Source organism: Streptomyces sp. NPDC055254 (assembly GCF_053606025.1).
This window is the reverse complement of record NZ_JBSGQV010000021.1, coordinates 1-55,277: the sequence shown is the minus strand read 5'-3', so window position 1 is coordinate 55,277 and position 55,277 is coordinate 1. Positions and strand designations below refer to the sequence as shown.

Annotated in this window: 51 protein-coding genes, 1 other RNA gene and 1 pseudogene; 26 read left to right on the top strand and 27 right to left on the bottom strand. The window is 73.8% G+C overall.

Annotated elements, in window-relative coordinates; all coding sequences use genetic code 11:
• Positions 1-540 precede the first annotated feature (540 nt).
• A complete protein-coding gene (locus ACWFQ8_RS20670) occupies positions 541-1,791 on the top strand; it encodes a DUF4352 domain-containing protein (protein WP_453787706.1) in 1,251 nt (416 codons plus the stop codon).
• 180 nt (positions 1,792-1,971) lie between these two features.
• Complete coding sequence (locus tag ACWFQ8_RS20665; protein ID WP_453787705.1) at positions 1,972-3,726, top strand: NAD+ synthase; 1,755 nt, start codon at positions 1,972-1,974, stop codon at positions 3,724-3,726.
• 81 nt (positions 3,727-3,807) lie between these two features.
• Here the strand turns inward: ACWFQ8_RS20665 and ACWFQ8_RS20660 are convergent, their stop codons facing one another.
• A complete protein-coding gene (locus ACWFQ8_RS20660; RefSeq protein WP_453787704.1) occupies positions 3,808-4,836 on the bottom strand; it encodes an endonuclease/exonuclease/phosphatase family protein in 1,029 nt (342 codons plus the stop codon).
• Positions 4,837-5,121: 285 nt separating this feature from the next.
• Here ACWFQ8_RS20660 and panB point away from each other — a divergent pair, with 285 nt between their 5' ends.
• From panB to ACWFQ8_RS20645, 3 genes are all read left to right on the top strand, one after another.
• Positions 5,122-6,051 (top strand): 3-methyl-2-oxobutanoate hydroxymethyltransferase, encoded by a 930-nt coding sequence (panB, locus tag ACWFQ8_RS20655; protein WP_453787703.1) that lies wholly within the window; start codon positions 5,122-5,124, stop codon positions 6,049-6,051.
• Positions 6,052-6,158: 107 nt separating this feature from the next.
• Positions 6,159-7,181 (top strand): ATP-binding cassette domain-containing protein, encoded by a 1,023-nt coding sequence (locus ACWFQ8_RS20650; RefSeq protein WP_453787702.1) that lies wholly within the window; start codon positions 6,159-6,161, stop codon positions 7,179-7,181.
• Entirely contained in the window at positions 7,178-8,032 is an 855-nt protein-coding gene (locus ACWFQ8_RS20645) for an ABC transporter permease (protein WP_453787701.1), read from the top strand. The genes ACWFQ8_RS20650 and ACWFQ8_RS20645 overlap by 4 nt, the downstream gene beginning before the upstream one ends.
• A 64-nt stretch (positions 8,033-8,096) precedes the next feature.
• On the opposite strand, the gene ACWFQ8_RS20640 is transcribed toward ACWFQ8_RS20645, so the two are convergent.
• A complete protein-coding gene (locus ACWFQ8_RS20640) occupies positions 8,097-11,579 on the bottom strand; it encodes an AfsR/SARP family transcriptional regulator (protein WP_453787700.1) in 3,483 nt (1,160 codons plus the stop codon).
• A 71-nt stretch (positions 11,580-11,650) separates the two neighbouring features.
• Between ACWFQ8_RS20640 and ACWFQ8_RS20635 the strand changes: the two genes are divergently transcribed.
• On the top strand, positions 11,651-12,445 hold the full coding sequence (locus ACWFQ8_RS20635) for a site-2 protease family protein (RefSeq protein WP_453787699.1): 795 nt from the start codon (positions 11,651-11,653) through the stop codon (positions 12,443-12,445).
• A gap of 26 nt (positions 12,446-12,471) precedes the next feature.
• Here the strand turns inward: ACWFQ8_RS20635 and ACWFQ8_RS20630 are convergent, their stop codons facing one another.
• On the bottom strand, positions 12,472-12,663 hold the full coding sequence (locus ACWFQ8_RS20630; protein WP_453787698.1) for a hypothetical protein: 192 nt from the start codon (positions 12,661-12,663) through the stop codon (positions 12,472-12,474).
• A gap of 117 nt (positions 12,664-12,780) precedes the next feature.
• Positions 12,781-13,485, bottom strand: coding sequence for an NADPH-dependent F420 reductase (gene npdG / locus ACWFQ8_RS20625; protein ID WP_453787697.1), 705 nt, complete (start codon positions 13,483-13,485; stop codon positions 12,781-12,783).
• A gap of 194 nt (positions 13,486-13,679) precedes the next feature.
• On the opposite strand from npdG, the gene ACWFQ8_RS20620 reads away from it, so the two are divergent.
• On the top strand, positions 13,680-14,285 hold the full coding sequence (locus ACWFQ8_RS20620) for a hypothetical protein (RefSeq protein ID WP_453787696.1): 606 nt from the start codon (positions 13,680-13,682) through the stop codon (positions 14,283-14,285).
• A gap of 41 nt (positions 14,286-14,326) precedes the next feature.
• On the opposite strand, the gene ACWFQ8_RS20615 is transcribed toward ACWFQ8_RS20620, so the two are convergent.
• Positions 14,327-14,563, bottom strand: a complete 237-nt coding sequence (locus tag ACWFQ8_RS20615; protein WP_453787695.1) for a hypothetical protein — start codon at positions 14,561-14,563, stop codon at positions 14,327-14,329.
• Positions 14,564-14,633: 70 nt separating this feature from the next.
• Between ACWFQ8_RS20615 and map the strand changes: the two genes are divergently transcribed.
• Together map and ACWFQ8_RS20605 are read left to right on the top strand one after the other, a co-directional pair.
• On the top strand, positions 14,634-15,491 hold the full coding sequence (map, locus tag ACWFQ8_RS20610) for a type I methionyl aminopeptidase (RefSeq protein WP_453787694.1): 858 nt from the start codon (positions 14,634-14,636) through the stop codon (positions 15,489-15,491).
• A 175-nt stretch (positions 15,492-15,666) separates the two neighbouring features.
• A complete protein-coding gene (locus ACWFQ8_RS20605; protein ID WP_453787693.1) occupies positions 15,667-16,314 on the top strand; it encodes a biliverdin-producing heme oxygenase in 648 nt (215 codons plus the stop codon).
• Between the two features lie 84 nt (positions 16,315-16,398).
• Here the strand turns inward: ACWFQ8_RS20605 and ACWFQ8_RS20600 are convergent, their stop codons facing one another.
• The 3 genes from ACWFQ8_RS20600 to ACWFQ8_RS20590 all read right to left on the bottom strand — a co-directional run bounded on the left by ACWFQ8_RS20600 (position 16,399) and on the right by ACWFQ8_RS20590 (position 20,243).
• Positions 16,399-17,058, bottom strand: coding sequence for a PhzF family phenazine biosynthesis protein (locus ACWFQ8_RS20600; protein WP_453787692.1), 660 nt, complete (start codon positions 17,056-17,058; stop codon positions 16,399-16,401).
• Positions 17,059-17,077: 19 nt separating this feature from the next.
• Positions 17,078-18,544, bottom strand: coding sequence for an HtaA domain-containing protein (locus ACWFQ8_RS20595; RefSeq protein WP_453787691.1), 1,467 nt, complete (start codon positions 18,542-18,544; stop codon positions 17,078-17,080).
• Positions 18,545-18,614: 70 nt separating this feature from the next.
• Positions 18,615-20,243, bottom strand: a complete 1,629-nt coding sequence (locus ACWFQ8_RS20590; RefSeq protein ID WP_453787690.1) for an HtaA domain-containing protein — start codon at positions 20,241-20,243, stop codon at positions 18,615-18,617.
• A 115-nt stretch (positions 20,244-20,358) separates the two neighbouring features.
• On the opposite strand from ACWFQ8_RS20590, the gene ACWFQ8_RS20585 reads away from it, so the two are divergent.
• Genes ACWFQ8_RS20585 through ACWFQ8_RS20575 form a run of 3 tightly spaced genes read left to right on the top strand, consistent with a single transcriptional unit; the run spans position 20,359 to position 23,532 of the window.
• The gene (locus ACWFQ8_RS20585; protein ID WP_453787689.1) at positions 20,359-21,384 is read left to right on the top strand and encodes a heme/hemin ABC transporter substrate-binding protein; all 1,026 of its coding nucleotides are present in this window, start codon (positions 20,359-20,361) and stop codon (positions 21,382-21,384) included.
• A gap of 1 nt (position 21,385) precedes the next feature.
• The gene (locus ACWFQ8_RS20580) at positions 21,386-22,648 is read left to right on the top strand and encodes a FecCD family ABC transporter permease (protein WP_453787688.1); all 1,263 of its coding nucleotides are present in this window, start codon (positions 21,386-21,388) and stop codon (positions 22,646-22,648) included.
• Entirely contained in the window at positions 22,639-23,532 is an 894-nt protein-coding gene (locus ACWFQ8_RS20575; protein ID WP_453787687.1) for a heme ABC transporter ATP-binding protein, read from the top strand. Before ACWFQ8_RS20580 ends, ACWFQ8_RS20575 begins: the two co-directional genes overlap by 10 nt.
• Before the next feature lie 209 nt (positions 23,533-23,741).
• On the opposite strand, the gene ACWFQ8_RS20570 is transcribed toward ACWFQ8_RS20575, so the two are convergent.
• Together ACWFQ8_RS20570 and ACWFQ8_RS20565 are read right to left on the bottom strand one after the other, a co-directional pair.
• On the bottom strand, positions 23,742-24,605 hold the full coding sequence (locus tag ACWFQ8_RS20570; RefSeq protein WP_453787686.1) for a PhzF family phenazine biosynthesis protein: 864 nt from the start codon (positions 24,603-24,605) through the stop codon (positions 23,742-23,744).
• A 64-nt stretch (positions 24,606-24,669) separates the two neighbouring features.
• Positions 24,670-25,437 (bottom strand): SDR family oxidoreductase, encoded by a 768-nt coding sequence (locus ACWFQ8_RS20565; protein ID WP_453787685.1) that lies wholly within the window; start codon positions 25,435-25,437, stop codon positions 24,670-24,672.
• Between the two features lie 108 nt (positions 25,438-25,545).
• On the opposite strand from ACWFQ8_RS20565, the gene ACWFQ8_RS20560 reads away from it, so the two are divergent.
• The gene (locus ACWFQ8_RS20560) at positions 25,546-26,844 is read left to right on the top strand and encodes a Bcr/CflA family multidrug efflux MFS transporter (RefSeq protein ID WP_453787684.1); all 1,299 of its coding nucleotides are present in this window, start codon (positions 25,546-25,548) and stop codon (positions 26,842-26,844) included.
• Positions 26,845-26,898: 54 nt separating this feature from the next.
• Positions 26,899-27,939 (top strand): small ribosomal subunit Rsm22 family protein, encoded by a 1,041-nt coding sequence (locus tag ACWFQ8_RS20555; protein ID WP_453787683.1) that lies wholly within the window; start codon positions 26,899-26,901, stop codon positions 27,937-27,939.
• 21 nt (positions 27,940-27,960) lie between these two features.
• On the opposite strand, the gene ddaH is transcribed toward ACWFQ8_RS20555, so the two are convergent.
• The gene (ddaH, locus tag ACWFQ8_RS20550; RefSeq protein WP_453787682.1) at positions 27,961-28,803 is read right to left on the bottom strand and encodes a dimethylargininase; all 843 of its coding nucleotides are present in this window, start codon (positions 28,801-28,803) and stop codon (positions 27,961-27,963) included.
• Between the two features lie 179 nt (positions 28,804-28,982).
• On the opposite strand from ddaH, the gene ACWFQ8_RS20545 reads away from it, so the two are divergent.
• Together ACWFQ8_RS20545 and ACWFQ8_RS20540 are read left to right on the top strand one after the other, a co-directional pair.
• Positions 28,983-29,594 carry a TetR/AcrR family transcriptional regulator gene (locus ACWFQ8_RS20545; RefSeq protein WP_453787681.1) on the top strand — a complete coding sequence of 204 codons (612 nt, stop codon included), beginning with the start codon at positions 28,983-28,985 and terminating at the stop codon, positions 29,592-29,594.
• A gap of 180 nt (positions 29,595-29,774) precedes the next feature.
• The gene (locus tag ACWFQ8_RS20540; RefSeq protein ID WP_453787680.1) at positions 29,775-30,524 is read left to right on the top strand and encodes a bifunctional DNA primase/polymerase; all 750 of its coding nucleotides are present in this window, start codon (positions 29,775-29,777) and stop codon (positions 30,522-30,524) included.
• A 97-nt stretch (positions 30,525-30,621) separates the two neighbouring features.
• Here the strand turns inward: ACWFQ8_RS20540 and yaaA are convergent, their stop codons facing one another.
• A complete protein-coding gene (gene yaaA, locus ACWFQ8_RS20535) occupies positions 30,622-31,422 on the bottom strand; it encodes a peroxide stress protein YaaA (protein ID WP_453787679.1) in 801 nt (266 codons plus the stop codon).
• Positions 31,423-31,612: 190 nt separating this feature from the next.
• On the opposite strand from yaaA, the gene ACWFQ8_RS20530 reads away from it, so the two are divergent.
• Both ACWFQ8_RS20530 and rnpB read left to right on the top strand, forming a co-directional pair.
• Positions 31,613-33,055: an RNB domain-containing ribonuclease gene (locus ACWFQ8_RS20530; RefSeq protein ID WP_453787678.1), complete on the top strand. Its 1,443-nt coding sequence runs from the start codon at positions 31,613-31,615 to the stop codon at positions 33,053-33,055.
• Between the two features lie 70 nt (positions 33,056-33,125).
• Positions 33,126-33,527, top strand: an RNA gene (gene rnpB / locus ACWFQ8_RS20525) — RNase P RNA component class A.
• 44 nt (positions 33,528-33,571) lie between these two features.
• Here rnpB and ACWFQ8_RS20520 read toward each other — a convergent pair.
• The 3 genes from ACWFQ8_RS20520 to ACWFQ8_RS20510 are packed head-to-tail and all read right to left on the bottom strand — an operon-like array spanning position 33,572 to position 36,521.
• Positions 33,572-34,915 carry a bifunctional RNase H/acid phosphatase gene (locus tag ACWFQ8_RS20520; protein WP_453787677.1) on the bottom strand — a complete coding sequence of 448 codons (1,344 nt, stop codon included), beginning with the start codon at positions 34,913-34,915 and terminating at the stop codon, positions 33,572-33,574.
• The gene (locus ACWFQ8_RS20515; protein ID WP_453787749.1) at positions 34,915-35,658 is read right to left on the bottom strand and encodes a zinc ribbon domain-containing protein; all 744 of its coding nucleotides are present in this window, start codon (positions 35,656-35,658) and stop codon (positions 34,915-34,917) included. Before ACWFQ8_RS20515 ends, ACWFQ8_RS20520 begins: the two co-directional genes overlap by 1 nt.
• Positions 35,655-36,521 carry a Nif3-like dinuclear metal center hexameric protein gene (locus tag ACWFQ8_RS20510; protein ID WP_453787676.1) on the bottom strand — a complete coding sequence of 289 codons (867 nt, stop codon included), beginning with the start codon at positions 36,519-36,521 and terminating at the stop codon, positions 35,655-35,657. The genes ACWFQ8_RS20515 and ACWFQ8_RS20510 overlap by 4 nt, the downstream gene beginning before the upstream one ends.
• A gap of 267 nt (positions 36,522-36,788) precedes the next feature.
• On the opposite strand from ACWFQ8_RS20510, the gene ACWFQ8_RS20505 reads away from it, so the two are divergent.
• Positions 36,789-37,874: a hypothetical protein gene (locus ACWFQ8_RS20505; RefSeq protein ID WP_453787675.1), complete on the top strand. Its 1,086-nt coding sequence runs from the start codon at positions 36,789-36,791 to the stop codon at positions 37,872-37,874.
• Between the two features lie 74 nt (positions 37,875-37,948).
• Here ACWFQ8_RS20505 and ACWFQ8_RS20500 read toward each other — a convergent pair whose 3' ends face one another.
• The 3 genes from ACWFQ8_RS20500 to ACWFQ8_RS20490 form a co-directional block, all read right to left on the bottom strand.
• A complete protein-coding gene (locus tag ACWFQ8_RS20500) occupies positions 37,949-38,890 on the bottom strand; it encodes a 3-oxoacyl-ACP reductase (protein ID WP_453787674.1) in 942 nt (313 codons plus the stop codon).
• A gap of 62 nt (positions 38,891-38,952) precedes the next feature.
• Positions 38,953-40,029 (bottom strand): Zn-dependent alcohol dehydrogenase, encoded by a 1,077-nt coding sequence (locus tag ACWFQ8_RS20495; RefSeq protein WP_453787673.1) that lies wholly within the window; start codon positions 40,027-40,029, stop codon positions 38,953-38,955.
• Between the two features lie 87 nt (positions 40,030-40,116).
• Positions 40,117-40,971, bottom strand: coding sequence for a MaoC/PaaZ C-terminal domain-containing protein (locus tag ACWFQ8_RS20490; protein WP_453787672.1), 855 nt, complete (start codon positions 40,969-40,971; stop codon positions 40,117-40,119).
• Between the two features lie 259 nt (positions 40,972-41,230).
• On the opposite strand from ACWFQ8_RS20490, the gene ACWFQ8_RS20485 reads away from it, so the two are divergent.
• A complete protein-coding gene (locus ACWFQ8_RS20485) occupies positions 41,231-41,590 on the top strand; it encodes a DNA-binding response regulator (protein ID WP_453787748.1) in 360 nt (119 codons plus the stop codon).
• Positions 41,591-41,758: 168 nt separating this feature from the next.
• On the opposite strand, the gene ACWFQ8_RS20480 is transcribed toward ACWFQ8_RS20485, so the two are convergent.
• The 4 genes and pseudogenes from ACWFQ8_RS20480 to ACWFQ8_RS20465 form a co-directional block, all read right to left on the bottom strand.
• Positions 41,759-42,946, bottom strand: coding sequence for a thiolase C-terminal domain-containing protein (locus ACWFQ8_RS20480; RefSeq protein WP_453787671.1), 1,188 nt, complete (start codon positions 42,944-42,946; stop codon positions 41,759-41,761).
• A gap of 15 nt (positions 42,947-42,961) precedes the next feature.
• On the bottom strand, positions 42,962-45,094 hold the full coding sequence (locus ACWFQ8_RS20475) for an acyl-CoA dehydrogenase (RefSeq protein ID WP_453787670.1): 2,133 nt from the start codon (positions 45,092-45,094) through the stop codon (positions 42,962-42,964).
• A 110-nt stretch (positions 45,095-45,204) separates the two neighbouring features.
• Positions 45,205-45,375, bottom strand: coding sequence for a hypothetical protein (locus ACWFQ8_RS20470; protein ID WP_453787669.1), 171 nt, complete (start codon positions 45,373-45,375; stop codon positions 45,205-45,207).
• A 64-nt stretch (positions 45,376-45,439) separates the two neighbouring features.
• A pseudogene (locus ACWFQ8_RS20465) lies at positions 45,440-45,685 on the bottom strand (nuclear transport factor 2 family protein); the annotation flags it as partial.
• Between the two features lie 103 nt (positions 45,686-45,788).
• On the opposite strand from ACWFQ8_RS20465, the gene ACWFQ8_RS20460 reads away from it, so the two are divergent.
• Positions 45,789-46,580 (top strand): inositol monophosphatase family protein, encoded by a 792-nt coding sequence (locus tag ACWFQ8_RS20460; protein ID WP_453787668.1) that lies wholly within the window; start codon positions 45,789-45,791, stop codon positions 46,578-46,580.
• Between the two features lie 360 nt (positions 46,581-46,940).
• Here ACWFQ8_RS20460 and ACWFQ8_RS20455 read toward each other — a convergent pair whose 3' ends face one another.
• The 3 genes from ACWFQ8_RS20455 to ACWFQ8_RS20445 are packed head-to-tail and all read right to left on the bottom strand — an operon-like array spanning position 46,941 to position 49,611.
• On the bottom strand, positions 46,941-48,509 hold the full coding sequence (locus ACWFQ8_RS20455; RefSeq protein WP_453787667.1) for a serine/threonine-protein kinase: 1,569 nt from the start codon (positions 48,507-48,509) through the stop codon (positions 46,941-46,943).
• A 30-nt stretch (positions 48,510-48,539) separates the two neighbouring features.
• Positions 48,540-48,803: a DUF397 domain-containing protein gene (locus tag ACWFQ8_RS20450; protein ID WP_453787666.1), complete on the bottom strand. Its 264-nt coding sequence runs from the start codon at positions 48,801-48,803 to the stop codon at positions 48,540-48,542.
• On the bottom strand, positions 48,766-49,611 hold the full coding sequence (locus ACWFQ8_RS20445) for a helix-turn-helix domain-containing protein (RefSeq protein WP_453787665.1): 846 nt from the start codon (positions 49,609-49,611) through the stop codon (positions 48,766-48,768). Before ACWFQ8_RS20445 ends, ACWFQ8_RS20450 begins: the two co-directional genes overlap by 38 nt.
• Before the next feature lie 157 nt (positions 49,612-49,768).
• Here ACWFQ8_RS20445 and ACWFQ8_RS20440 point away from each other — a divergent pair, with 157 nt between their 5' ends.
• From ACWFQ8_RS20440 to ACWFQ8_RS20425, 4 genes are all read left to right on the top strand, one after another.
• Complete coding sequence (locus tag ACWFQ8_RS20440; protein WP_453787664.1) at positions 49,769-50,413, top strand: class I SAM-dependent methyltransferase; 645 nt, start codon at positions 49,769-49,771, stop codon at positions 50,411-50,413.
• 112 nt (positions 50,414-50,525) lie between these two features.
• The gene (locus tag ACWFQ8_RS20435) at positions 50,526-51,458 is read left to right on the top strand and encodes an N-acetylmuramoyl-L-alanine amidase (protein ID WP_453787663.1); all 933 of its coding nucleotides are present in this window, start codon (positions 50,526-50,528) and stop codon (positions 51,456-51,458) included.
• Between the two features lie 150 nt (positions 51,459-51,608).
• Entirely contained in the window at positions 51,609-52,415 is an 807-nt protein-coding gene (locus ACWFQ8_RS20430; protein ID WP_453787662.1) for a hypothetical protein, read from the top strand.
• 210 nt (positions 52,416-52,625) lie between these two features.
• A complete protein-coding gene (locus tag ACWFQ8_RS20425; protein ID WP_453787661.1) occupies positions 52,626-53,636 on the top strand; it encodes an LLM class F420-dependent oxidoreductase in 1,011 nt (336 codons plus the stop codon).
• A 33-nt stretch (positions 53,637-53,669) separates the two neighbouring features.
• Here ACWFQ8_RS20425 and ACWFQ8_RS20420 read toward each other — a convergent pair whose 3' ends face one another.
• Both ACWFQ8_RS20420 and ACWFQ8_RS20415 read right to left on the bottom strand, forming a co-directional pair.
• On the bottom strand, positions 53,670-54,065 hold the full coding sequence (locus ACWFQ8_RS20420) for a hypothetical protein (RefSeq protein WP_453787660.1): 396 nt from the start codon (positions 54,063-54,065) through the stop codon (positions 53,670-53,672).
• Positions 54,066-54,091: 26 nt separating this feature from the next.
• Complete coding sequence (locus ACWFQ8_RS20415) at positions 54,092-54,742, bottom strand: hypothetical protein (protein WP_453787747.1); 651 nt, start codon at positions 54,740-54,742, stop codon at positions 54,092-54,094.
• 118 nt (positions 54,743-54,860) lie between these two features.
• On the opposite strand from ACWFQ8_RS20415, the gene ACWFQ8_RS20410 reads away from it, so the two are divergent.
• A complete protein-coding gene (locus ACWFQ8_RS20410) occupies positions 54,861-55,163 on the top strand; it encodes a hypothetical protein (protein WP_453787659.1) in 303 nt (100 codons plus the stop codon).
• The last annotated feature ends 114 nt before the right edge of the window (positions 55,164-55,277 follow it).

Sequence of the window (55,277 nt, the reverse complement as noted above, 5' to 3'; positions counted from 1 at the left end):
TCGTCTACGTTGCCGGTCGGGCCCGGGCCGGCCCGCCGGCGTGCGCCCGGGCCACCGCCGCGTGCTGCGCCGCGTCGGCATGGCCCGTCCGGGTTCCGTGCGGTGCACCCGGGCCGGCCCCGCGACTATGCGTGCGGCGTGGCCGGGCCGACGCGCCTGCGTGGGGCGTGGGGCGTGGGGCGTAGTTCAACAACTCCGCAACGATGTGACGGCTTCCGCACTCGCGGCGGGGCTCCCGCTTCGTGGCCCGGCGGAGGGCCACCGCACTCGGCGGCGCCCGGGGGTCCCGCCGGGCGGGGTGGCGTGCGGGGGGTCGGGAACGCGCGATTCCCGCTGCTGGAGGGCGCGTTGCCGCGCCGTGCGCCGTGCGGCGGTGGACCTCGGCCGGTCCCGCGGCGGTCGGCTCCGGGCGCGGCGGCCCTGCCCGCTCCCCAAGTGCCCGGGGCCGAACGGGCGGTGAAAATCCGGCCGGTGGGAGACGGGGGCGTGGCAGTCTTGCGCTGATCACGACAACCGCGACCGAAGGACGCCACCGCCGGTATGAGCACCCCGCCGAATCCGCACAGCACCCCGACCGAGCCGGCCGGTACTCCCGTACCCGAGGCGGTGTCCATACCCGCGCCCGCGCAGCCGCCGTCGTTCGACAAGGCCCCGGCCCCCGCCCCGACGTCCTCGCCGGCACCGGAAGACGCCGCTCCGGCATCCGCCCCGGCCCCGGCCCCGGTCCCGTCACCTTCTCCGGCCCCGGGAGATGCCGCTCCGGCATCCGCTCCGGCCCCGGCGCCCGCACCCTTCGCGGCCTCGGCCCCGGCCCCCTCACCCTTCGCGGCGCCGACCCCGGAGAACCCGGCCCGCTCCCCCTTCGCACCGCCCGCCCCCGGGGCGCAGGCCCCCCAGGCGCCGGCGTACGGCGCGGTCCCGGGCGGCCCCGGCGCCCCGGGTGGACCCGGCGGCCCCGGGAACCCGTGGGCCCAGCCCGGTCCCGGCTACGGCGGCCCCGGCTACCCCGGTTACCCGCCGGCCGCCCAGCCCAACAACGGCCTCGCCATCGCCGCGCTGGTCCTCGGCATCGTCGCCATCCTGGTCGGCATCACCCCGTTCTTCTTCTGGGCCGGCGCCCTCCTCGGCCTGACCGGCCTCGGTCTGGGCATCGGCGGCCTCGTCCGCGCCCGCAAGGGCGCCCCGCGCAAGCAGATGGCCGTCGCGGGCATCGTCCTCGGCGCCCTCAGCCTCGGCGCGTCCGCCGGCGGCTTCTTCATCACCGCCGCGTTCGTGAAGGAGGTGGACAAGGAGATCGACAAGCAGATCGACGCCTCCGACATCTACCCCTCCTACACGCCGCCCGGCTCCAAGAGCAGCCCGAAGGCCTCCCCGTCCGACATCCCCGGCAAGACCTCCGCGCTGGAGTGGGGCAAGCCGTTCGTCTACGACGACGGCGTCGAGCTCGTCGTGGCGGGCGCCTCGCCGCAGAGCATCGGCAAGAACGCGTACCCCACCGAGCGCGTGGGCCGCGGGGTCAAGGTGACGGTGACGATCGCGAACAAGTCATCCGCCGCGATCGACGTGTCCAGCGCGCTGCCGAACGCCCGTGACGACAAGGGCAACGAGGTCGAGATGGTCTTCGACGGCAACCTGCCGAAGCTCTTCAAGGGATCGGTCCTGCCCGGCCAGTCGGCCACCGCCTCCTTCCTCTTCGACGTGCCCGAGGACTCCAAGGGCCTGCACTTCGAGATGTCGCCCGGCAGCCTCGCCGACTACGACGACGCGATCTGGAACGGCCCCATCGGCTGATCCGACCGCCCCGCCCCCGCACACCCGCACCACCCGTGAGGCGCCCCCGCAAAGGGGCGCCTCACGCGCGTTACCCCGCCCGTTTCTCGCTCGTTTGCCGGCTCGTTTCCGGCCCGTTTTCCGGCCCGTCACCGTAGCGTTCCCAGGACATCGCGTCAGAAAGACGATTAGACTGGGCCCGTGCCTCAACTACGCCTCGCTCTGAATCAGATCGACTCGCACGTGGGCGACATCGCCGCCAACGCGGACTCGGTCGTCCACTGGACCCGGCACGCCTCCGAGCAGGGCGCCCACCTGGTGGCGTTCCCGGAGATGACGCTGACCGGGTACCCCGTCGAGGACCTCGCCCTGCGCGGGTCCTTCGTCGAGGCCTCCCGCGCCGCGCTGCGCGAGCTCGCCGCCCGGCTGGCGACCGAGGGCCTCGGCGAGCTGCCGGTCGTCGTCGGCTACCTCGACCGCACCGAGAAGGCCACGCCCCGGCTCGGCCGGCCCGCCGGCTCCCCGGAGAACGCGGCCGCCGTGCTGCACCGGGGGCAGGTCGCCCTGCGCTTCGCGAAGCACCATCTCCCCAACTACGGCGTCTTCGACGAGTTCCGGTACTTCGTGCCGGGCGACACCCAGCCGGTGATCCGGGTGCACGGCGTCGACGTGGCCCTGGCGATCTGCGAGGACCTCTGGCAGGACGGCGGCCGCGTCCCGGCCACCCGCTCCGCCGGGGCCGGGCTGCTGATCTCCATCAACGCGTCCCCGTACGAGCGCAACAAGGACGACCTGCGCCTGGAACTCGTCCGCAAGCGGGCCCAGGAGGCCGGCTGCACCCTCGCCTACCTCGCCATGATGGGCGGCCAGGACGATCTGGTCTTCGACGGCGACTCGATCGTCGTCGACGCGGCCGGCGAGGTCGTCGCGCGGGCCCCGCAGTTCTCCGAGGGCTGCGTGCTCGTCGACCTCGACCTGCCCGCCGCGCGCCCCGACGCCCCCGAGGGCGTGGTCGCCGACGGCCTGCGCATCGACCGGGTGATCCTTTCCGAGGACCCCGTGGCCCCGTACGAGCCGGTGGTGCCCGGCGGCTACGCCGACCGGCTCGAAGACGACGAGGAGATCTACGACGCGCTCGTCGTGGGCCTGCGCGCGTACGTCAAGAAGAACGGGTTCCGCTCCGTCCTGATCGGGCTCTCCGGAGGCATCGACTCCGCGCTCGTCGCGGCGCTGGCCTGCGACGCGATCGGCGCGCAGAACGTGTACGGCGTGTCGATGCCCTCGAAGTACTCCTCGGACCACTCCAAAAACGACGCGGCCGACCTCGCCGAGCGCACCGGCCTGAACTTCCGGACCGTGGCGATCGAGCCGATGTTCGACGCGTACATGGCCTCGCTGGGCCTCACCGGACTCGCCGAGGAGAACCTCCAGTCCCGGCTGCGCGGCACGATGCTGATGGCGCTGTCCAACCAGGAGGGACACATCGTGCTGGCGCCGGGCAACAAGTCGGAGCTGGCCGTCGGCTACTCCACCCTGTACGGCGACTCGGTGGGCGCCTACGGCCCGATCAAGGACGTGTACAAGACGGACGTCTTCCGGCTCGCCGAGTACCGCAACCGCGCCGCCGCCGAGCGCGGCGAGACCCCGCCGATCCCCCGCAACTCGATCGTGAAGCCGCCGAGCGCCGAGCTGCGGCCCGGCCAGGTGGACACGGACTCGCTGCCCGACTACCCGGTGCTGGACGCGATCCTGGCCCTGTACGTGGACCGCGACCAGGGCCTGGAGGCGATCGTCGGGGCCGGTTTCGACCGGGAGGTGGTCGCCCGGACCGTGCGCATGGTGGACGCGGCGGAGTACAAGCGGCGCCAGTACCCGCCGGGCACGAAGATCTCCGCCAAGGGCTTCGGCAAGGACCGCCGGCTGCCCATCACGAACGGCTGGCGAGAGCAGGCGTAGCGGCGCTGCGCGCGGGGCGGTGTCACCGCCCCCGCGCGGAGGCGGTGACGCGACCCCCGCGCGGGGGCCGCGGTACGGCCCTCAGGGCTTGACGGTGATGCGGGCGGCGACGGGCAGGTGGTCGCTTCCGGTGCGCGGGAGCGTCCAGGAGGCTTCGGGCCTGATCCCGCGGACCATGATCTGGTCGATCCGGGCCATCGGGAACTGGGCCGGCCAGCTGAAGCCGAAGCCGTCGCCCGCCGCGCCCTGCGTGGAGCGCATCTGCGAGGTGACCTCCGACAGGGCCCGGTCGTTCATGGTGCCGTTGAGGTCGCCGAGCAGGACGACCTTCTTCAGGGGTTCGGCCGCGAGGGCCGCGCCCAGCGCGTCGGCGCTGTTGTCGCGCTGGTTGGCGGTGAAGCCGGCCTTGAGCTTGACCCGCACGGAGGGCAGGTGGGCGACGTAGACACCGACGTCGCCCGAGGGGGTGGTGACGGTGGCGCGCATGGCCCGGGTCCAGCCCATCTTGATGTCCACGGGCTGGCTGGAGGTCAGCGGGTACCTGCTCCACACCCCGACGGTGCCCTCCACCGAGTGGTACTTGTACGTGCCGGCGAGGGCCTTCTCGTACGCGGGGACGGCGCTCGGCTTGAGCTCGGTCAGGGCCAGGACGTCGGCTCCCGCCTTCGCGACCGACTCGGCGGTGCCGCGCGGGTCGGCGTTGTCGGCGTCGACGTTGTGGGTGGCGACGACGAGGTTGCCGCCGGCGCCCGACTTGTCGGTGACCAGACCGCCGAACACGTTCGCCCAGACCACGGCCGGCAGCAGCACGGCGACGAGCGCGGTGGCCGACCGGCGGAAGAGGGCGGCCGCGAACAGCACCGGGACGGCCAGGCCCAGCCAGGGCAGGAAGGTGTCGATGAGGCTGCCCAGGTTGCCCACGTCGTTGGGCAGCTCCGCGTGGAAGATCATGACGAGCGAGATCAGCAGGGAGATCGCGGCGAGCACCAGACCGCGCCGCCAGATGCCCCGGTCGCCGCGCAGTTCGGCCAGCCGGCGCCGGAAGCGGGATTCCGCGGGCTCGGGCTCCGAGCCGCCGTTCCCCGTCTCCGTCATGTACGCCTGTGCCATGCCGCTGCCCTCACTGCCGTGCTCGCGCTCCGTCCCCGCCCCTTGACCCTAGGCGATGTACGGAGCCTTCCGTGCCGTACGTACGACCGCCTGTCGCGGTCGTACGTCCGGGAGGACGAACGGCCGTGCGGCCCGGGTTCCGCTTGTCACGAAACGCGCACATTGGATCGCCCGGGGCCTCGTGCCCGCCCACCACTTCCGCGTGGGGCCGCGCGGATGTCACCATGGTGGGTGAGTCCGGGGACGCCGTGAGGGCGCCTCGAGATGACACAAGGAGCAGTTGCAATGACGCATGCCGTTTCGCCTGCCCGCGAACCCGCTGCGACGGCCTCGCCCGCCGCCTCCCCCACCGCTTCTCCCGCCACCTCCTCCGCCGCTTCTTCCCCCGCTCCTTCCACCCTGTACGGCGGCGCGGGCACCCGGCGCCTGACCGTCCGCGACCTCACCCTCGCCAAGGAGCGCGGCGAGAAGTGGCCCATGCTCACCGCCTACGACGCGATGACCGCGTCCGTCTTCGACGAGGCCGGCATCCCGGTCATCCTCGTCGGTGACTCGATGGGCAACTGTCACCTCGGCTACGAGACCACCGTCCCCGTGACGATGGACGAGATGACCCTGCTGTCGGCGGCCGTGGTCCGGGGCACCGGTCGGGCCCTCGTCATCGGCGACCTGCCGTTCGGCTCCTACCAGGAGGGCGCCGTGCAGGCGCTGCGCAGCGCCACCCGCCTCGTCAAGGAGGCCGGGGTCGGCGCGGTCAAGCTGGAGGGCGGCGAGCGCTCGCTGCCCCAGACCGAGCTGATCGTGCGGTCCGGCATCCCCGTCATGTCCCACCTGGGCCTGACCCCGCAGTCCGTGAACGCCATGGGCTACCGGGTGCAGGGCCGCGGTGACGAGGCCGCGCACCAGCTGCTGCGCGACGCGAAGGCCGCGCAGGACGCGGGCGCCTTCGCGGTGGTGCTGGAGCTGGTCCCGGCGGAGCTGGCGGCCGAGGTCACCCGGTCCCTGCACATCCCGACGGTGGGCATCGGCGCGGGCTCGGAGTGCGACGCGCAGGTGCTGGTGTGGACCGACATGATGGGTCTGACCGGCGGGAAGCTGCCGCGCTTCGTGAAGCAGTACGCGAACCTGCGCCGGACCATGGGCGACGCGGCGAAGGCCTTCGCCCAGGACGTCGTCGGCGGAACGTTCCCGCAGGAGGAGCACGCCTTCCACTGACGGGCAGCGTGACCGACGGCCCGCCGGCCCGTGCCGCGCGGGCCGTCGGCCGCTCGTCCGCTGGATGTAGGTGGACTGTCGGTCGTTTGTCAGTGGCGGATGGTCCCATGGTGGGCATGACGCGAAACGACAAGAACCCCAACGCCGTAGAAGTACGGGGGCTGGTCAAGCACTACGGCGAGACCAAGGCCCTCGACGGCGTCGACCTCGACGTCCGCGAGGGCACGGTCCTCGGGGTCCTGGGGCCCAACGGCGCCGGCAAGACCACTCTGGTGCGCTGCCTCTCCACCCTGATCGTCCCGGACGCCGGCACCGCCCGGGTCGCGGGCTACGACGTGGTCCGCCAGCCCCGGCAGCTGCGCCGGACCATCGGCCTCACCGGTCAGTACGCCTCGGTCGACGAGAAGCTCTCCGGCTGGGAGAACCTCTACATGATCGGCCGGCTGCTCGACCTCTCCCGCAAGGACGCCCGCCGCCGCGCGGACGAGATGCTGGAGCGGTTCTCGCTGACCGAGGCGGCCAAGAAGGCCGCCATGAACTACTCCGGCGGCATGCGCCGGCGACTCGACCTCGCCGCCTCGCTGATCGGCAACCCGGCCGTCCTCTACCTGGACGAGCCGACCACGGGCCTCGACCCCCGCACCCGCAACGAGGTGTGGGACGAGGTCCAGCGGCTGGTCGCCGAGGGCGCCACCGTGCTCCTCACCACCCAGTACATGGAGGAGGCCGAGCAGCTCGCCGGCGAGCTCACGGTCATCGACCGCGGCAAGGTCATCGCCAGCGGCAAGGTCGACGAGCTGAAGGCCCGCGTCGGCGGCCGCACCCTGAGGATCCGCCCGGTGGCCGCCTCCGACCTGCCGGGCATGGCCCGCTCGCTGGCCGAGGCCGGCCTGGACGGCGTGGCCGGCTCCCAGGCCGTGCCCGACGAGGGCGTGCTGCTGGTCCCCATCCTGAGCGACGAGCAGCTGACCGCCGTGGTGGGCCTGCTGGCCGCCCGCGGGTACGCGATCGCCGATCTCGGCACCTACCTGCCCAGCCTCGACGAGGTGTTCCTGTCCATCACCGGGCAGAAGCCCGCCTCCGCCGAGGACTCCGTCCCCGCCGACCAGACCGAGGAGGTCGCGGCATGAGCACCGTAACCACGACGAAGCCCGCTCCGACCGCTCCCGGCCCGGCCGCGGAGTCGGCGCGGCAGTCCGGCGAGGGCCGGATCGGCCTGCGGGCCAACCTGCGGCACATCGGCGCCCTGGTGCGCCGCAACGCCCTGCAGATCAAGCAGGACCCGGAGTCGATGTTCGACGTCCTGTTCATGCCGATCATCTTCACGCTGCTGTTCGTGTTCGTCTTCGGCGGCGCGATCTCCGGCCAGGGGAACCAGAGCGACTACGTCAACTACGTGGTGCCCGGCCTGATGGCCATGATGGGCATGAACATCGCGATGGCCGTCGGCACCGGGGTCAACGACGACTTCAAGAAGGGCGTGATGGACCGCTTCCGGTCCATGCCGATCGCCAGGTCCTCCGTGCTCCTCGCCAAGATCGTCGTCGAGATCGGCCGGATGATGGTCGCCATCGCGATCCTGCTCACGGTGGGCTTCATCCTCGGCCTGTCGATCAAGAGTTCGGTGCTGGACCTGTTCCTCGCCATCGGCCTGTCCGCCGTCTTCGGCGCCTCGCTGATGTGGATCTTCATCCTGCTCGGTCTGACCATGAAGACCGCGCAGGCCGTCCAGGGCATGGCGATGCTCGTCCTGATGCCGCTGCAGTTCGGCAGCTCGATCTTCGCCCCGCCGTCCACGATGCCGGGCTGGCTGCAGTCCTTCACCGACTACAACCCGCTGTCCAACCTGGCCGACGCCGCCCGCGCCCTGATCAACGGCACTCCGATCGGCGACTCGGTGTGGATGACGCTGCTCTGGTCGCTGGTCATCACGGCGGTCACCATGCCGCTCGCGGTCCGCAAGTTCCGTCAGAAGACCTGATCCGGGCCGCGTCGGATCGGTCCGTTCGGATCGCGTCCCGGACGGACCCCCGGCGGGTGCCGGATCAGACCAGGGCGGTGGCCTCCTCCAGGGTGAGGCCGCCGCCCTCGGCGTACGCCGCCTCGTATCCGGCGTCGCCCAGCGCCGCCCGCGCCAGCCGCTCGGCCAGGGCGGCGTCGGCGCGTTCCGTGCTGACCTGGAAGTGCCCGGGCGGCAGGTGGGCCCGGTAGGCGCCGAGCAGCCGCGCGGCGTCGTACGGACGGCCCGGGCCGTCGGGCGGGACCAGGGCCACGGCCGCCGTCAGCAGGAACACCGCGGGCAGCTGCGGGGCGACCATCACGGCCATCGGGTCCTGGGCCCTGGCGACGCCGGTGCGGATCCGCGCCAGCGCCTCCTCGTACCGGCCCTGCTGGTTGTCGAGCCAGGCCAGCATGGCGAGCAGGAACACGTCGAAGACGGCGTACGCGCCGAAGGCGAACTCCTCGCGGAGGGCCTTGATCTGGGCCCGGGCCTCGGGGAACCGCCCGGTGCGGCCGAGGATGCCCGCGAGGAACATGCGGGCGGCGGGCACGGCCTCGTTGCCGTACTGCCGCACCTCGCCGAGGATGCCGGTGAGGATCCCCTCGGCCTCCTCGATCTCGCCGTGCTCGACGAGGGTGCCGGCCATCCGCACCCGGAGCACCGTCACCTGCGCCTGCGCGCCGAGGCGTTCGGCGTGCTCGATCGCCTCGCGGAAGTCCCCGGCGGCCCTGGCGTACTCGCCACGCTTCTCCCGGGCCTCGGCGCGGGCGGAGAGGGCCTCGGCGCAGCCCCAGTCGTCACCGAGCTCGCGGAACAGGGCCAGGCTCTCCTCGGCGTCGCGGGAGGCGTCGCCGGCCCAGTCGGCGCGGTTGGCGAGGACGTTGGCGCGGAGCTGGAGGGCGGAGGCCAGCTCCCAGCGGTAGCCGAGCGCGCGGGCGGTGGCGACGGTCTCGTCGACCACGCGCTGGAGCATCCCGGCGTCGCCTGCGATCATCACGGCGTAGATCCACAGGCTGCCCGGGGTCCGGCAGGTCTGCGGGAGTCCGGGGCGGTAGGCGGCGATCACCCGGTCGATCCGGGCGCGGATCTCGGGGGTGCTCCAGTCGGCGCTGTTCTGGTCGCGCGAGGCGAGCTTGAGCATCTGGATGCCGCGCCAGCCGTCGGTGAGCAGCTCGCCGCTGTAGGGCGGCGGGGTGTCGACGATCCGCTCGTGGACGGGCCGCGCGGGGGCGACGGGCGGCGCGAAGGGGTCGGGGCCGAGGGCGGCGGCGGCGTCGGACCAGTGCCGGGACTCGGTGCGCAGGTCGTGCATGTGCCAGTACCAGGCCAGGGAGTGGACGAGGCACAGCACCTCGCCGACCTCGCGGAACGCGACGGCCCGGCGCAGGGCGGTACGGAGGTTCTCGTACTCGGTGGCGATCCGGACGGCGGCCGCGCGCTGCTGGTGTCCGCGCAGCAGGGGCTCGGTGGTGCGGGCGAGTTCGCGGTAGTGCACGAGGTGGCGGCGCTCGGTGCCCTCCCGGTCGCCGCCCGCCTCGGCGAGGCGCTCGGCGGCGTACTCCCCGACGGTCTCCAGCGTGCGGTAGCGCATGCCGGTGTCGTCGGGGGCCGGTTCGGCGAGGACCAGGGACTTGTCGACGAGGGAGCCGAGGACGGCCGCGACGTCGGGGACACCGAGCCCGGTGGGCCGGCCCCGCGGGTCGGTGTGCTGCTCGGCGGGCTCGCCTTCGGGGACGGGACCGGCGCCGGGGCCGGGGTCCGCGGGCGAGGTGCCCGCCGGCGGCATGCCGCCCGGCGGGGTGTCCGCGCACACCGCCTCGGCGGCGGCGAGGTCGCAGCCGCCGGCGAAGACGGACAGGCGGCGCAGCACCGTGCGCTCGTTCGCGTCGAGGAGGTCCCAGGACCAGTCGACGACGGCGCGCAGCGTCTGCTGGCGGGGCAGCACGGTCCGGGCTCCGCTCGTCAGCAGCCGGAAGCGGTCGTCCAGCCGGTCCGCGATCTGCCGCGGCGTCAGCAACCGCAGCCGGGCGGCGGCCAGTTCGATGGCCAGCGGCAGACCGTCCAGCCGCCGGCAGATCTCGGCGGCGGCCGCGGGATCCTGCGCCGTACTGAACCCCGGCCGCGCCGCCGCGCCGCGGTCCCCGAGCAGCCGCAGCGCCACCGGGTCCGGCAGCGGCTCCACCGGGCGCAACGACTCCCCCGGCACGCCCAACGGCTCCCGGCTCGTCGCGAGGATCCGCACCCCCGGGCACCGGGTCAGCAGCCGCTCCGCCAGCTCGGCCGCCGCGCCGATGACGTGCTCGCAGTTGTCGAGCAGCAGCAGGAGCCTGCGCCGGGCGCAGTGCTCGGCGAGGCGGTCGAGGGAGGTGTCCCCGGTCCGGTCGGTCAGCGCCCGCATCTCCTCGGCGGAGGCGCCGCGCAGCTTGGTCTCCCGCGCGCCGAGGGCGGCGAGTGCCGCCTCGGCGACGTCCTCGGGGTCGTCCACGGGGGCGAGCTCGACGAGCCACACGCCGTCGGGCCAGGCGGTCCCTGCGTGCGCCTCGGCGGCCTCCTGCGACAGCCGCGTCTTGCCGGCTCCGCCGGGCCCGAGCAGGGTCACGAGCCGGGCCCGCGCGAGGTCCTCGCCGATGGCGCGGATGTCGTCCTCGCGCCCGACGAAGGTGGTCAGCCGGGCCCTCAGGTTGCCCCGCGCGCCGGCGTCGCCCTGTCCGGGCGGTACGGGGACGGCGGCGCCGACCGCACCGGCCGCGCGGGTCTCCTCCGAGGGTGCGGCGGGGTCCGCCGCGGAGGCGGGCGCGCCTGCGGACGGGGAGAGGAGTTCCCCGTGCAGGGCGCGCAGGGCGGGACCGGGATCGGCGCCGAGCCGGGCGGCGAGGTCCCGGCGGACGGTCTCGTACACGGCCAGCGCCTGAGCCGGGCGGCCCGCGTCGCGCAGCGCCCGGATGCGCAGGGCCTGCAAGGACTCGTCCAGCGGCTGCCGCGCGCAGAGGGCGGCCAGCTCCGGCAGGGCCCGCTCCGCCTCGCCCAGGGCGAGGGCCGCGGCGAGCCGGCCCCGGCGCGCGTCCGTCCGTACCGCCTCCCAGCGCGCGGCCTCGGCCGCCGGGTCGGGGAGGTCCGCCAGGGCGGGCCCGTGCCACAGGGCGAGGGCGTCGTCGTACAGGGCGGTGGCTTTGGCCGGGTCCCCCTCGGCGAGCGCCTCGCCACCGGCGCGGGCCAGCCGCTCGAAGCGGTACAGGTCCACGTCCTCGCGCTCGGCGACCAGCAGGTATCCGCCACCCGCGGCGGAGCGTACGGCCTCGCGGCCCAGGGCCCGCCGCAGTCGTGCGACGAGCGCCTGGAGGGCGGCCGGCGCGTCGGCGGGGGCGTCGGCGTGCCACACGTCGGCGGCCAGCAGTTCCACGGGCACCGCCCGCCCCGGCCGCAGCGCGAGCGCCGTCAGCAGTGCCCGCAGGCGTGCTCCGCCGACGGCGACGGGGGTCCCGTCGTCCCGGATGGCCTGGGTGGTGCCGAGGATCGTGTAACGCACCGGCCCATTGTCGCCGGACCGGTCCCCGGACCCGAACCCATTTCCGCCCGCCCCCGGGATAGGTTCGCCGCATGGGTCATCAGGGTGGGCGCGGCGAGCGGCGGATCAGTGCGGTGTTCCTGGGGATCGCCGCGGTCATGGCGGTCACGGGCTGGGCCGTGTGGACGGGGTACGCGACGAGCACCGGGCTCGCCGTGTTCCTCTTCGTGACGTCGGCGTGGATCGTGTCGCTGTGCCTGCACGAGTACGCGCACGCCCGCACCGCCCTGCACAGCGGCGACCTGTCGGTCGGCGCCAAGGGCTACCTGACGCTGAATCCGCTCAAGTACACCCATGCCCTGCTCAGCATCGTGCTGCCGGTGGTCTTCGTGATCCTGGGCGGGATCGGCCTGCCCGGCGGCGCGGTGTACATCGAGCGCGACCGGATCCGGGGACGCTGGAGGCACAGCCTGATCTCGGCGGCCGGCCCGCTGACGAACGTGGCCTTCGCGCTCGTCTGCACCGCCCCGTTCTGGCTGGACGCCCTCGACGGCGTGCCGCGGGCCTTCCGCTACGCGCTCGCCTTCCTCGCCCTGCTCCAGGTCTCGGCGGCGATCCTGAACTTCCTGCCGGTGCCGGGCCTGGACGGCTACGGGGTGATCGAGCCCTGGCTGTCGCACCGGGTGCGCCGCGAGGTGGCGCCGCTGGCGCCGTTCGGGCTGCTCGCCGTGTTCGCGCTGCTGTGGATCCCGGAGATCAACGGCTTCTTCTTCGACGTGGTGCGCGACATCCTGTCGGCGCTGGGCGTGGGGGACCTGGAGACGTACTGCGGGCGCGACCTCTACCGCTTCTGGCAGGACGCCGAGGGCCTCTGCGCGACCGAGTGACCGCCGCCCGGGCCCGCCCCGACGGCCTAAACGGCGCGCGACCCGGCGGCGGCCTTCTCGGCCTTCGCCTTGCGCACGAAGTACCAGGCCATGTTGGACGTGAGGCCGGCCAGCAGCACCCAGACGATCCCGAGGAAGCTGCCCTCCACGAAGGCGACGACGGCCGCGGCCACGGCGAGGACGCACACGACAACGGCGAAGACGGCAAGGCGGGGCATGGGGAGAGCTCCTCGAAAAACACTGAACGGGGCCGAGCCCCTCCAGTGTCCCCCATGCCCCGCAGTACTGCCGTAAGGAGCCCGCGCTCCCGCGGCGCGGGGGCGGCGGGCGGCGGGTCAGAGGTCCGTGATGCGCAGACCCGCGTGGGCCTTGTAGCGGCGGTTGGTGGAGATGAGGTTGGCGACGAGGGACTCGACCTGGTGGGCGTTGCGCAGGCGGCCGGCGAAGACGCCGCGCATGCCCGGGATGCGGGCGGCCAGGGCCTGGACCAGGTCGGTGTCCGCACGGGATTCGCCGAGGACCATGACGTCGGTGTCGATCTCGTCGACCGTCCCGTCCTGGAGCAACACCGCCGAGAGGTGGTGGAAGGCCGCCGTGACCCGGGAGTCCGGGAGCAGGGCCGCGGCCTGCTGCGCCGCGCTGCCCTCCTCGACCTGGAGGGCGTACGCGCCCTGCTTGTCGAAGCCGAGCGGGTTGACGCAGTCCACCACGAGCTTGCCCGCGAGGTCCTCGCGCAGCGCTTCGAGGGTCTTGGCGTGGCCCTCCCACGGCACGGCGATGATGACGATGTCGCTGCGGCGCGCGCATTCGGCGTTGTCCGCGCCCTCGACGCCCAGGCCCAGTTCCTCGGCGGCGGTCCGCGCGCGGTCGGCGGCGCGGGAGCCGATGATCACCTTCTGTCCGGCGCGGGCGAGCCGGTAGGCGAGGCCGCGGCCCTGGTCGCCGGTGCCGCCGAGGACGCCGACGACGAGGCCGGAGACGTCGGGCAGGTCCCACGGGTCCTTGGCCGGCGGCTTCTGCGTGCTGTCTGAGGAAGTCATGGGGGCGAGGGTATCGGCGGGATCCGCGGAGTCGAACGGCCGCCGGGTGTCTTCCGCGTCCACCGGCCCGTCCGGGGGCCCGGCGGAGGGCGCGTGCTCCCCGGGAACCGGGGCCGGGCGGCGCCGTCGGGCACGCCGGGCGGCGCCGCGGGGAACCGCCCCCGTATGTCCCTTCCATGGTGCAGGATGCCGATATGGATGCCGTGAGGGTCGCCCTGTTGCGCGAGGTGCTCGCCGGTACGCAGTGGCCGGGCGCGGCGCGCGGTTTCGCCGGCTCGCTGCGCCGTGCCGTCGTACCGGCCGGCGGGAACCTGCTGCTGGTGGGGACCGAGCGGTACGAGCCCTGGCACCTGGCGGCACACTTGGTGGACGAGGCCGCCTGGTCGGGGCTGCCGGAGCTGGCGCCCACCCTCGTGCGGCACCGCGTACGGGCCGGGGAGCCGCCGCACCTGTCGGTCGGGCTGACCCGGCTGGAGGCGGCCCGGCGCGGGCACACCGTGCTGGTGGTGGCTCCGCAGGCGCCGGACGCGGGGCTGTTGGAGCGCGTGCACGACGCCCGGCGCGCGGGGGCGACCGTACTGTCCCTGGACGGCGGGGACCGGGATCTGGGCGCCCTCGCGCACGAGGCCCTGTCGGTGGCGCGGGGCACCGCCGAGCTGGACCTGGACACCGTGCAGCACCTGGTCAGCGCGGCGGCCGGGGAGAACGGCCTGCCGGCGCAGCGCGGGCCCCGCCGCTTCCGGGACCGGCTGGCCCTTCTGGTCGATCAGCTGACCGCGCCGCCGCCGGGCCGCTGGTAGGTGGGGGCTGCCGTCGACGACGGAGGAAACGGCCCCGTCCGTCAGGACGTCGTGCCCTCGCCCCCCTCGCGCGTCGTGTCGTTCCACTGGGGGTCGTTCTGCCATTCGAGGTTGCGCTCCTGCGCCGTCTCCATGGCGCGGCTCGCCTCCTCCGGGCTCCCGTAGGGGCCGAACCGGTCCTTGGCCGGGCACTCGGGGCCTTCCTCGACCTTGTTGTGGACCAGGCAGTAGTACCACTCGCCCGGTTTGCCCACCTGGCGCTTCTTGAACAGGGCCATCCTGTCGGGCTCCTCTCGATACCGCTTCTGCCGCCAGCCTGCCCCATCCCCGCTGGATACACTCGCTTGCATGTCTGGCCAGTCGCTGCTCGTACCAGGCGAGCTTTCTCCCGCCCGTTCCGTTCCCGGAAACATCCGCCGGCCCGAGTACGTGGGCAAGCCCGCGCCCACTCCGTACACCGGACCGGAGGTGCAGTCGGCCGAGACCATCGAAGCCATGCGCATCGCCGGCCGGATCGCCGCCCAGGCGATGGAAGAGGCCGCCAAGCTGATCGCGCCGGGGGTGACCACCGACGAGCTGGACCGGGTCGCCCACGAGTACATGTGCGATCACGGGGCCTATCCCTCGACGCTCGGATACCGGGGTTACCCCAAGTCCCTCTGCTCCTCCGTCAACGAGGTCATCTGTCACGGCATCCCCGACTCCACCGTCCTGCGGGACGGCGACATCGTGAACCTCGACGTGACCGCGTACATCGGCGGGGTGCACGGCGACAACAACGCCACCTACCTGTGCGGGGAGGTGGACGAGGAGTCGCGGCTGCTGGTGGAGCGGACGCGCGAGGCGCTCAACCGGGCCGTCAAGGCCGTCAAGCCGGGCCGTCAGATCAACATCATCGGCCGCGTCATCGAGTCGTACGCCAAGCGCTTCGGCTACGGCGTGGTCCGCGACTTCACCGGCCACGGCATCAACTCGTCCTTCCACTCCGGCCTGATCGTCCCGCACTACGACAGCCCGCACGCCACCACCGTCATCGAGCCCGGGATGACCTTCACCATCGAACCGATGCTGACCCTGGGCACCCACGAGTACGACATGTGGGAGGACGGCTGGACGGTCGTGACCAAGGACCGCAAGCGCACGGCGCAGTTCGAGCACACGCTGGTCGTGACCGACACCGGGGCGGACATCCTCACCCTGCCGTGAGGCCGATCCGGCGCCGGGGCCGCGCGGCCGTACGCCGTGTGGCCGCGGGGTCGCGTTCGGTGCGGGTTATTTACCGACAGGACGTCGGGAACGCATTGACTTAGGCAAACCTAAGTAGGAAGATCGGGCGTGGCGGTACTCCGCCGCGCCTGATTCCCCTTCCTGGAGGTCCGTCTTGGACGCCTTCTCTACGGTCATCCGCGTCGCGTCGCACGAGCAGCACACCGAGGCCGAGACGTCGACCTTCATGAGCGACCTGCTGGGCGGACGGCTCGGCGTGAACGCCTACACCCGCTACACCGAGCAGCTGTGGTTCGTGTACCGGGCCCTGGAGGACGCGGCCGAGTCCCTCGGTAACGACCCGGTGGCCGGACCGTTCATCCGGCCCGAGCTGATGCGCGTCGCGGAGATCGAGCGCGACCTCGCGCACCTGCTGGGCCCCGACTGGCGCGAGTCGGTCGCCGCGCTGCCCGCCACCGAGGCGTACGCGGCCCGGGTGGCCCAGTGCGCGGCCGAGTGGCCGGGCGGGTACGTCGCCCACCACTACACCCGTTACCTGGGCGACCTCTCCGGCGGCCAGATCATCCGGGACAAGGCCGAACGCACCTGGGGCTTCGAGCGCAAGGGCGACGGCGTCCGCTTCTACGTCTTCGCGGAGATTCCCAACCCGGCGGCCTTCAAGCGGACCTACCGCGAGCTGCTGGACGCCATCGCGGCGGACGACCTGGAGAAGCAGCGCATCGTCGACGAGTGCAAGCGCGCCTTCGACTTCAACGGCGCGGTCTTCCGCGAGCTGGGCGAGCAGTTCCGCCTCAGCGCGTAGCCCCCGCGGGGTCGCTCGCACGACACGCCGCATGGGCCGGGCCGGTGCGTGCGCACCGGACCGGCCCATGCGGCGTCCGCCGGGCTAGAGCGGGCGGCGGGCGAAGCGGACGCGGCCGCCGATCTCCACGGTGCCGTCGGGGCCCGGGGCCGTGAGGATCTGCGAGCCCTCGCCCTGGATGATGTTCAGGGCGCGGTTCAGCTGGACCGTCAGCAGCATCGCCGCCGAGCCGGTGGCCTCGTCCTCCACGACGATCCCGTCCGGGCGCCGCGGGAAGCCCCGGGCGCGTACCCGGCCGGCGGTCTCGTCCTCCCAGGCCCAGGCGTAGAGCCAGCCCTCGCCGGGCGGCGGGGCGGGCAGCGCCTCGACCTCCGCGGCGCTCGCGTACTGCTCGGTGCGCTTGCCCTCGACCCAGTCGGGGCGGCCGGTGATCCAGGTGAACTCCCCGTCGTCGCGCGCCCATACGGATCCCGCCGGGGGCTGGAGCTGCTCGATGTCCAGCAGCCACGCGACCCCGACCAGCGGGTGCCCCGCGAAGGACATCCGCGTGCCGGGGGTGCGGATGTCGACGATCCCGCGCTCGGGATCGTCGACGAACACGGTCTCGCTGTAACCGAGTTCGGCGGCCAGGGCCTGCCGCGACGCGTCGTCGGGGCAGGTCCGGCCGTCGCGCACGACACCGAGGAGGTTGCCGTGGCTGCCGTCGCCCGCGCAGAAGACCTTCAGGACATCGAGATCGTTCACGCGGGCATTGAAGCACGGCTCAGTTCTGGCCGGCGCGACGGCGGCGCGCGAGGAACACCGCGCCCGCACCTGCGGCGACGACCGCGCCGGAGGCGGCGAGCAGGGGGCCGGCCGGGATCTCCGCACCGGTGGCGGCGAGGTTGCCGCCGACGCTGCCGCCGCCCGCCGTACCGCCGGTGGTACCGCCCGTGGTGCCGGTGGTACTGCCCGTGGTCGGGAGGGTGGCGTCCTTGTCCACGGCCACCGAGAAGGTGACCGGATCGATGGCGTCGCCCGCCTTGTACATGGAGCCGGTGGTGCCGTTCGCGAAACTGGCCGCGCCCTCGGCGGTGAAGACCGCCGGGACGGCGTCGAGCGCCAGGACACCGTTCTTGGTCCGGTAGTCGGTCTTCGACAGGTCGAGCGTGGCGAAGGGGACGCCCGCCTTGGTGCCGGCGGCGTTCGTGACGTCGACGTACAGGGTGCCGGTCCTGCCGGTGGCGTCGAGGCGGAGGTTGCCGAAGCCCATGTCGACGGTGTGAGCCGGGTACTGGAAGCGCAGGGCGCCCGCGAAGGAGACGTTCAGCTTCTGCCGGGCGGCGTCGAGCTCGCCCTTGCCGAGCGCGAAGTCGTAGAGATCGCCGTGCTTGGCGGCGCCGCCGGACGGGGTGACGGTGCCGCCGGCCAGGACGTACCTGCGGAAGGACTCCTTCAGGCCCCAGGTCAGCTTGGCGGCGAGGACCTGCTGCGCGCCGTCGGCCGGAGCGGTGGGCCTCGCGGTGGTGGGCGCGGGCCTCGTCGGCGTGACGGTGGCGGTGGGGGTCGGCGTCGTGGTCGGCGTGCTGGGCGCGGTCGGCGTGGCCGTCGGCGTCGGGGTGGCCGTCGGGGTCGGCGGCTGCTCGAACTCCAGCTTCACGGTGAGCGGGTCACCGGGCAGGTCCTTGTAGCGCGGGGAACCGAGCGAGTCCGCCGCCTCCTGGGTGAGGGTGGTGGCGAGGTTCTCCATCGTCCGGCCCCCGAAGGCCGCGGTGGCCAGCGGGACGTCCTGGGTCGTCGCGCCGCCCTTGGTGACGTCGGCGGTGATCTTCTTCGTTCCGGTGTCCACCCGGAAGTCCGAGAGCTTGACCTCGAAGCCGTGTCCGGCCGGCGGTGCGGGGGAGGCGAAGGTGACGCTGCCCTTGAAGGCGGCCTTCACGACGTGGCCGGCGGCCGGCTCGTACTGGCCGACGGGCTCGCCGAGGCGCAGGGTGCCGTCGGCGTTCTGCCGGGCGCCGTCCGCGACGGTGATGCTGCCGTGGGCCGTGTTCAGCACGTACGCGCGGTAGTCGGCGAGGATGCCCCAGTCGAGGGAGCCCCCGGTGATCTTCATCGGCGCGGTCGGGCCGGCGTTCACCGCGGCCGGTGCGATCGCCGCGGTGGCGGGGAGGACGAAGGCGGTGGCGCCGAGCGCGGCGGCCGTGAAGACGGCGGCCGCGAGGGCGACGGGGCGGCGGCGAGCGGACGGCATGGCGGAGCTCCTGGGAAACGGGGGAAGGGGAAGGGCTGGTGGGGCGGCGGCGCGGTGCGGTGCGGTCGTGCTACGGCGCGTCCGGGTCCCGGGGTGCGGGCGCGGGCGGGGTCCGGGCGCCCTCGGCACCCCCCGCCGCGCCGGGGTTCGTGGCACCGCCCGCGGAGGCGCCGGCGGCACGGGCACCCGGCGTACCGGCGCCGGCATCCGGCGTACCGGAATCGGAGCCCGTACCGGCGTCGGCCGGGCGGGCGGCCGGGGCCGTGCCCGCGGCGGTCGGGGTGCCGGGGGCCGGCGTCGTGCCGGGCGCCGCCGTGCGGCGCTTGCGCAGGGCGAGGAAGGCGGCTCCGGCGGCCAGGACCAGTACGGCCGCGGCCAGGGCGACGTACAGCCCGGTGTTCGAGGACTTCTGCGCCTTCGCGGCGGCGGCCGGAGCCGGCGCGGGTGCGGCGGACGGGGCCGCCTCGGCGGGCGGGGCCGTGGAGCCCAGGTCGGGCAGGGCCGGCAGTTGGGCGGTGGTGTCCAGGGCGACCGCCAGCGAGACGGGGTCCATCTCGGTGCCCGCCTTGTACAGGGAGTTGAAGGCCTGCGAGCCGCCCTCGGTCAAAACGGCCGGCGCCTCGGTGAGCGTGACGAGCCCGCCCTCGGCCTTCAGGCCCTTCGCGTCGAACTCGACCAGCGCGACGGCGTTCTTGGTCCGGCCGCCCGTCGTGACGTCGGCGGACAGCACTCCCTTGCCGTTCTCCACCTTGACGCCCACCGTGCCGAGCGTCAGGTCCAGGTGCGCCCCGGTGAACCGGACGGTTCCGGCGAACGCGGCGTCGAGGGTGCCCTTCTCGCCGTCGTACGCCCCCTTGCCCCGTGGGAAGCGGAACAGCGCGCCGCCGTCCTGGGCGCCCTCGGCGAGGGTCCACCGGCCCTGGCCGACGGAGCCGGTGACGTACTCGCGGAAGGTGCGGCGCACGCCCCAGTCGACGGCGGCGTCGGCGAAGGCGCCCTGCGGCTGCGGGATTCCGGCGGACCGGCCCGGCTGCGCGCCCGGCGTTTCGGCCGGCTGCGCGGACTGCTCGGCGGCCGGCGCCCTGACGTCGGCCGAGAGCGAGACCTTGTCGAGCTGCGCGCCCGCGGCGTAGTAACCGGCGAAGGCCTGGGCGCCCTGGTCGGTGAGGGTGGCGGGGACGTTGGTGAGGGCGATCGGGGTGGTGCCGCCCTTCATCTCGATGCCGCCGAGGCCGAGGGTGGCGAACGGCACCCGGGACCGGCTGGTGACCTCGCCGCTGTCCTTGGCCTTGCTGGAGACGTCGACGTACAGGGTGCCGCCCCCGCCCGAGATCTTGACGGTGGGCCGACTGATCGTCATGTCCAGGTCGTGTGAACCGTCGGGCTTCTGGTGGCCCCGAAAGGTCACCCCGCCGGAGAACGAGGCGTCGAAGGCACCGGAGTCCGGGTCGTACGAGCCCGCCGCCGAGTGGAAGCGGAACAGGCTGCCGCCGACGGTGGCGGCTCCGCTGTTCAGCGTGAATCCGCCTTTCGCGACGGGACCCGTGACATAACTCTGGAACGACGATTTGATGCCCCAGTCGAGCCGACCCCCCTGAACGGTGCGCTCGGCGGCCCGGGCGGCGGCCGCCGGGAGCAGCGCCCCCAGCAGGGCCGCCAGCAGGGCAACTGCGAGCGCACGGGCGGGTCTTGCGGACATGGTGGTCGCCTCCAGGGGCTAGCAAGCGAGGTTAGGCTAACCTAAACTAACCCCGGCCGAGTACGGAACCCCTCGGTCATCAGAACCTCAGTCGGACGACCAGGACGGTGCCTTCGTGCCTACGCCCGCCGCGCCACCGCGCCTGCCCCGCCTCGGTCTTGCCGTGACCGCCCTGGTCGCCCTGGCTCTGACCGCGACGGGTTGCGGGAGTACGGCCACCCCCGAGGGCACGCCCGCCCGTTCCGCCCCGGCCGCCCCGGACCGGGTGGAACCGCTGACTCCGGCGCCCGCGCCCGCCCTGCCCGTCACCGTGCCCTCGGCCGACGGCGCGCAGGTGACCGTCGCCTCGGCCGAGCGGGTCGTTCCGCTGACCGGCAGCCTCAACGAGATCGTGTACACCCTCGGTCTGGGCGGGCAGGTCGTCGCCCGGGACATCACCACCACCTTCGAACAGGCCGCCGAGCTGCCGGTGGTGACCCGGGGCCACGACGTCTCGGCGGAGAGCGTGCTCTCGCTGCGCCCGACGCTGGTACTGGCGGAGACGACCAGCGGCCCCGCGGAAGCAATGCAGCAGATCCGCGACGCCGGTGTCCCCGTCCTGGTCGTCGCCCCGGCCAAGGGGCTGGACGACGTACCGAAGCGGATCGACGCGATCGCCGCCGCGCTCGGCGTCAAGGACGCCGGCGCCCGGCTGAACGAGCGGACCGCCGAGCGGATCGACGCCGCGCGCGGCCGGGTTCCGGCGGCGGCCGGCAAGCGGCCCCGGGTGGCCTTCCTCTACCTGCGGGGCACCGCGTCCGTCTACTTGCTGGGCGGCTCGGACTCCGGCGCCGCCTCGCTGCTGGAGGCGGCCGGCGCGCTCGACACGGGCAAGGAGTCCGGTCTCGGCAAGGACTTCACCCCGATCACCAGCGAGGCCCTGGCGACCGCCGCGCCGGACGCGATCCTCGTCATGTCGAAGGGACTCGAATCGGTCGGCGGCGTCGACGGCCTGGTGAAGATCCCGGGCGTGGCCCAGACCCCGGCCGGCATGGACCGCAGGGTGGTCGCCATCGACGACGGCGTCCTGCTCAACTACGGCCCGCGCACGGACCAGGTGCTGGCCTCGCTGGTCACCCAGCTCTACGGCAGGGGTGCCTGAGGTGACGCTTCCGTACGACCCCCCGCGCCGGGCCGACTCCGGCGCGGTCCGCGACACAGCCGAAGCCCCGTCCCGGACCGGCGAGTCGGCCGCTGAACCGGCCACCCCGGCCCCGGCGGCCGGCCCGGTCGCAGCCCAAGCCCCGGCCGCAGCCCGTGCCCCGACCGCGGCCCCGGCCCCGGCCTCAGCCCCGGCCGACCGGCCGGCCCCCGGCGGGTCCACCGCCGGGGGCCGGCGGAGCCGCACCACCCTGCTGCTCACCGCCACCCTCGTCGCCGCGCTGCTCCTGCTCGCCCTGGTCTCCGCGGGCATCGGCGCGTACCGCATCCCCCTCGGGGACGTCCTCGCCTCCGTCCAGCACCGCGCCGGACTCGGCGGGGCCCCGCTCGACCGGGTCGGGGAGAGCGTGCTGTGGAACGTACGGCTGCCCCGCGTCGTGCTCGCACTGCTGGTCGGCGCCGGCCTCGGCTGCGCCGGCGCGCTCATGCAGGGCGTGTTCGGCAATCCGCTCGCCGAACCCGGCGTCATCGGGATCTCGGCCGGCGCCGCCGTCGGCGCGGTCGCGGCCATCGCGCTCGGGCTCAGCTTCTTCGGCAATTGGACGATCACCTTCTGCGCGTTCGCCGCGGGCCTGGTCACCGTCAGCGCCGTGTACCTGCTGTCACGCAACGGCGGGCGGACCGAAGTCGTCACCCTCATCCTCACCGGCATCGCCGTCAACGCCTTCGCGGGCGCCCTCATCGGCCTGTTCGTCTTCTTCGCGGACAGCGGTCAGGTCAACCAGATCACCTTCTGGCAGCTCGGCTCCCTCGCCCAGGCGACCTGGCCCAAGGTCCTCGCCGTCCTGCCCTGCGCGCTCGCCGGCCTGCTCGTCGCCCCCTTCTACGCCCGCCGGCTCGACCTGCTCGCGCTCGGCGAACGCCCCGCCCGCCATCTCGGCGTCGACGTCGAACGGCTACGGCTCGCCCTCATCCTGGTGGTCGCGCTGCTCACCGCCGCCGCCGTCGCCGTAGCCGGCGTCATCACCTTCATCGGTCTCCTGGTACCGCATCTGCTGCGCATGGCCCACGGTCCCGGCCACCGCTTCCTCGTCCCGGGCAGCGCGCTCGCCGGCGCCGTCGTCCTGGTCGCGGGCGACCTGGCCGCGCGGACCCTCGCCCAGCCCGCCGAGCTGCCGCTCGGGGTGCTGACCGCCCTGCTCGGCAGCCCCTTCTTCTTCTGGCTGCTGCGCCGCACCCGCCGCAAGCAAGGGGGATGGGCATGACCGGCAAGCTGACCGGGCTGCTCGCCCGCAGGAGGCGCGTCGTCCCGGCCCGGCCCGCCCCGGGAGACGTCCTGGCCGAGACGGTGGACCTCCATGTCCGGCTCGGGCACCGCGAGGTGCTCTCCGGGATCGATCTGAGGGCCCGTGCCGGGGAGGTACTGGCGCTGGTCGGCCCGAACGGCGCCGGCAAGTCCACGCTGCTGGCCGCGCTCGCCGCCGACCTGCCGGCCGCGTCCGGGGAGATCCGGATCGACGGCCGCGCGGTGGGCGCGTGGAGCGCCCCCGAGCTCGCGCTGCGCCGCTCCGTGCTCCCCCAGTCGGCCGCGCTGTCCTTTCCCTTCCCGGTGCAGGACGTCGTACGGATGGGCCGCGCGCCCTGGGCCGGTACGCCGTTCGCCGACGGCGACGAGGAGGCGGTGGCCGCGGCCATGGCCGCGACGGAGGTCGCGCAGTTCGCCGCGCGCCCCTTCTCCGCCCTGTCCGGGGGCGAGCGGGGCCGGGTCGCGCTGGCCCGCGTACTGGCCCAACAGGCCCCGCTGCTGCTGCTCGACGAGCCCACCGCGGCCCTCGACCTGCACCACCAGGAACTCGTGCTGGCCATCTGCCGGGAGCGGGCCTCGGCCGGCGACGCGGTGGTCGTCGTCCTGCACGACCTCGGGCTGGCCGCCGCGTACGCGGACCGGGTCGCCGTCCTGCACGACGGCCGGATCGCCGCCGCCGGGGCGCCCGCCGAGGTGTTCGAGGACGCACTGCTCAGCCGCGTCTACCGGCAGGCGGTCGAAGTGCTCCCGCACCCGCGCACCGGCACCCCTCTGGTGGTGCCCGTACGGGCCGCGGGCTCCCCGGCGCGCGTTCCGCCGTACCGCCCGACACGGCCGGTTTGACCTCTGGTTGACCTTCTTCCCGGACGACCGGATCGTGACCGAGCACGAGCACATCGGCTCCGGCACGAAGGCCTCCGACATCGCCGAGATCAAGGCGGGCGACTACGAGATCGTGCTCCTTCGGTCCGCCGGCCGGGGTGCTGCTCGGCATCGCGACGGCGGTCGTGCCGGGCCGGCGGCCGGAGCCGGTGGAAGGCGGCCGGTACCGATCAGGGAATCCGCACGCCGGCGCCGCCCACCCGCACCCGCGCGTCCCCCGCCCGCAGTTCCACGGTCAGGACCCCCGGCCGGCCCATGTCCTCGCCCTGGTGGAGGGTGAGCACGGCGTCCGCCGGGACCAGGCCGAGCTCCCGGGCGTACGCGCCGAAGGCGGCGGCGGCCGCTCCCGTGGCGGGGTCCTCCACCACCCCGCCGACCGGGAACGGGTCCCGTACGTGGAACAGGTACGGGCCCGCCCGGTGCACCAGTTGGACGGTGGTGAGATCGAGGCGCCGCATCAGCGCCTCCAGCCGCGCGAAGTCGTAGGAGAGGTCCGCGAGCCGGGCCCGGGTGCCGGCGCCGAGCACCAGGTGCCGGGCTCCCGCGTAGGCGATCCGGGGCGGGAACGCCGGGTCGAGGTCCGCCGCCGGCCAGTCCAGGGCGGCGAGCGCCTCGGCGAGGTCGGTCGCCCCGATCTCCTCGGTGTGCGGCTCGACGCTGGTCAGCGTGGCCCGCAGCCCGCCGTCCTCGGGAGTGACGGACACCGGGACGGTCCCCGCGCGGGTCGACAGGAGCAGTTCCCCGGGGCCGATGCGCTCCCCCAGTGCGACGGCGGTGGCCACCGTGGCGTGCCCGCAGAAGGGGACCTCCGCCTTCGGGCTGAAGTAGCGCACGGTGAAGGCCCGGCCGGGCTCCCCGCCCAGCCCTTGCGGCGGGGCGGTCAGGAACGCGGTCTCGCTGTACCCCAGGGCGGCGGCGATCCCCAGCATGGCGGCGTCGTCCAGCCCGGCCGCGTCGAGGACGACCCCGGCGGGGTTGCCGCCCGCGGGGTCGCGGGAGAAGGCGGTGTAGCGCAGCACTTCGGTGTCGGTCATGCGCTCATGATCCACGCGCCCGCGCCGCGCGGCAACGGGCTTCCCGCGCCCCGGGGGGCGCGCCTCAACCCCGGCCGATGTACGGCATGGAGGTGGCCATCACCGTCGCGAACTGCACGTTCGCCTCCAAGGGGAGCTCGGCCATGTGCAGCACCGTGCGGGCGACGTCGGCGGCGTCCATGACCGGTTCGACGGCGAGCTGCCCGTTGGCCTGGAGGATGCCCGTCCGCATGCGCTCGGTCATCTCGGTCGCCGCGTTGCCGATGTCGATCTGGCCGCAGGCGATCCGGTACGGGCGCCCGTCCAGCGAAAGGGACTTGGTGAGGCCCGTCATGGCGTGCTTGGTGGCGGTGTAGGCGATGGAGTTCGGGCGCGGCACGTGCGCGGAGATGGAGCCGTTGTTGATGATCCGGCCGCCCTGCGGGTCCTGGGCCTTCATCCGGCGGAACGCCGCCTGGGCGCAGAGGAAGGCGCCGGTCAGGTTGACGTCGACCACCGAGCGCCAGGCCTCGTAGCCGATGTCCTCCAGCGGCACCCCGGCCGGGCCGAAGGTACCCGCGTTGTTGAAGAGCAGGTCGAGGCGCCCGTACCGCTCCCCTACCGTCTCGAACAGCGCGTTCACATCGTCCGGATCGCTCACGTCCGCCCGTACGGGCAGCACCTCCCCGGCGCCGGCGGCGGAGGCGGCCCGCGCGGTCTCCTCCAGCGGCTCGGTCCGGCGGCCCGCAGCGGTCACGGCCCAGCCGGCCGCGGCCAGGGCCAGCGCCACGGAGCGGCCGATTCCGCTGCCGGCCCCTGTCACCACGGCGATCTTCTTCGTACCTGACGTCATGGGGCCGCAGGCTACGTCACACCGGACGTCCACCCCCGGACGTTCCGATTGCTGAGAACATGGGTCGGTCAGGGGTGCGTGAAGAAGATGAGCAGACTGGAGTTCCGCATGTCGGAGAGAGCCCCCGCGACGGCCGCCTCGCCCGAGCCGTCGCCCGCATCGCCCTCCGCCCCCGGCACCACCGCACCGTCCCCGAAGGCAGCACGCCGCACCGGCCTGCTCGTCACCCTCGTCCTCGGCGGGCTCACCGCCCTGCCGCCGCTGTCCATGGACATGTACCTCCCGGCCCTGCCGGAGGTCACCACCGCCCTGAACAGCCCGGCCGCCACCATTCAGCTCACCCTGACGGCCTGCCTCGCGGGCATGGCGCTGGGCCAGCTCGTCATCGGCCCGATGAGCGACAAGTGGGGCCGCCGGCGGCCCCTGCTCGTCGGCATGGTCGTCTACGTCCTCGCCACCGCGATCTGCGCCCTCGCCCCCAGCGCCGAACTGCTGATCGCCTTCCGGCTGCTCCAGGGCCTGGCCGGAGCGGCCGCGATCGTCATCGCGCGGGCCGTCGTGCGCGACCTGTACGACGGGGTCGAGATGGCCCGCTTCTTCTCCACCCTGATGCTGATATCCGGCTCCGCCCCGATCATCGCCCCGCTGATCGGCGGCCAGGTGATGCGCTTCTCGGACTGGCGCGGGGTCTTCCTCGTCCTCACCGGCGTCGGCGTCGTCCTCACCCTGACGGTCTGGCGCACGCTCGGCGAGACCCTGCCGCCCGAACGCCGGCAGACCGGCGGCGTCGGGGCCGCCCTGCGGACCATGCGCGGCCTGCTGGGCGACCGCGTGTTCACGGGCTACACCCTGGCCGGCGGGTTCGCGTTCGCCGTGCTGTTCTCGTACATCTCGGCCTCCCCCTTCGTGGTGCAGGAGATCTACGGCGCCTCGCCGCAGACCTTCAGCCTCCTCTTCGGCCTCAACTCGGTCGGCCTGATCGTCGTCGGCCAGATCAACGGCAAGCTGCTCGTCGGCCGGGTCAGCCTGGACAAGGCGCTGGCCGTGGGGCTCGCGGTCATCACGGCCGCCTCGGTGGCCCTGCTGCTCATGTCGACGGGCGTCTTCGGGGAGGTCGGCCTGTTCCCGGTCTCCGCCGGACTGTTCGTGCTGATGTCCGCGATGGGCCTGGTGCTGCCGAACACCAACGCGCAGGCGCTGATGCGCACCCCGTACGCGGCCGGCTCGGCCTCCGCGCTGCTGGGCACCTCCTCCTTCCTGGTCGGGGCGGTCGCCTCGCCGCTGGTGGGCATCGCGGGCGAGGACACGGCGGTTCCGATGGCCGTGGTGCAGCTGGTGTGCTCCCTGGTGTCGGTGGGCTGCTTCCTCGGCCTGTGCCGCCCCTGGCAGAACACCGCCCCCGTCTAGCCTGTGTCCGTCCCCGGGAGCGGGCCGCTCCCCGGGGCCGCGTAAACTTCGCTGGTGAACGCCTCCGCCCGCACCACCGCCGAGACCCTGCGCAGCACGCTGGGCGGGCTGCTCGACGGCCTCCCGCCCAAGCAGGCCGCAGCCGCCGTCGAGCGGCTCATCGCCAGCTACCGGGGGCAGATCCCCACCGACGTGCCCGTCCTGCGCGACCGCTCCGACGTGGCGGCGTACGCGGCGTACCGGATGCCGGCCACCTTCGAGGCCGTACGGACCGCCCTGGACGGCCTCGCGGTCGCCGCGCCCCAGTGGTCGCCGGTCTCCCACGTGGACGTCGGCGGCGGCACGGGCGCGGCGACCTGGGCGGTGGACGCCACCTGGGACGGCCCGCGCGAGACCACGGTGCTGGACTGGGCGGAACCGGCCCTGGCCCTCGGCCGGGAGCTGGCGACCGCCTCCGGCTCGCCCGTCCTGCGCGCGGCGCAGTGGCGGCGGGCGGTCATCGGGACGGGGTTGGCCCTCCCCGAGGCCGACCTCGTGACGGTGTCGTACGTGCTCGGCGAACTGACCCCGCAGGCCCGCCGGGCCGTCGTCGCCGAGGCGGCGCGGGCCGGCCGGGCCGTGGTGCTGGTCGAGCCGGGCACCCCGGAGGGCTACCTGCGCATCCGCGAGGCCCGCGAGCAGCTGATCGAGGCCGGGCTGCGGGTCGCCGCCCCCTGTCCGCACGACGGGACCTGCCCGATCGAGGTCGGGCAGGACTGGTGCCACTTCTCGGCGCGGGTCAGCCGCTCCTCGCTGCACCGAAAGGTCAAGGGCGGCTCCCTCGCGTACGAGGACGAGAAGTTCAGCTACGTCGCCGCGACCCGTTTCCCGGTGGAGCCGACCGCCTTCCGGATCACGCGCAAGCCGCAGATCCGCAAGGGGCTCGTCCTCCTGGAGCTCTGCGGCCCGCTGGACGGCGGCGCCGACGGCGCCACTGCCGGGACCGGCTCCTCCCCCGGCGGCCTGACCCGGGCCACCGTGACCAAGCGCAACGGTGACCTCTACAAGGCGGCGCGGGACGCCGACTGGGGCCAGGAGTGGCCGCCGGCCCCGTAGCACCGGCGGCCGACCCCGCGGCTAGGCCGGGCGCAGCTCCTGGGTGCAGCACTTCACGCTGCCGCCGCCCTTGAGCAGCTCCCCGAGGTCCATCGGGATCGGCTCGAAGCCCCGGTCCCGCAGCGGTGCCAGGAGCCCGGCGGCCGCCTGCGGGAGGAGGACGTGCCGGCCGTCGGAGACCGCGTTGAGGCCGAGGGCGGCCGCGTCCGCGCCGTCGGCGATCAGCGCGTCCGGGAACAGGCGCGCCAGCACCGCACGGCTCCCGGGCGAGAAGGCCGGCGGGTAGTACATGATCTCGTCGCCGTCCAGGACGCTGAGCGCGGTGTCCAGGTGGTAGTACCGCGGGTCCACCAGGTCGAGGCCGATGACCGGGCGGCCGAAGAACTCCTGCGCCTCGTCGTGCGAGAGCGGGCTGGAGCGGAAACCCCGGCCCGCCAGGAGGTAGGTGGCGGTGACGGCGAAGTCGCCCTCCCCCTCGTTGATGTGGGACGGCTCGTGGACGTCCCGGAAGCCGTGGGTACGGAACCAGTCGAGGTGGATCTCGGCTTCGGGCGCGCGTTCGGGGTGGGCGAACCGGGCGCCGAGCACCCGGCCGTCGACGACCAGCGCCCCGTTCGCCGCGAAGACCATGTCGGGCAGCGCGGGGTCGGGTACGAGGGTCTCGACGGTGTGGCCGAGGGCGCGGTAGCGGTCCCTCAGGTCCTCCCACTGGGCGTGTGCGAGGGGCAGGTCCACCGGTTTCGTGGGATCCATCCACGGGTTGATGGAGTACGTGACCTTGAAGTGTGCGGGTGGGCACATCAGGTAGCGCCGGGGTGTGGCGACTCTGCGCAAAGCAGGCTCCTCACGACGTACACGGCTCACGACGGGTGCCGGGTGCCGGGTATGGAGAATCGTCTCCCCTCAAGGGGGACGGCGCAGTGAACTGATCGGGTGGTTTACCGGATCGAGAGAAGGCGGCGCGAAGAAGGCGGCGCGAAGAAGGCGGCGCGGAGAAGACGGCGCAAAGAAGACGATACGTCTCGCATTGATATCGTCGGAGGATGACGAAGACCCCTGACGCCACGCGCCGCAGCGACCGCTCCCGGCGGGCGATCCTCGACGCCGCCCTCGCGCTGGTCGGGGAGGTCGGCTACAACAAGCTGACCATCGAGGCCATCGCCGCCCGCGCCGGAGTCGGCAAGCAGACCATCTACCGCTGGTGGCCCTCGAAGGCGGCCGTCCTCCTCGACGCCTCGCTGGCGCTCGCCGGGGACGCCGGGACCGAGGGCGACTGGAGCGGCTTCCCCGACACCGGGGACCTCGCCGCGGATCTGAAGCTCGTCCTGCGGGCGACCGTGGACGAGTTCAACGACGAGAAGTACGAGGCTCCGGCGCGCGCCCTGACGGCGGCCGGGGCGACCGACGCAGAGCTCGGCGCCCGCTTCACCGAACAGCTGCTGGAACCCCAACTCGCCCTGTACGAGGAGCGGCTGCGCACCGCTCGGGAGGCCGGGCAGCTCGCCCCGGACACGGACCTGCGGCTGACGGTGGAGATGCTGCTGGGCCCCCTCACGTACCGCTGGCTCCTGCGTACGGCGCCGCTCACGCACGCGTACACCGACGCGCTCGTGGACCGGGTGCTGGGCGGGGTGGCAAACGTCACCGCCCGCTGACCGGCCGGGCATCCGACGGAAGAGGCCCCGACCAGGTGGCGTTTGTACGCAATGTCGGGGTTTGTAGGGCCTTCCCGACCACCGCGGCGAACCCCCCGGTCGCCGAGAGCGGTCACCCGGGGCGCAGGATGGTGGGAGCATGGTTCGGTCTGCCGGGGCAACCGTGAGGTGAGGGGATGTATGGGGTCTGAGTCCGGACGCGTCGAACGCGGCCAACAGAGCAGGATTTCCCAGTGGCTGCGCAGGCGGCAGAAACCCGCGGCCACGGACCCCGGACAGGAGCGCGAAGCGCTCCTCCTGGCCGTCGCGGCCGCAGGTCTGCCGCTCGCCCCCGCCGCCCATCCCAGCGCCTACCGGTGCTCGTGCGACCGGATCGGCTGTCCGACCCCCGCACGTCACCCGATCTCCTTCGCCTGGCAGACGCAGTCGACCACCGACCGCGCGCAGGTCGAACGCTGGGCGCGCAACCAGCCGCAAGCGAACTTCATCACCGCGACGGGCATGGTCCACGACGTGCTCGACGTCCCGCTGGAAGCCGGTACGGCGGCCCTCGCCCGGCTCCTGGAAGCCGGCATCGAGGTCGGCCCCGTCGCCGAGTCCGGCGGTACCGGGGACCAGGCCCGGATGCTGTTCTTCACGGCCACCCGCGGCACCCCCGAGGACGAGGACGAGTGGTGGCCCTGCGAACTGGACTGCCACCCCGAGACCATGGACGAACACCCGGGCCTGCGCTGGCACTGCCGGGGCAGCTACGTGCTCGTCCCGCCGGCGGCGCTGCCGGGCGACCACGCGGTGACCTGGCTGCGCGGCATGGAGCACCCCCTTCCGGACCCCCTCACCCTGCTGGAAACCCTCACGGACGCGTGCGCCCGTTACGCGGGAACCTCCGCCCAGACCCCGGCGACGGTCGCCTGGCCGCTGGGCCGGTAGCCGAACCGGCCCCCGCCGGGGACCGGCCCCGCCGGGGTTCGAGCCGCGGGCACGGAGCGCCGCAGCGGGTCCGGGGCAAAGTCCCGCCGAGGCGGGCTCAGTGGATCTGCGTCACGACCACGTCGAGCGCCCACGCCCGCCCCGGCTTCGCCGGCGCCTCGGCCTCCACCGCGTAGCCCAGATCCCGCAGGGCCGTCACCAACTCCCCCGGCGTCCCCGGCTCCGCCCCCGCGAGCAGCAGGTCCCGGACCAGCCGCCCCTTCGTCGCCTTGTTGAAGTGGCTCACCACGGACCGCTTCTCCACCCCGTCCACCACCTGCGCGTGCAGCACCCGCACGGTCGCCGTCCGCCCGGCGATCTCGCCCTTGGGCCGCCACGCCGACGCGTACGCCGACGACCGCAGGTCCAGCACCAGCCCGCCCCCGGCCGCCTCGGGCAGCGCCTGCGCCATGGGCCCGCGCCAGTACGCGCCGAGCGCCCCCAGCCCCGGCAGCTTCACGCCCATCGAGCAGCGGTACGACGGGATCCGGTCGGTGACGCGCACCGCGCCCCAGAGCCCCGAGAAGACCAGCAGCGCGGCATCGGCGCGCTCGCGCGCCCCCGCGGGCAGGTCGGCCAGGCCCAGGGCGTCGTACAGCACCCCCGTGTAGATCTCGCCCGCCGGACGGGCCGCCGCCGTGCGGAGCTCCACGTTCTTGGCGACCTCACCGCGCAGGCCCTCGCTCAGGCCCAGCACTTCGCGCGCCTTGAGCTCGTCCGCGGCGCACAGCTCGACCAGTTCCTCCAGCACGGCCGCGCGCGCCGGGGCCAGGGCGGGCAGCGACAGTTCCTGCGGCTTCAGCGGTGCGCCGGAGCCGCCGGCGGCCTTTCCTTCGGACGGCGGCAGCAGCACGAGCACGGTGTTCTCCTTCGGTACGACACGTCGCAGGGGATGCGGCCCCCGGCCCAGGGTAGACGGCGCGGACCTGCCGCCCCGCCGCCGTCCGCCCACCCCGACCCCCGGTCCGCGCCCCGCCCGCCGCCTCTACCGGGTCGGTCGCCGACCCGTTCACCGCGCCGCCCGGGGCCCACGGCTCTAGGCTCGGTCCATGCCACGCCGTCATATGCACATGACCGGCGCAGACGGGGCTGCCCTGCGGGCCGCGCTGCGTGAACTGCGGACGAAGCTGGGCGTACCGGCACGCTTCCCCGACCAGGTGCTCGCCGAGGCCGAGCGGGCCGCGCGCGAGCCCCGGCTGCCGGAGGCCGACGCGACCGACCTGCCCTTCTTCACCATCGACCCGCCGTCCTCCGTCGACCTCGACCAGGCCATGCACCTGGCGAGGCGGCCCGGCGGCGGCTACCGGGTGCACTACGCCATCGCCGACGTCGCCGCCTTCGTCACGCCCGGCGGCGCCGTCGACGCGGAGGCCCACCGCCGCGTCACCACCCTGTACTTCCCCGACGGCAGGGTCCCGCTGCATCCGGCCGTCCTCTCGGAGGGCGCCGCCAGCCTGCTGCCCGCCGAGACCCGCCCCGCGCTGCTGTGGCGGCTCGACCTGGACGCCGAGGGCCGCGTCGAGACCACCGACCTGCGCCGCGCCCTCGTCCGCAGCCGGGCCAAACTCGACTACGACGGCGTCCAGAAGGCCATCGACACCGGCACGGCGGAGGAGCCCCTCGCCCTGCTCGCGGACATCGGGCGGCTTCGCGAGGCCCTGGAACGGGAGCGCGGCGGCATCTCGCTGAACGTGCCCGAGCAGGAGGTCGTGGAGCGCGACGGCTCGTACGAACTGGAGTACCGCGCCCCGCTGCCCGCGGACGGCTGGAACGCGCAGATCTCCCTCATGACCGGGATCGCCGCCGCGGACCTGATGCTCGCCACCGGGACCGGCATCCTGCGGACCCTCCCCCGTGCCCCCGACGGCGCCGTGGGCAGGCTGCGCCGGGTGGCGAAGGCTCTGGGGATCGACTGGCCGCACCACGTCCCGTACGCGGAACTCGTCCGCTCCCTCGACCCGCACCGGCCCGCCCACGCGGCCTTCCTGCAGGAGTGCGCGACCCTGCTGCGGGGCGCCGGCCACACTGTCTTCACCGGCGGCGACACCCCTGACCCGGCGATCCACGCCGCCGTGGCGGCCCCGTACGCGCACTGCACCGCGCCGCTGCGCCGGCTCGTCGACCGCTACTGCGGCGAGCTGTGCCTGGCCGCGGTGGCCGGGGCCGAACCGCCGCAGTGGGCGGTGGCGGCACTGGAGGCGCTCCCCCGGGAGATGGCGGCGGGGACCCGCCTGGCGAACACGGTGGAGCGGGAGTGCGTGGACCTGGTCGAGGCCGCCGTGCTGCGGGACCGCGTCGGGGAGACCTTCGAGGCCACCGTGATCGACGTCAAGGAGCGCGACCCCCTGGTCGGCACGGTCCACCTGGCCGATCCGGCGGTGGTCGGCCGCGTCGAGTCCACCGCCCGGGAACTGCCGCTGGGCGAGCGGATCCCGGTCCGGCTCTCGGCGGCCGACCCGGGCACGGCGAAGATCCTCTTCACCACCGCGTAGTCACGTCACCTGCCGCCGCGTCAGGGTCAAGGGGCGTCGGCGGCCCGGGTAGCATGGTCACCACGGCAGACGAGTCGGCCGGGCGGCCGCGTCGGGATCCTCGGATCCCGCCGAGGAACGTCCGGGCTCCACAGGGCAGGGTGGTGGGTAACGCCCACCCGGGGTGACCCGCGGGACAGTGCCACAGAAAACAGACCGCCGGGGACCTCGGTCCCCGGTAAGGGTGAAACGGTGGTGTAAGAGACCACCAGCGCCTGGGGTGACCCAGGCGGCTAGGTAAACCCCACCCGGAGCAAGGTCAAGAGGATCCGTCCCCGGACGGGTCTGCGCGAACGTTCGAGGGCTGCCCGCCCGAGTTCGCGGGTAGACCGCACGAGACCGGTGGCAACACCGGTCCTAGATGGATGGCCGTCTCCCCGGCGACCGCGAGGTCACCGGGTGACAGAACCCGGCGTACAGGCCGGCTCGTCTGCCGCCTGTTCTTCACACACCTGACCCCCGCGCCCGGCGCGGGGGTTACGTGTTTCCAGGCAGGTGCGAGGTGTCGTTGAGCAGCCGGACCGAGGCGTTGCCGTCCGCGTAGTAGGCCACCGCCGAGAGCGAGGCCGCCGAGAGCTCCATGCGGAACAGCGCTTCCGGCGGGGCGCCCAGGGCCAGGCGGACGAGGATCTTGACCGGGGTCACATGGGTGACCAGCAGGACCGTGCGGCCCGCGTGGGCGGCGATCAGCCGGTCGCGGGTGGCCGAGATGCGGCGGGTGGCGGCCGTGAAGCTCTCGCCGCCGCCGGTCGGGGCCGCCTCGGGGGAGTCCAGCCAGGCCTGGAGGTCGTCGGGGAAGCGCTCGCGCACCTCGGCGAAGGTCAGGCCCTCCCAGGCGCCGAAGTCGACCTCGCGCAGCCCTTCCTCGACCGTCACGGGGAGACCGAGGCGGTCGGCTACGGCCCGTGCGGTCTCGCGGCAGCGGCGCATCGGGGAGCTGACCACGGCGTGGACGGTGCCGCGGGCGGCCAGCGCCTCGGCCGCCGCGGCGGCCTGGCGGAGCCCGGTCGCGGAGAGCTCGGGGTCGCTGCCGCCGCTGCCGGAGAAGCGCTTCTGCGGGGTGAGCGCGGTCTCGCCGTGGCGCAGCAGCACGAAGGTGGCGGGCTCCCCCATGTCGGGACCCCACCCCTGCCCGCTCGCGCCGCGGGTACCGGTACCGGCCGGGGCGGTCGCTGCCGCCGCGGGCGGCGGAGCGGTCGTTGCCGCCGCGGGCGGCGGGGCGAGGGCGTCGGCCTCGGGGAAGAGGCCCTCGGCGGCCTCCGCGAGGATCGGCTCGGCCGCGCGCACGGCGCGGCCGGAGGCCAATGCCGCCCGGACGGCCGCGGCTCCGGCGGCCGCGTCCCCCGGCGGTCCGGACGGAGCCGCGAACACGGCCGAGGAGTCCGACGGCTCCCACTGCCGGCCGCGCCGGCCCGCGTCCATCGCCTCGTTGGCGAGCCGGTCCGCGTGCTTGTTGCGTTCCCGGGGGATCCACTCGTACGTCACCCGCTCGCGCGGGAGGACCTTCGCGGCCTCGGCGGCCAGCGGCTTCATGTCGGGGTGCTTGATCTTCCAGCGACCGGACATCTGCTCGACGACCAGCTTGGAGTCCATCCGGACCAGGACCGCCGCGTCCGGGGCGAGCTCGCGGGCGGCCTTGAGCCCGGCGATCAGGCCCTTGTACTCCGCCACGTTGTTGGTCGCGACGCCGATGAACTCGGCCCGTTCGGCCAGTGTCTCGCCCGTCGCCGGGTCCAGCACGACCGCGCCGTAGCCGGCGGGCCCCGGGTTCCCCCGGGACCCGCCGTCGGCCTCCACGACGAGCCCGACCGGCCTCTGCATCAGATGCCCGAGTCGGCCGTACGGACGAGGATGCGGCCGCAGTTCTCGTGACGGACGACCTGGTCGCGGGGCGCGGCCTTGATCTCGTTCACCTCGGCCATGTCGAGCTCCAGCCGGCAGCCCTCGCAGCGGCGCTGGTAGAGGCGCGCGGCGCCGACCCCGCCCTGCTTGGCGCGGATCTTCTCGTACAGGGCCATCAGGTCGGTCGGCATGGACGCCACGATGACCTCGCGGTCCTTGGCGATCTTGGCGGCCTCGGCGTCGAGCTCACCGGTGGCGGCCTCGCGGCGCGCGGTGGCGTCGGTCAGCTTGGTCTCCAGGGCGGCGACCCGCTCCGTGAGCTCGGTGACGCGCTCCTGCGCGGCCTCCATTCGCTCCATGACCTCCAGGACCACGTCCTCCAGGTCGCCCTGGCGCTTGGCGAGGGAGACGACCTCGCTCTGCAGGTTCGCCAGGTCCCGGGCCGAGACGCCCACGCCCGAGTCCAGCCGCGCCTGGTCGCGGGCGGCGCGCTGGCGCACCTGGTCCACGTCCTGCTCCGCCTTGGTCTGCTCCCGGGCGGCGTCGCTCGCCTGCGTCTGGGCGGCGACGAGCAGGTCGCGCTGCTGGGTGAGGTCCTTGGACAGCGAGTCGACCTCGGTGTGCTCGGGCAGCGAATTGAGCTTGTGGGTGAGCTGAGACAGCCGGACGTCCAGGGCCTGGACGTCGAGAAGTCGGATCTGGTCGGCGGGCTCGGCGTTCAGTTGGGGGCTCCTGAGATAGAAGAGGGAGGTGAGGAAACGTCGGACGGCGCGTGCACCGTCCACGGGTCGGTGACCGTGCGCGAGACATGGGTACGCAGGCCCCAGCCGTGGCGCTCGGAGATCGCGTCGAGTTGCGCGGCGGCCTGCTCGCACCAGGGCCACTCGGTGGCCCAGTGGGCGGCGTCGACGAGGGCGAGCGGGCTCTGCTCGCGGGCCTCGGACACCGGGTGGTGGCGCAGGTCGGCCGTCACGAAGGCGTCCACGCCGGCGGCCCGGACCTGCGCGAAAAGGCTGTCGCCGGACCCGCCGCTGACGGCGACGCGGCGGATCGGCGCGTCGGGGTCGCCGGCCACGCGGATGCCCTGCGCGGTCGGCGGCAGCCAGGCCGCGCACCGGGCGGCGAACTCGCGCAGGGTTTCGGGGCGGTCCAGTTCGCAGATCCGGCCGAGGCCCCGGCGGCCCGCCGGGTCGCTCGGGTCGGGGACCAGCGGGCCGGTGATCCGCAGGTCGAGGGCGCCCGCGAGGGCGTCGGAGACGCCGGGGTCGGCGGTGTCGGCGTTGGTGTGGGCGACGTGCAGCGCGATGTCGTTCTTGATCAACGTGTGCACGACGCGGCCCTTGAAGGTGCCGGCCTCGACGGTGGTGGTGCCCCGCAGGTAGAGGGGGTGGTGGGTGACGATCAGGTCGGCGCCCAGCTTCAGCGCCTCGTCGGCGATCTTCTGTACGGGGTCGACGGCGAACAGCACTCGGGTGACCTCGGCGTCGGGGTCGCCGCAGACGGTGCCGACGGCATCCCACTCCTCGGCCCGCGAGGGGGGCCAGAGAGCGTCCAGCGCGGCGATGACTTCAGAGAGACGGGGCACGGCCCAAGGCTACCGTCCGGTGCGACCGTCCCGGTCAGGACGACCCTGCGGGCCCCGTGCCCCGGCCCGCGCCGCCGCCCGCGGCCCCCCGCCGTGCCGGAGGCCGCCGGCCCGGGTGCCCCGAACGCCCCGATATCGCACAGCACAATCGCCTCGACCGGCACAGGCGAACCGCCGCCCGGCCACCCGTATGTGTGAAGCGGAGTTGTTCATGCCGGTCGGGTGGGGGTGCGAAAACTACCTTCCTGCCCGGAGGTGACGGCCCGGATGACTGTCTGTGCCATCGAAATGACGACCACGGCCCCGTTCACGATCGCCGCGGACGGCTCGTACGCCGCCAGGCTCGCCGGGGACGGCGAGGCGCGCTACGCGGAGCGCTGGACCCTGACCGGGCCCGAGCCGTACGCGGTGCCGCTGCCGCTCGGCCAGCCCGAGGAGGCCGACAGCGAGGTGCTGCCGCTGGCCGACGGACGGGTGCTGATCCACCGGCGGGTGGCCGACCGGCACGCCTTCGCCCTGCTCTACCCGACGGGCGGCGCCGCGGGCGGGCCCCGCACCGGAGAGCTCCAGCTGGGCTCGGTGGAGGCGGAGGACGGCCTACGGGTCCGCCTGCTGCCGCCGTCGCCGGACGGAGCGGGGGCCTTCGCCCTGGCGGTCACGGACACCGCGACCACGCTGTGGCGGGTCACCGGCACCGGCGCCGGACCGCTGCGGGTCGCCTGCGTACCGGGCCGCTGCTCCGGCGGCGTCTGGCTGGACCGGGCGGGCCGGCTGCTGGCCCTGGACCGCGAGCTCGACGGCGCCACCAAAGCCGTCGCCGTCGACCTGGGGCGCGGCGGCGAGGTCTCCCCGCTGCTCCAGATCACGGAGGACAGCGACGACCGGCTGCTGCTGGCCGACGCGGACAGCGGACTCCTGCTGATCCGCTCCGACGCCCCGGGCGAGCCCCGGCTGGGTTGGGGGGTGCTGGGCAGTTCGCTGCCGGTCCGGTTCCCGGAGTGCCTGCGCGCGGAGGGGGCCGTGGCCGCGCCCTTCGCGGTGCAGCCGGGCCAGGCTCTGATGCCGGAGTCCTGCGGGGTCGCGCTGCGGCTGCCCGAGGGCGTCATCGGCCTGTGGCGGCCCGCCGACCGGCAGGTCTTCCGGCTCGGCGCCCCCGTGGGCTGGCTGGGCGGGGCGGGGCTGTGGACCGCGCAGGGCCGGCTGCACCTCCCGTACGCGACCCCCGAGGTGCCGTGCGGGATCCTCGGGACGGCGCTGCCGGTCAGCCCTCCGCCGCAGGTCCGCCTGGATTCGCCCGCGCCCGCCGCGCCGCGCCCGGTGCCGCTGCAGCAGGCCCCGCTCGCCTCGGTCTGACCCCGGGCACCCCGGGGGGCCGGCCCGCCTCCCGCGCGGTCCGGCCCCACCGGCGGACCTGGCCGGTCACGGCCCTAGCCGTGCTTGAGGCCCAGGACCTCCGTCGCCGCGAAGGTCTCGTTCGCGGGGCGGGCGTCGTAGTGCGGGGTCAGCACCTCGTCGAGCTCCTCGTAGGAGAAGGCCTCCTTGGTGGTGTCGAACTTCGCCGCCACCCTGGGGCGTTCCATCACGACCACGATCCCGCCGTGCACGACGAACAGCTGGCCGTTCACCTTCGCCGAGGCCGGCGAGGCCAGGTAGCCCACGAGCGGGGAGACGTGCTCGGGGGCGAGGGCGTCGAGCCTGCCCTCCTCCGGGACCTCGAAGCCGGCGAAGACGTCCTCGGTCATCCGGGTGCGGGCGCGCGGGCAGATGGCGTTGGCCGTCACCCCGTACTTGGCCAGGGCGAGGGCGGTCGAGGTGGTCAGGCCCACGATGCCGCCCTTGGCCGCGGCGTAGTTCGGCTGGCCGGCCGAACCGCCGAGGAAGGCCTCGGAGGAGGTGTTGACGATCCGGCCGTAGACGGGGCCGCCCGCCGCCTTCGAGCGCTCCCGCCAGTGCGCGGAAGCGAAGTGCGTGGTGTTGAAGTGGCCCTTGAGGTGGACCCGGATCACCGAGTCCCACTCCGCCTCCGACATCGAGAAGACCATCCGGTCGCGCAGGATGCCCGCGTTGTTGACCAGGACGTCGAGCTTCCCGAAGCTGCGCACCGCCAGCTCCACCAGCTCGCGCGCCTGCTCGAAGTCGGCCACGTCCCCCAGGTGTGCCACCGCCTGCCCGCCCGCCGCGCGGATCTGCGCGGCGACCTCTTGCGCCGGGGCGGCCGAGGCCTCCCCGGAGCCGTCCCGGCCGGGCTGGCCGAAGTCGTTGACGACCACGCTCGCGCCGAGGCGGGCCAGCTCGACCGCCTCGGCCCGGCCGAGCCCGCGGCCCGCGCCGGTGACGACGGCGGAAAGTCCCTCAAGTGGGAGCGACATGTACCGGATTCCTCTCGATGCGGTCGGTGGGTCGAGCGGCGGGCCGGGCTGCGGCCCGCGGGTCAGATCTCGATGCAGGTGCGCAGTGCCGTGCCCGTCCGCATCTGGTCGAGGGCGTCGTTGACCTCCGCGAGCCGCACCCGGTGCGTGATCAGGCTCTCCAGGTCCACCCGGCCGGCCCGCCACAGCGCGATGGTGCGCTCGTAGGAACGCAGCACGTCCCCGCCCCCGTACAGCGACGGCAGGATCCGCTTCTCGTCGAAGAACAGCGAGAACATGTCGATCTGGAAGTTGTCGTCGAGCGCGCCCGCGCCGACCACGCAGACCGTGCCGCCGCGGCGGGTCATCCGGTACGCGGTCTGCGCGGTGACGGACTTGCCGACCACCTCGAAGACGTAGTCGAAGCCCTCGCCGCCGGTGATCCGGTGCTTGGCGTCGTCGAAGGCGTCCGGGGAGACCGCCTCGGTGGCCCCGAAGCGCAGGGCGGCCTCGCGCCGCGACTGCACCGGGTCCACGGCGACGATCTGCGCGGCGCCCTGCACCTTGGCGCCCTGGATGACGGATACGCCGACTCCGCCGCAGCCGATGACGGCGACGGACGAGCCCGCCTGCACCTGGGCGGTGTTGATGGCCGCGCCCAGGCCGGTGGTGACGCCGCAGCCGATCAGGGCGGCGATGTCGAAGGGCACGTCGTCGGGGATCGGTACGGCGCACCTGGCATCGACGACGAGTTCCTCGGCGAAGGTGCCGGTCGCGGCGAAGCCGAAGACGTCCCCGCCCGCGCGCCGGAAGTTGGGGGTGCCCGCGTTGACCAGGCTCGCCATGCACAGGTGTCCCTGACCGCGCCCGCAGGACGGACACCGGCCGCACGGCGGCAGCCAGCACACGAGGACCCGGTCGCCCTGCGCCAGGCCGGTGACTCCGTCACCGACGTCGGCGATCACCCCGGAGCCCTCGTGGCCGGGGATGAAGGGGGCGGGCTGCGGCAGGACGCCGCTCATCGCGGAGAGGTCGGAGTGGCACAGGCCGGTGGCCTTGATCCGGATCTTCACCTTGCCGGGACCGAGGCCCACGGCCTCCATGTCGTCGACGACTTCCAGCTTGTCCTGGCCGATCTCGCTCTGCAGTGCTGCGCGCACGGTGCGGCTCCTTCTGTCGGTCCGGGTGACGCGTGGTGCTGGTGACGCGTGGTGCTGTCACGCGTTGTGCTGCTACGCGTGGTGCTGCTACGCGTGTTCGACGACGGTGTCGGCCAGGACCGGCGCGTCGTCCCGTTCGGCGGCGGTCACCGACACCAGGACCCGGCCGGGCTCGGCCCACATCCGGATGCGCAGCGTCTCGCCGGGGAAGACGATCCCGGCGAAGCGCGTGCGGTAGGCCCGCACCCGGGACACGTCCCCGCCGAGTGCCGTGTCGACGACGGCCTTGAGGGTCATCCCGTACGAGCACAGGCCGTGCAGGATCGGCCGGTCGAAGCCGGCCAGCTCGGCGAACTCGGGGTCGGCGTGCAGCGGGTTCCAGTCGCCGGAGAGGCGGTACAGCAGCGCCTGCTCCTCCCGGATCCCGCGCTCCTCGATGCGGTCGGGCGTCCGCTCGGGCAGCTCCTCCCGCACGGACGGGCCGCGTTCGCCGCCGAAGCCGCCCTCGCCCCGTACGAAGAGCTGCGCGTCACTGGTCCACAGCGGCCCGTCGGCGTCCGCGACCTCGGAGCGCAGCACGATCACCGCGGCCTTGCCCTTGTCGTAGACGGCGGCGACCTTGGAGCTGGAGGTGGCCCGGCCCTTGACGGGGATGGGCCGGTGCAGCTCGATGGAGTGGCCGCCGTGCAGGACGGACGCGAGGTCGACCCGGATCCCGGGAGCGGCGAGCCCGCCCAGCATGGCCATGCCGGCGCCGGCGACGGTCGCGAAGCTGGGCAGGACGTGGAGCTTGGACTCCAGGGTGTAGCGCAGCTCGTCGGGGTCGGTGGCCGGCAGGCCCGCACCGAGGCCGAGGTGGTACAGCTGGATGTCCTTGTGGTCCCAGCCGATGTCCCCCTGGCGGGGTTCGGCGGCGAGGGCCTTGGCGGCATCGATCGGCATGGGGGTGCTGCTCCCTGTTCTCGAAGAAGCGCTGCCTTGGAAGACCTCGGTGCGGACGTCCGCACCGTCGACCGCACCGAGGTCGCACACGGGCCGGTTCTAGAACGCGTTCTAGGCCGGTGAAGGAAAGGTATAACGCAGGCCCCCGCAGTTGGGAAGAGTCCTGACTCTACGTCAGATACGGTTCCGGTCACGCGTGTTGCGGCCGGACTTGTGGCCGGATCGGAGCGCGGGGCACTAATCTGGCCCGGTGGAGGAAATGCCCGCGGATCACCGCCCGACCCGCTCCCTACGGGTCCTGCTGGACCCGCCGAACCCGGCCCTGGCGCTCCGGCTCGGTCTCCAGCCGGACATCGAGGTGGTCGCGTCCCCGACGGCCCGGCCCGCGGTGGCCCTGGTCGAGGAGGCCGACGCGGTACGGGCCCTGCTCGCGGACGACCCCGAGTGCCGGGTGCTGGTCCTGACGGGATCGGCGCACCCGGGTCTGCGGGACACGGTCCTCGCCGCGGGTGCGGCGGGGCTGGTCCTGCGGGACGGCCCGATCGAGGAGCTGGCGGACGCGGTCCGACGCGCCTCGACGGGCGAGACGGTGGTGGATCCGGCGCTCGACGCGCCGTGACCGCCGCCGCGGCATCCGCCCGCCCCGCCGATCCGGGGGGATCGACGGGGCAGGCGGAGGCCGGCGCTGCGACCCGCGGGCCCGCTCGCGGTCGTGCCCGCCCGCGGCCCCCGCGCGCGGCGCGCACCCGGGCTACCCGCCTTACCTGCGCTACCTGCGCTACCTGCGCTACCTGCGCAGCAGTGTCACCACGGCGGCGCCGCCCAGGCCGATGTTGTGCGCCAGCCCGATCCGCGCCCCGGCCACCTGCCGCGCCCCCGCCTCCCCGCGCAGCTGCCACACCAGTTCGGCGGCCTGCGCCAGGCCGGTGGCACCGAGCGGGTGCCCCTTGGAGATCAGCCCCCCGGACGGGTTCACCACCCACCGCCCGCCGTACGTCGTCGCGCCGCTCTCCACCAGCTTCCCCGAGGCGCCGTCCGCGCACATGCCGAGCGCCTCGTAGGTCAGCAGCTCGTTGACCGAGAAGCAGTCGTGCAGCTCCACCACGTCCACGTCCTCGATCCCGAGCCCCGACGCCTGGTACGCCTGCCGCGCCGCCGCCGCCGTCATCGGCTTGCCGACCACGTCGATGCACGACCCGGAGGAGAAGGAGGCCTCGGTGTCCGTCGTCATCGCCTGGCCGGCGATCTCGACCGCCTTGCCGTGCAGCCCGTGCCGGACCAGGAACCGCTCCGACACCACCAGGGCCGCCGCCGCGCCGTCGGAGGTCGGCGAGCACTGGAGCTTCGTCAGCGGATCGTGGATCGGCTTCGCCGCGAGGATCTCCTCCACCCCGTACACGTCCTGGAACTGCGCGTACGGGTTGTTCGCGGAGTGCCGGTGGTTCTTGGCGCCCACCGCCGCCAGCTGCGCGGCCGTGGTCCCGTACCGCTCCATGTGCTCGCGCGCCGCGTTGCCGAAGATCTGCGCGGTCGGCGGGGACATCTCGAAGCCGTGGCCCTCGGCCATGATCCCGTAGTGCCGGGCGACCGGTGAGGTCGTGAAGTCGCCGCCGTCCGCGCCACCGCCCAGCGCGCCCCGCTTCATCTTCTCGAAGCCCAGCGCGAGCACGCAGTCGCTGATCCCGCCCTCCACGAACTGCCGCGCCATCATCAGCGCCGTGGATCCCGTCGCGCAGTTGTTGTTCACGTTGTAGACCGGGACCCCGCTCAGTCCCAGCTCGTACACGGCCCGCTGGCCGGCCGTGGAGGCCTGGAAGCAGTAGCCGACCGGCACCTGCTCCACCAACCCGTACTCCACGCCCGCGTCGGCGAGCGCCGCGGCGCCGGCCTCCTTCGCCATGTCCCAGTACTGCCAGTCCCGCGATTCCGGCTTCTCGAACTTCGTCATGCCGACGCCCACGATGTACGACTTCATGCCCCTGGTGTCCCTTCAGTCCCTCGGGAGGCCGAGAATCCGCTCGGCGACGACATTGAGCTGGACCTGCGTGGTGCCCCCGGCGATGGTCAGGCAGCGGGACATGAGCATCCCGTGCACCGCCCGCTCACCCGCCCCCTCCCGCACCGCGCCCGCCGGGCCCAGCAGTTCGAGCCCGAGCTCGGCGGTCCGCTGCTGGTGGGGGGTCTGGACGAGCTTGCGCACGGAGGCGCCCGCGCCCGGCTCCAGCCCCGAGACCTGCTGGAGCGTGGTGCGCAGCCCGATGCACGCCAGGGCGTGCGCCTCGGCGGCCAGCGCCCCGATCCGCGCCCGGTACGTGGCGTCGAGGTCGGCGGAGCGGGCGATCAGCGCCTCCAGCCCGGTGTCGAAGGACATCTGGTCCGCCATGTGGACCCGCTCGTTGCCCAGGGTGTTGCGGGCCACGCGCCAGCCGCCGTCCGGGGCGCCGACCAGCGCATCCGCCGGGAGCTCCGCGTCGTCGAAGTACACCTCGTTGAAGAGGGCCTCGCCGGTGATCTCCTTGAGCGGCCGGACGTCGATGCCCGGGGTGCGGCGCATGTCGACGACGAAGTAGCCGAGGCCTTGGTGCTTGGGCGCGTCCGGGTCGGTGCGGGCCAGCAGGATGCCGAAGTCGGCGGTGTGCGCGGAACTGGTCCACACCTTTTGCCCGTTGATCCGCCAGCCGCCGCCCTCGATGCGCTCCGCACGGGTCCGCAGCGAGGCCAGGTCCGATCCGGCGCCCGGTTCGGAGAAGAGCTGGCACCAGGTCAGCTCGCCGCGCAGGGTGGGCAGTACGTACGCCGCGCGCTGCGCCTCGGTCCCGTAGGCGATCAGCGAGGGCACGACCCAGGTGGCGATCCCCAGGTCCGCGACCTTCACCCCGGCCGCCCGCAGCTCCTGCTGCACGACGAGCTGCTCGACCGGCCCGGCGCCGAGTCCGTAGGGGGGCGGAAGGTAGGGGGCGGCGTACCCGGTGGGGGCGAGGATACGGCGGGCGGCCGCCGGATCCAGGCCGCGCGCGTCCTCGATGGCGGCACGGGCCCTCGCCCGGTACGTCTCGGCTCCGGCGGGGAGCTCCAGCCGCAGCTCGCGCCGGGCTCCGGCCGCCGCGAGCCGTACGGCGCGCACCCGGTGCCCGTCGCCGGGGCCCAACAGCTGGCGGGCGACGAGCGCCCGCCGCAGGTGGATGTGGGCGTCGTGCTCCCAGGTGAAGCCGATGCCGCCGAGGATCTGGATGCAGTCCTTGGCGCAGGAGTACGCGGCGTCCAGCGCGGTCCCGGCGGCGAGCGCGGCGACGAGCGACCGCACCTCGGCGGGCTCGCCCGCGCTGTTCGCGGCGTCCCAGGCCAGGGCCCGGGCCTGCTCCAGCCGGACCAGCATGTCGGCGCACAGGTGCTTGACGCCCTGGAACCGGCCGATGGGCCGGCCGAACTGCTCGCGCACCTTGGCGTACTCGGCGGCCGTGCGCAGCGCCCAAGCGGCGGTGCCGCAGGCGTCGGCGGCGAAGAGCGTGCAGGCCAGGTCCCGGACCAGGGCCGCGTCCAACTCCAGCAGCCGGCCCGCCGGGACGGCGACACCGCGCGCCCGCACCTCGGCGGTGGGGCGGGTGGGGTCGGCGCTCTCCTGCGTACGGATGTCCAGCGCGGCGGCGTCCACGGCGAACCAGCGCGTGCCGTGCGCCGCCTCCGCCGCGAGCAGCACCAGATCGGCCTCGCCGGCGCCGAGCACCGGGGGCGCGCAGCCGTCGAGCAGGTGCCCGCCGCCTTCGACGGCCACGGCGGTCAGGCTCCCGAGCCCCAGCGCGACGGCGCCGACCCGGCCCGCGAGGGGCGCGGCCCCGGCCCGGTCCAGCAGGACGGAGGCCAGGGCGCTCGGCAGGTACGCCCCCGGCAGCGCGGCCCGGGCGGCCTCCTCGACGACGACGGCCAGGTCGAGCAGGGTGCCGCCCTCCAGGTGCGGCTCCAGCAGCCCCTGCGCGGCCATGGCGTCCCAGTAGGCGGGCCGCACCCCGGTCCGCGGCGGCGTGTCGAGCAGCTTGCGGACCTCCTCGGCCGGCACGGCCCGCGCCACCCAGCCGCGTACGGCCTCGGCCAACTCGCGTTGTTCCCCGGTGATTCCGATGCCCATGCGCGGCAGACTAGAACACGTTTCAATCTGACGGAAGGTCAGATCAGGATGTTCCCGCTCCGACCCCTCGCCCGGGTCGGAGTTCCGGCCAGCGGCTACCTACCACTGGCTCAGCAGGGGCCGCCGCCGGACAGCCCGCGCTCCACAGGGAGCCGAACGCCGTCGAGCGCCTGTTGGTGGAGGTAGGCGCGAACGCGCCGGTAGCTGCCCTCGTAGCCGAGCGGGACGAGCTCTTCCCGGCCCGGCCCGGACGCTTCCAGCCGGAGCAAGACCTCTTTCAAGTTCTGTGGCGTGCCACTCCCCGCGGCGCAGGACCCTTGATGGCCGGTCGGCCGGGAGCCGTTCTCATGACTGGCCGGGCCCGTCGAGGCGTTCCGTGGGACCGGCGAAGGAGAGGAAGAGACTCCGCGCGGTGAGCAGCCAGGTGTCGTCCACCTTGCGGAACGTGTCTTCGTAGTGCCCCACCTGAACCGGGGGCCGCGGCGGTACGAGACCCTCGCTGTAGCCGTCGACACGGTACGTGGTGAAGTAGGTGGTGGCGGAGGCCGTGTCCGCGGAGGTCACGGTAACCAGGATGTCCTGATCGCGGTGACCGACGACGAGGTGGGCGTCTTCTGGTCGTTCGGGGCGTACTGACGACGTTCGGAGTGGCAGGCGAAGATCTGAGCCTCTCTGCCGCCATATCCTGCGTGACATGACCAACTCCTGTGCGGGCCTTGACGATGCCGAGGTCGCGATAGCCGCGGCACGTGCCGGCGCGGACGTAGTGCGCAGCATGTACGGCCGGCGACTCGCCCGCACCGACAAGGGCGCCGGGGACTTCGCCACCGCCGCCGATGTCGAGGCCGAGGAGACGATCCTCAGCGTCATCCGTGCCGCCCGGCCCGATGACGCTGTGCTTGGCGAAGAGGGCGGACAGCAGGGCGCCGCAGAGGCCGCGCGCCTGTGGCTGGTGGATCCCCTGTGCGGCACTCTGAACTACGCCGTCGGCAACATGCTCGTGGCCGTCAACGTGGCGCTGCGCGGCGGAGCGGCGGCAGTGGCCGACCCGTTCAGCGGCGAGATCTTCTTCACCGATGGTGAGACCGCCTGGGTGCGACACGCGGGTGCCGATGCCCAGCTGGCGCCCACATCCGCCACCCAACTCGTGGATGTCAATCTGGATCCGCCGTTTCCCAGCGCGCCCGGCTTCCGGGCTGTGGACTTGCTGACCCAGCACCGGTTCGTGGAACGGTTCCGGCCCCGGGTCGTGTCCACGACTCTGGCGTTGGCCTGGGTCGCCGCGGGCAAGCGCGCCGCATACGTCACGGACGGCGGTGACCTTTCCGGGAGCGTGCATTTCGCTGCCGGCATCGCTCTGTGCCAGGCCGCCGGCTGCGTAGTCACCGGGATCGACGGCGGCCCGATCGGACGGGCAGGCCGCGGACTTGTAGTGGCCGCGGACGGCGAAACCCACCAGCTGCTGATGTCGATGATGCGCAGCTGAAGCCGCGCGACAGACAGAGCAGCTGCGGCCGCACTCCTGAGCGGCGGACAGGGAGCGTGAGAAGCGCCATCATCCGCAGCCCGCGCAGGATCAGCACGGTCCGGACCCCTGAACATTTCGACGTGCCCGGGGCGCCGACCGCACGAAGGCCCAGTTGGTCAGCCGGCCGCGCTCCCGCTCGTCCGGCGAGTGCGAGCCCGACGCGTTCCCCGATGTGGGCGAGCCGAGGGGTGAAGCGCGCGTACGGGGCGGTCAGCCGAGCGAACGGCTCGGCGAACGTGCGGCGCGGGCAGTCCGCCGCACCGCAGAAGAAGCGCCGGACCGTCGGCGACCTGCTCCGCGGTGAGGTCCGCCGCGGGCTCAGCGGGTCGCGGACCTGAGGGCGGCTCGGGCGACGGTCTCGGCCTGCGCCTCGCAGGTCCGCCGCGTCAACGCGCGCGCGTTCAGGCCGACCCAGACGGAGAGGTTGCCCTCACGGACGGCGAGCACGCACGTCCAGTCGGCACCGACGGCACCCCAGTAGGCCTCTGTTCCGAAGCCGAGACCGGTCGCCGGGCGCCCGTCGGCCGCATCGATCCGGAAGCGGTCCCGCTGCGTACCGGCGTTGCGTGCGGCGTCCCCGCCGGTCCTGAGGTCCCACCGGACCAGCGCGGCCGGCGCGGCGGCGGTGCCGAGGCCCTCCCAGCGGCACCCCCTCCGCTCGCCCCCGGCGTCGCTGGACACGGTGTCCCCGGACGGCCGCCCCTGCAACGGCAGCCTGCCGTCCGCCTCCCGGCAGCCGGGGACGGCCGTGTAGGCGACGGGCGCGTTCATCCGCTCCCGTACGTAGGCCACCACCCCGGTCCCGGCGACCAGGAGGACACCGGCCGCCGCCAGCGCCGCGAACCGGCGCGGTACGGGCCACCGCCGACCGGCCGGCACCGGCTCGGGCGCGGTGGGCGGGGCGGGCGAGATGGGCGGGGCGTCGTCCGCCCTCCCGTCCGCGTCCGACTCCCCCGTCTCGGGTTCCGATGCGGGTACGGCCACGGGCCCCTCGCCCAGCAGCCGGTCGATCTCGGCCCGCTGCGCGGCGAGCATCGCGTACACGGCGGCGGGCCACTGCCGGCCCGCCGGAGCGACCGGACCGATCAGCTCCCGCAGCCGCGCCGGGGACGGCCGCTGGGCCGGATCCTTGGCCAGACAGCTCGCGATCAGTTCGCGCAGCCCGGCCGGGACACCATCCAGATCGGGCTCGGTGTGCGCCACGTCGTACAGCGTCTTGAGCGCGGACGGCCCGGCGAACGGACTGCGGCCGGTGAGCGCCATGGCCAGCACCGAGCCGAGCGAGAACACGTCGCTTGCGGCCGTGAGCGGTTTGCTCTCCGCCTGCTCGGGCGACATGTACGCGGGCGACCCGACGACCCAACCGGTCCGCGTCAGCCCGGTGTCGTCCTCGACCGCCGACTCCGTCGCCCGCGCGATACCGAGGTCGATGACCCGTACGCCGTCCTCGGCGAGCAGCACGTTCGCGGGCTTGAGGTCGCGGTGCACGAGCCCGGCCCGGTGGATCTCCGCGAGGGCGGCAGCGAGCCCCGCCGCGAGGCGCCGCACGACGTCCTCGGGCAGTACCCCGGCCGACTCCACGACGTCGCCGAGCGAGGGCCCGGCCACGAACACCGAGGCGAGCCAGGGCGTCGGGGCGTCCGGGTCGGCGTCGATCACGGCGGCCGTGTAGGCCCCGGACACCTTCCGCGAGGCGGCGACCTCCCGCCGGAACCGGGCCCGGAAGCCCTCGTCGTCGGCGAAGCGCGCGAGCACCTGCTTGACGGCGACGAGCCGCCCGTCGGGCCCGGCGCCCAGCAGCACCCGGCCCATCCCACCCTGCCCGAGCACCCCGACGACCTCGAACGGCCCGACGCGCGCGGGACCCGACGCCCCCACCTGCTCCATGCCCCGCCCCTCTCCCCGATCAGGGGCGGATCATACGGAGACGGCCCTCACGAAGGCGGCGAAGGCGGCAGGACGGACGGTGAAGGCCGGCCCGTCCGGGTTCTTCGAGTCCCGCACGGCGACCAGGCAGGGCTGCGCGGCGACCTCGACGCACTGACCGCCGGTGTCGCCGCTGTACGAGGACTTCCGCCAGGCGGCCCCGTGGAGCGGCGCGCACTCGACACAGTCGCCGCCGGTGTCTCCGCTGTACGAAGACCTACGCCAGTCCGCGCCCGTCAAGTGCTGGTTGTCCATAGCGTTCCTCCAATACGCGGGCGATCAGCGCCGCCGAGTCCTCCAAGGAAAGAGCGGCAGCCTGCAATTGATCGTATCGGAGCGAACCTTCCCTCAGAGCCTGCGGATTGGCCGTCATGTGACCCTGCACGAAGTCCTCGGTGTAGACGAGATCCGGGTCGTCGTCGAAGCGCAGGATGTTGAAAGAACCCATCTGGCCCGTGTGCGCGCCCGCTGCAAAGGGCAAGATCTGCACCCTCACCCACGACCGCCTCCGGAGATCCAGCAAGTGGGTGAGTTGGCTCCGCATGACCTCCCGGCCGCCGATCTCCTGGTGCAGCACGGCCTCGCTCAGCACGATCCACATCAGTGGCGGGTTCTCGCGGTCGAGGATCCGCTGGCGCTCCATACGGGCGGCCACCCGCGCGTCGAGGTTCTTCTTGTTCCGCACGCCCAGCACCGCCCGCGCGTACTCCTCCGTCTGCAGCAGCCCGTAGACCAGTTGCGCCTGGAAGGTCGAGATGTACGCGGCCCTCGCCTCCATCTCCGCGTACGCCTGGAACCACGTTGGCAGCACGCTCCGCAGGACCAGCCCCACCAGGCGCGAGAAGTGCCCGTCCGTACCGAGCGCCGCGTCCAGGCGCTCCGAGAAGTCGCGGGTCGGCACCCGCTTCGTCGTCTCCACCTGGCCGATCAACGAGCCGGTGCAGAAGATGACGTCGCCCAACTGCGCCTGTTTCAGCCCCGCGGCCTCCCTGAGGCGGCGGAGTTCGTAGCCGTAGTAGTCCAGCGGCGAGGCGCTGGGGTCGAGGTCGCGGGACAGGACCATGGGACGGTCACCCCCAAGTTCATCGGTCGTTCCGTAGCCGAGCGTAGTGAGGCGATCGCACTCCGGTGGCCGGAATCCCGCAACTGCCCCGCTCTGGCTCGCTACCGGGCGGTAGGGCAGCATGGGCCGCCACACACGCGCACCGCCGGAGGAACACATGGCCGCCACCCCCAAGCCGGAGACCCTCGCCGCCTTCGAGACGGCCAAGGGGTTCATGCCCGTACGCGAGGGGCTCGCCCTCTACGGGGCCGCCCTCGAAGCCGGGGCGCTCGGGCTGCCGTTGCTGGAGGTCGGGACGTACTGCGGCCGCTCCACGATCCTGCTGGCCGACGCCGCCCGTGAGGCGGGGGTGGCCGCGATCACCGTCGACCACCACCGGGGCAGCGAGGAGCAGCAGCCCGGGTGGGAGTACCACGACCCGACGGTCGTGGACCCGGAGGTCGGGCTGATGGACACGCTGCCCACCTTCCGCCGCACCCTCCACCGGGCCGGGCTGGAGGACCACGTCATCGCGGTCGTCGGCCGGTCCCCGCAGGTCGCGGCGGCCTGGGGCGGACCGCTCGGCTTCCTGTTCATCGACGGCGGGCACACCGACGAGCACGCCAACGGCGACTACGAGGGCTGGGCCCCGCACCTGGCCGTGGGCGGGACGCTGGTCATCCACGACGTGTTCCCGGACCCGGCGGACGGCGGCCGGGCCCCGTACCGGATCTACCTGCGCGCGCTGGCCTCCGGCGCCTTCGAGGAGGTGTCGGTGACCGACTCGCTGCGCGTCCTGCGCCGCACCGGGGCCGGCATCTAGTCTGCGGGCACCCTTCGCCCCGCAGCGGCCAGGGCATATCTCCGATAAGCACACCACGCCCTCCAATGGCTCAGTCCGCATCCGGCGCGGGGCCCCGGTCTAGCATCGCCGCGTGCGCAACGACGACATCCCCCCGCCCCCCGAGTCCGCACCGCCGGCCTCCCCGGAGCGGCCCTGGTTCACCCGACGCTCCACCCTCGTCGTCGCGGTCGCGGCGCTGGCCCCGGCCTGCCTGGCGGGCTGGGTACTGACCCAGGCCCTGGCCGGGGCCGGGCCCGGCGGGCAGGACGCGAAGCCGCGCGTGGTACCGGCCGGGAGCCCGGACGGCGGCGCCGCGTCGACGCCCGCCCCCGCTGCACCGACCCCCGCCAAGGCCCTGGCGGGTCGGACCGTCGTCATCGACCCCGGCCACAACACGGGCAACTTCCGGCACACCGACGAGATCAACGAGCACGTGGACATCGGCACGAACAGCAAGGAGTGCGACACCACCGGCACCACCACCAACTCCGGGTATATGGAAGCCGAGTTCACCCTCGACGTCTCACTCAGACTGCGGAGCATCCTGGAAACGCAGGGCGTGAAGGTGTCCCTCACCCACCAGGCGGACCGCCCGTGGGGCCCGTGCATCGACGAGCGCGCCCGCATCGGCAACGAGGCGAAGGCGGACGCCGTGGTCTCCGTCCACGCGGACGGGGCGTCCTCGGGGAACCGGGGCTTCCACGTCATCCTCCCGGCCGAGGTGAAGGGTGGCGGCGCCGACACCGCGAAGATCGTCGGTCCGTCCCGGCTGCTGGGCGAGCGGATCGCCGGGAACTTCGCCCGGACCACCGGCACCTCGCCCGCCAACTACCTGGGCGGGGGCACGGGATTGGTCGTCCGCGACGATCTCGGCGGACTGAACCTGTCAACACAGCCCAAGGTGTTCGTCGAATGCGGCAACATGCGTGACGCCAAGGACGCGGCGCTGCTGACGAGTCCGGAGTGGCGGCAGAAGGCGGCCCAGGGCATCGCGGACGGCATCGTAGGGTTCCTCGGCGGGTAGGTGCGACGGGAGTCCCGCCGGGACCGCTCGCCGACCCGACCCCCTCGGTCGCGGGAGACGTCCGTACGATGGTGCCGCCCGCCCCGCTCCAGGCCTGGTCTGCGACCGCGGCACCACGAGACGACCGAGACCGAGAAGGACACCTGAGACGTGAACATCCGCTCCCTCACTCGAGGCGACGGCGTGGTGATCGGAGCAGCGGTGCTGCTGTTCATCGCCTCGTTCCTCGATTTCTACTCCACCACCGGCGGCGACCTCCCGAGCGCGTGGGACACCGACGCCTACCGGCTGGTGCTGCCCAGCGTCTTCCTGCTCGGCTTCATCGCGGCCGGCCTGCTCGTGGCCGGCCGCTTCCAGCCCGAGACCCGCAAGGTCCTGGGCCTGCCGCTGACGGCGTGGGGCACCGTGCTGGCCGTCTCCGCCGCGTGGTCCTCGCTGTGGTCGCTGATCACCTGCCCGAGCAGCCTCGACCTGGGCGCCGGCGCGATCATCTCCCTGCTCGCCACGCTGGTCCTGGCCGGTGCGGCCGTCGCCGGCGCGAAGATCCCGGCGCTCGCCGGGCCGCTCCTGCCCGAGGCGCGCCCCGCCGCGGTCCCGCCGTACGGCGGCCAGCCCCAGCCGGGCAGCGGCTACGGCTACCCGGGTGAGCAGCAGCCCTACGGCGCCACCCCGCAGCCCGTCCCGCCGTACGGCGGCAGCCCGACGCCCGCGCCGGGCCGGCACGACGCGGGCCACCAGGCTCCGGCGCCCGCCGCGGACTTCACCCCGTTCTGGTTCGCGGTCCCGGTGGCCCGCCCCCTCTTCGGGGAGGACGGCTCCCCGACCCCGATCGCCGAACTCGCCCCGGGTACCTGGTACCTGGCCGTGGAGCAGCGCGGCCCGGCCACGCTGATCGCCCAGACCCAGGACGGCCGGCGCGGCGTCCTGAACGACACCTCGGGCATCCAGCGCGGCTGATCCGCGACACGTGAGCGCCGACGGGCCGGGCAGAGGGATCATCCCCTCAGCCCGGCCCGCCGTCGTTCACGGGGCCCGCCGACCGCGCGTCGCGGCTTCCCCTTCCCGGCGGCGGGCCGGTGCCCTACAGTCGCCCCCTGACAAGCCGTCTGACGTATCGTCAGATACGGACAGGAGCGTCGGCGCAGGCCGCCGCGGAGGGGACCGTCCATGCGCCTCGGACTCGCACTCGGTTACTGGGGCCGCGGCCCCGACCCGGCCCACCTCGACCTCGCCACCGAGGCCGAGAACCTCGGGTACGACTCGGTGTGGACGGCCGAGGCCTGGGGCTCCGACGCCTTCACCCCGCTGACCTGGATCGCCGCGCACACCTCCCGCATCCGCCTGGGCACGGCCATCGCGCAGATGGCCGCCCGTACGCCCACCGCCACCGCCATGCACGCCCTGACCCTGGACCACCTCTCCGGCGGCCGGATGATGCTCGGCCTGGGCCTGTCCGGACCCCAGGTGGTCGAGGGCTGGTACGGGCGTCCCTTCCCCGCCGGCCCGCTCACCGCGACCCGCGAGTACGTCGACGTCATCCGCCAAGTGCTGCGCCGCGAGGGCCCGGTCACGCTGGACGGCCGCTTCCACAGCCACCCCTACCGGGGCGAGGACGGCACCGGAACCGGCAAACCGCTCAAACCCATCACCCATCCGCTCCGGGCCGACCTGCCGCTCCTGCTGGGCGCCGAGGGGCCGAAGAACATCGCCCAGACGACCCGCATCGCCGACGGCTGGCTCCCCCTGTACTGGTCGCCGACCCGCACCGACGTCCACCGGGCGTCCTTGGCCGACCTTCCCGACGGGTTCATGATCGCGCCAATGGCCCGGGCCAAGGTGTGCGACGACGTCGCCGAGGGCCTCCTGCCCGTCAAGGCGATGCTCGGCTTCTACATCGGCGGCATGGGCCACGCGGCCCGCAACTTCCACGCCGACCTGATGGCCCGCATGGGCTACGAGGACGAGGCCCGCCACATCCAGGAACTCTTCCTCGCGGGCCGCAGGGAGGAGGCCGTACTGGCCGTCCCGGACGCGTTCGCCGACGAGATCTCCCTGGTGGGGCCGCGCGAACGGATCGCCGAGCGGCTGGAGCTGTGGCGCGAGGGCCCCGTGACCGACCTGCTCCTCACCGCCCCCGACCCGCACACCCTGCGCGTCCTGGCGGAACTCAACAGCTAGTGCCGCGGCCGGAGCCGTCCGGAGCCTGGACCGTCAGGACTCCGGCCCGGCGGCCTGGGGCACGGCCTCCAGGAATTCGCGCAGGTCCAGCGCCATGACCGCGATCTCGATGCCGGCGCCGCCGTCGTAGACGCAGGTGACGATCCGCGAGCCGGGGTTGATGGACATGCCCTCCCTCACGGAGGGCACCCGCACACCGGTGGCGCGGGCCCCGGGCAGCGGCAGGGGCTCCCCGCGCTGCGGGACCCAGCGGGCCCCGCCTTGGTCGGCGTACACCCGGCCCGGCCGCCAGCGGCCCGCGCCGGCGGGCGTGCGGGCCATGCCGGGGATCCCGGGCACGGGAGCGGCGGCCGTCCGCGCGAGGTGCTTGCGCCGCAGGAGCCAGCCGGCTCCGGCGGCGGCGAGGACGGCCACCACGATCTCGATCACGCGACCATTGAAGCAGGCCGGGCGGACTATCCGCCCAGCTGGGACAGGCTCGGGACCTTGTCGGTGACCGTGGCGCCCGCGCCCTGGCCCGCTTCCTTGACGCCGCCGATGACGTTGTTGAAGGCGTCGATGTCGGCGTCACCCGCCTCGCCCTTGCGGAGCTTGGCGCCGAGGCCCTTGAGGGACTCGATGCCCGCGGTCAGCGGGACCATCGCCTTCGACAGCAGCGGGTCGCCCTTGGCGTTCTGGGCGGCCGCCTTCAGCCGGTTGTAGGCGAAGGCACCGGCGAGACCGGCCTTGATGAGGGCGAAGGTACGGCCGTTGGCGCCCTTCTTGAACTTGCCCTCGCGGTACGGCTTGACGATCCACTGGTACGTGGCTCCGGCCGCGAGCCCGGCGTTGGCGACGAAGCGCGTCTTGGCGAACTTCTGCCGCTCGGCGGACGTGGTGGGCGAGGGGGTCACGGCGGCCAGCTCGTCGGCTTCGGCGGCGGCCGGCTCGGCGGCGGCGAGGGCTGCCAGCTCGGCGGCCGCGGCGGGCGACACCACCTCCCCCGCCTGGCTGCTGGCACCGGCGGAGCCGCTGCCGCCACCGCCGCACGCGGTGGCACCGGCGAGCAGTGAGGTGGACAGGAACACCGCCAGGAGCGTACGGCGGAATCGGACGGTCGTGGGGATGGACACGGTTTCCTCCGGGGACTCAGGTGTCCCCCGCAGCCTCACCCCGGGCCCGTCGCTGCGCCAGTTGGGGGGCCCGTTCGGGTTTGCGGCGCGCCTTCGCGGCAAAACGGGGTGCATGCGCTCTCACACCCGAGTACAAACCCGAAGAAGCGGTAAGGCCGGCCGAGCCGTCGCACTGGTGGCGGACGTGCTGGCCCTGGTGATCGCCCTGTGGATCCTCCTGTACCTGTTGGAAGCGAACCAGGGCAACGGCCTGGTCGACTTCATCCACGACGCCGCCAGCTGGCTGGCCGGCTGGTCGTACGACCTGTTCACCTTCAGCCGCGAGTGGGTCCAGGTCGTCGTCGGCTACGGCACCGCCGCCGTGGTCTACGTCGTCATCGGACATGCCGTCGCCGGCTGGCTCTACCGACGCTAGCGGCGCCGCGCGAACCGTACGGAGCGAAGCGGCCGGGCCCGCCACACCAGGGTAGCCGGCGGGGGCCGCGTATGCACAGAAGCGGGTGTGGTCCCCGGGCCACGTGTCATGCGG

Coding starts and splice junctions, on each gene's coding strand:
- ACWFQ8_RS20670 (WP_453787706.1), top strand. CDS start 541: ATGAGCACCCCGCCGAATCCGCACAGCACCCCGACCGAGCCGGCCGGT.
- ACWFQ8_RS20660 (WP_453787704.1), bottom strand. CDS start 4,836: ATGGCACAGGCGTACATGACGGAGACGGGGAACGGCGGCTCGGAGCCC.
- panB (WP_453787703.1), top strand. CDS start 5,122: ATGACGCATGCCGTTTCGCCTGCCCGCGAACCCGCTGCGACGGCCTCG.
- ACWFQ8_RS20650 (WP_453787702.1), top strand. CDS start 6,159: ATGGTGGGCATGACGCGAAACGACAAGAACCCCAACGCCGTAGAAGTA.
- ACWFQ8_RS20645 (WP_453787701.1), top strand. CDS start 7,178: ATGAGCACCGTAACCACGACGAAGCCCGCTCCGACCGCTCCCGGCCCG.
- ACWFQ8_RS20635 (WP_453787699.1), top strand. CDS start 11,651: ATGGGTCATCAGGGTGGGCGCGGCGAGCGGCGGATCAGTGCGGTGTTC.
- ACWFQ8_RS20630 (WP_453787698.1), bottom strand. CDS start 12,663: ATGCCCCGCCTTGCCGTCTTCGCCGTTGTCGTGTGCGTCCTCGCCGTG.
- npdG (WP_453787697.1), bottom strand. CDS start 13,485: ATGACTTCCTCAGACAGCACGCAGAAGCCGCCGGCCAAGGACCCGTGG.
- ACWFQ8_RS20620 (WP_453787696.1), top strand. CDS start 13,680: ATGGATGCCGTGAGGGTCGCCCTGTTGCGCGAGGTGCTCGCCGGTACG.
- ACWFQ8_RS20615 (WP_453787695.1), bottom strand. CDS start 14,563: ATGGCCCTGTTCAAGAAGCGCCAGGTGGGCAAACCGGGCGAGTGGTAC.
- map (WP_453787694.1), top strand. CDS start 14,634: ATGTCTGGCCAGTCGCTGCTCGTACCAGGCGAGCTTTCTCCCGCCCGT.
- ACWFQ8_RS20595 (WP_453787691.1), bottom strand. CDS start 18,544: ATGCCGTCCGCTCGCCGCCGCCCCGTCGCCCTCGCGGCCGCCGTCTTC.
- ACWFQ8_RS20590 (WP_453787690.1), bottom strand. CDS start 20,243: ATGTCCGCAAGACCCGCCCGTGCGCTCGCAGTTGCCCTGCTGGCGGCC.
- ACWFQ8_RS20575 (WP_453787687.1), top strand. CDS start 22,639: ATGGGCATGACCGGCAAGCTGACCGGGCTGCTCGCCCGCAGGAGGCGC.
- ACWFQ8_RS20570 (WP_453787686.1), bottom strand. CDS start 24,605: ATGACCGACACCGAAGTGCTGCGCTACACCGCCTTCTCCCGCGACCCC.
- ACWFQ8_RS20565 (WP_453787685.1), bottom strand. CDS start 25,437: ATGACGTCAGGTACGAAGAAGATCGCCGTGGTGACAGGGGCCGGCAGC.
- ACWFQ8_RS20560 (WP_453787684.1), top strand. CDS start 25,546: ATGTCGGAGAGAGCCCCCGCGACGGCCGCCTCGCCCGAGCCGTCGCCC.
- ACWFQ8_RS20545 (WP_453787681.1), top strand. CDS start 28,983: ATGACGAAGACCCCTGACGCCACGCGCCGCAGCGACCGCTCCCGGCGG.
- ACWFQ8_RS20540 (WP_453787680.1), top strand. CDS start 29,775: ATGGGGTCTGAGTCCGGACGCGTCGAACGCGGCCAACAGAGCAGGATT.
- ACWFQ8_RS20530 (WP_453787678.1), top strand. CDS start 31,613: ATGCCACGCCGTCATATGCACATGACCGGCGCAGACGGGGCTGCCCTG.
- ACWFQ8_RS20520 (WP_453787677.1), bottom strand. CDS start 34,915: ATGCAGAGGCCGGTCGGGCTCGTCGTGGAGGCCGACGGCGGGTCCCGG.
- ACWFQ8_RS20505 (WP_453787675.1), top strand. CDS start 36,789: ATGACTGTCTGTGCCATCGAAATGACGACCACGGCCCCGTTCACGATC.
- ACWFQ8_RS20500 (WP_453787674.1), bottom strand. CDS start 38,890: ATGTCGCTCCCACTTGAGGGACTTTCCGCCGTCGTCACCGGCGCGGGC.
- ACWFQ8_RS20490 (WP_453787672.1), bottom strand. CDS start 40,971: ATGCCGATCGATGCCGCCAAGGCCCTCGCCGCCGAACCCCGCCAGGGG.
- ACWFQ8_RS20485 (WP_453787748.1), top strand. CDS start 41,231: ATGCCCGCGGATCACCGCCCGACCCGCTCCCTACGGGTCCTGCTGGAC.
- ACWFQ8_RS20480 (WP_453787671.1), bottom strand. CDS start 42,946: ATGAAGTCGTACATCGTGGGCGTCGGCATGACGAAGTTCGAGAAGCCG.
- ACWFQ8_RS20475 (WP_453787670.1), bottom strand. CDS start 45,094: ATGGGCATCGGAATCACCGGGGAACAACGCGAGTTGGCCGAGGCCGTA.
- ACWFQ8_RS20460 (WP_453787668.1), top strand. CDS start 45,789: ATGACCAACTCCTGTGCGGGCCTTGACGATGCCGAGGTCGCGATAGCC.
- ACWFQ8_RS20455 (WP_453787667.1), bottom strand. CDS start 48,509: ATGGAGCAGGTGGGGGCGTCGGGTCCCGCGCGCGTCGGGCCGTTCGAG.
- ACWFQ8_RS20450 (WP_453787666.1), bottom strand. CDS start 48,803: ATGGACAACCAGCACTTGACGGGCGCGGACTGGCGTAGGTCTTCGTAC.
- ACWFQ8_RS20445 (WP_453787665.1), bottom strand. CDS start 49,611: ATGGTCCTGTCCCGCGACCTCGACCCCAGCGCCTCGCCGCTGGACTAC.
- ACWFQ8_RS20440 (WP_453787664.1), top strand. CDS start 49,769: ATGGCCGCCACCCCCAAGCCGGAGACCCTCGCCGCCTTCGAGACGGCC.
- ACWFQ8_RS20425 (WP_453787661.1), top strand. CDS start 52,626: ATGCGCCTCGGACTCGCACTCGGTTACTGGGGCCGCGGCCCCGACCCG.
- ACWFQ8_RS20410 (WP_453787659.1), top strand. CDS start 54,861: ATGCGCTCTCACACCCGAGTACAAACCCGAAGAAGCGGTAAGGCCGGC.